At 48.0% G+C, this 57,671-nt stretch carries 50 protein-coding genes and 3 pseudogenes (1 of these 53 cut by a window edge); 6 read left to right on the forward strand and 47 right to left on the reverse strand.

Going from position 1 to position 57,671, the window contains the following annotated elements:
* Nucleotides 1–679: 679 nt before the first annotated feature.
* Both BN1360_RS18345 and BN1360_RS18350 read left to right on the forward strand, forming a co-directional pair.
* Nucleotides 680–971, forward strand: a pseudogene (locus BN1360_RS18345) (FGGY family carbohydrate kinase); the annotation flags it as partial.
* A gap of 110 nt (nt 972–1,081) precedes the next feature.
* Complete coding sequence (locus BN1360_RS18350; RefSeq protein WP_068781289.1) at nt 1,082–2,428, forward strand: GntP family permease; 1,347 nt, start codon at nt 1,082–1,084, stop codon at nt 2,426–2,428.
* 5 nt (nt 2,429–2,433) lie between these two features.
* Here the strand turns inward: BN1360_RS18350 and BN1360_RS18355 are convergent, their stop codons facing one another.
* From BN1360_RS18355 to BN1360_RS18435, 18 genes and pseudogenes are all read right to left on the reverse strand, one after another.
* Nucleotides 2,434–2,865, reverse strand: a complete 432-nt coding sequence (locus BN1360_RS18355) for a YciI family protein (RefSeq protein ID WP_068781290.1) — start codon at nt 2,863–2,865, stop codon at nt 2,434–2,436.
* 45 nt (nt 2,866–2,910) lie between these two features.
* Nucleotides 2,911–4,176 carry an RNA polymerase sigma factor gene (locus tag BN1360_RS18360; RefSeq protein ID WP_179014836.1) on the reverse strand — a complete coding sequence of 422 codons (1,266 nt, stop codon included), beginning with the start codon at nt 4,174–4,176 and terminating at the stop codon, nt 2,911–2,913.
* Nucleotides 4,173–4,607, reverse strand: a complete 435-nt coding sequence (locus BN1360_RS18365; RefSeq protein WP_068781291.1) for a YciI family protein — start codon at nt 4,605–4,607, stop codon at nt 4,173–4,175. The genes BN1360_RS18360 and BN1360_RS18365 overlap by 4 nt, the downstream gene beginning before the upstream one ends.
* 177 nt (nt 4,608–4,784) lie before the next feature.
* On the reverse strand, nt 4,785–5,597 hold the full coding sequence (locus BN1360_RS18370) for an alpha/beta fold hydrolase (protein WP_068781292.1): 813 nt from the start codon (nt 5,595–5,597) through the stop codon (nt 4,785–4,787).
* Between the two features lie 34 nt (nt 5,598–5,631).
* Nucleotides 5,632–6,198 carry a dihydrofolate reductase family protein gene (locus tag BN1360_RS18375; RefSeq protein ID WP_068781293.1) on the reverse strand — a complete coding sequence of 189 codons (567 nt, stop codon included), beginning with the start codon at nt 6,196–6,198 and terminating at the stop codon, nt 5,632–5,634.
* A 355-nt stretch (nt 6,199–6,553) separates the two neighbouring features.
* On the reverse strand, nt 6,554–7,138 hold the full coding sequence (locus BN1360_RS18380) for a pentapeptide repeat-containing protein (protein WP_069188382.1): 585 nt from the start codon (nt 7,136–7,138) through the stop codon (nt 6,554–6,556).
* Between the two features lie 34 nt (nt 7,139–7,172).
* On the reverse strand, nt 7,173–9,263 hold the full coding sequence (locus BN1360_RS18385) for a PrsW family glutamic-type intramembrane protease (protein ID WP_082790116.1): 2,091 nt from the start codon (nt 9,261–9,263) through the stop codon (nt 7,173–7,175).
* A gap of 342 nt (nt 9,264–9,605) precedes the next feature.
* Nucleotides 9,606–10,796, reverse strand: a complete 1,191-nt coding sequence (locus BN1360_RS18390; RefSeq protein ID WP_068781295.1) for a macrolide family glycosyltransferase — start codon at nt 10,794–10,796, stop codon at nt 9,606–9,608.
* A 98-nt stretch (nt 10,797–10,894) separates the two neighbouring features.
* The gene (locus tag BN1360_RS26020; RefSeq protein WP_015735743.1) at nt 10,895–10,999 is read right to left on the reverse strand and encodes a DUF6254 family protein; all 105 of its coding nucleotides are present in this window, start codon (nt 10,997–10,999) and stop codon (nt 10,895–10,897) included.
* 93 nt (nt 11,000–11,092) lie between these two features.
* The gene (locus tag BN1360_RS18395) at nt 11,093–11,992 is read right to left on the reverse strand and encodes a hypothetical protein (protein ID WP_068781296.1); all 900 of its coding nucleotides are present in this window, start codon (nt 11,990–11,992) and stop codon (nt 11,093–11,095) included.
* 96 nt (nt 11,993–12,088) lie between these two features.
* On the reverse strand, nt 12,089–12,967 hold the full coding sequence (locus tag BN1360_RS18400; protein WP_068781297.1) for a DMT family transporter: 879 nt from the start codon (nt 12,965–12,967) through the stop codon (nt 12,089–12,091).
* A gap of 202 nt (nt 12,968–13,169) precedes the next feature.
* The gene (locus BN1360_RS18405) at nt 13,170–14,354 is read right to left on the reverse strand and encodes an aminotransferase class I/II-fold pyridoxal phosphate-dependent enzyme (RefSeq protein WP_068781298.1); all 1,185 of its coding nucleotides are present in this window, start codon (nt 14,352–14,354) and stop codon (nt 13,170–13,172) included.
* On the reverse strand, nt 14,347–15,285 hold the full coding sequence (locus BN1360_RS18410; RefSeq protein ID WP_068781299.1) for a D-alanine--D-alanine ligase: 939 nt from the start codon (nt 15,283–15,285) through the stop codon (nt 14,347–14,349). Before BN1360_RS18410 ends, BN1360_RS18405 begins: the two co-directional genes overlap by 8 nt.
* 29 nt (nt 15,286–15,314) lie before the next feature.
* Nucleotides 15,315–16,805: an aminotransferase-like domain-containing protein gene (locus tag BN1360_RS18415; protein ID WP_068781300.1), complete on the reverse strand. Its 1,491-nt coding sequence runs from the start codon at nt 16,803–16,805 to the stop codon at nt 15,315–15,317.
* A gap of 182 nt (nt 16,806–16,987) precedes the next feature.
* Entirely contained in the window at nt 16,988–17,518 is a 531-nt protein-coding gene (locus BN1360_RS18420) for a DinB family protein (protein WP_068781301.1), read from the reverse strand.
* Between the two features lie 69 nt (nt 17,519–17,587).
* The gene (locus tag BN1360_RS18425; RefSeq protein WP_068781302.1) at nt 17,588–18,535 is read right to left on the reverse strand and encodes a helix-turn-helix transcriptional regulator; all 948 of its coding nucleotides are present in this window, start codon (nt 18,533–18,535) and stop codon (nt 17,588–17,590) included.
* 243 nt (nt 18,536–18,778) lie between these two features.
* Entirely contained in the window at nt 18,779–20,056 is a 1,278-nt protein-coding gene (locus tag BN1360_RS18430) for a DUF4179 domain-containing protein (protein WP_068781303.1), read from the reverse strand.
* Nucleotides 20,040–20,586, reverse strand: a pseudogene (locus BN1360_RS18435) (sigma-70 family RNA polymerase sigma factor). The gene BN1360_RS18430 and the pseudogene BN1360_RS18435 overlap by 17 nt, the downstream one beginning before the upstream one ends.
* 183 nt (nt 20,587–20,769) lie before the next feature.
* Here BN1360_RS18435 and BN1360_RS18440 point away from each other — a divergent pair.
* Nucleotides 20,770–21,381, forward strand: coding sequence for a nitroreductase family protein (locus BN1360_RS18440; protein ID WP_068781304.1), 612 nt, complete (start codon nt 20,770–20,772; stop codon nt 21,379–21,381).
* 103 nt (nt 21,382–21,484) lie between these two features.
* On the opposite strand, the gene BN1360_RS18445 is transcribed toward BN1360_RS18440, so the two are convergent.
* The 18 genes and pseudogenes from BN1360_RS18445 to BN1360_RS18530 form a co-directional block, all read right to left on the reverse strand.
* Complete coding sequence (locus BN1360_RS18445; protein ID WP_068781305.1) at nt 21,485–21,898, reverse strand: hypothetical protein; 414 nt, start codon at nt 21,896–21,898, stop codon at nt 21,485–21,487.
* A 161-nt stretch (nt 21,899–22,059) separates the two neighbouring features.
* On the reverse strand, nt 22,060–23,142 hold the full coding sequence (locus BN1360_RS18450) for a winged helix DNA-binding domain-containing protein (RefSeq protein ID WP_068781306.1): 1,083 nt from the start codon (nt 23,140–23,142) through the stop codon (nt 22,060–22,062).
* Nucleotides 23,143–23,202: 60 nt separating this feature from the next.
* Nucleotides 23,203–26,331 carry a hybrid sensor histidine kinase/response regulator gene (locus BN1360_RS18455; protein WP_082790135.1) on the reverse strand — a complete coding sequence of 1,043 codons (3,129 nt, stop codon included), beginning with the start codon at nt 26,329–26,331 and terminating at the stop codon, nt 23,203–23,205.
* Nucleotides 26,332–26,406: 75 nt separating this feature from the next.
* The gene (locus tag BN1360_RS18460) at nt 26,407–27,183 is read right to left on the reverse strand and encodes an SDR family oxidoreductase (protein WP_068781307.1); all 777 of its coding nucleotides are present in this window, start codon (nt 27,181–27,183) and stop codon (nt 26,407–26,409) included.
* Between the two features lie 292 nt (nt 27,184–27,475).
* A complete protein-coding gene (locus BN1360_RS18465) occupies nt 27,476–28,360 on the reverse strand; it encodes a YwqG family protein (protein ID WP_068781308.1) in 885 nt (294 codons plus the stop codon).
* 57 nt (nt 28,361–28,417) lie between these two features.
* The gene (locus BN1360_RS18470) at nt 28,418–30,055 is read right to left on the reverse strand and encodes a thiamine pyrophosphate-binding protein (RefSeq protein WP_068781309.1); all 1,638 of its coding nucleotides are present in this window, start codon (nt 30,053–30,055) and stop codon (nt 28,418–28,420) included.
* Complete coding sequence (locus BN1360_RS18475) at nt 30,052–31,680, reverse strand: ATP-binding protein (protein WP_068781310.1); 1,629 nt, start codon at nt 31,678–31,680, stop codon at nt 30,052–30,054. Before BN1360_RS18475 ends, BN1360_RS18470 begins: the two co-directional genes overlap by 4 nt.
* A gap of 80 nt (nt 31,681–31,760) precedes the next feature.
* Nucleotides 31,761–32,747 (reverse strand): TlpA disulfide reductase family protein, encoded by a 987-nt coding sequence (locus tag BN1360_RS18480; protein ID WP_068781311.1) that lies wholly within the window; start codon nt 32,745–32,747, stop codon nt 31,761–31,763.
* A gap of 2 nt (nt 32,748–32,749) precedes the next feature.
* Nucleotides 32,750–33,220 carry a hypothetical protein gene (locus BN1360_RS18485; protein ID WP_068781312.1) on the reverse strand — a complete coding sequence of 157 codons (471 nt, stop codon included), beginning with the start codon at nt 33,218–33,220 and terminating at the stop codon, nt 32,750–32,752.
* Nucleotides 33,221–33,574: 354 nt separating this feature from the next.
* Nucleotides 33,575–33,724 (reverse strand): annotated as a pseudogene (locus tag BN1360_RS26025) (glutathione-dependent formaldehyde dehydrogenase); the annotation flags it as partial.
* A 77-nt stretch (nt 33,725–33,801) separates the two neighbouring features.
* A complete protein-coding gene (locus BN1360_RS18495) occupies nt 33,802–34,650 on the reverse strand; it encodes an NAD-dependent epimerase/dehydratase family protein (protein WP_068781313.1) in 849 nt (282 codons plus the stop codon).
* Between the two features lie 82 nt (nt 34,651–34,732).
* On the reverse strand, nt 34,733–35,680 hold the full coding sequence (locus BN1360_RS18500; protein WP_218652928.1) for an NAD-dependent epimerase/dehydratase family protein: 948 nt from the start codon (nt 35,678–35,680) through the stop codon (nt 34,733–34,735).
* A gap of 395 nt (nt 35,681–36,075) precedes the next feature.
* Nucleotides 36,076–36,711 carry a TetR/AcrR family transcriptional regulator gene (locus BN1360_RS18505; protein WP_068781314.1) on the reverse strand — a complete coding sequence of 212 codons (636 nt, stop codon included), beginning with the start codon at nt 36,709–36,711 and terminating at the stop codon, nt 36,076–36,078.
* A 71-nt stretch (nt 36,712–36,782) separates the two neighbouring features.
* Nucleotides 36,783–38,246 carry an MFS transporter gene (locus tag BN1360_RS18510; RefSeq protein ID WP_229521043.1) on the reverse strand — a complete coding sequence of 488 codons (1,464 nt, stop codon included), beginning with the start codon at nt 38,244–38,246 and terminating at the stop codon, nt 36,783–36,785.
* Complete coding sequence (locus BN1360_RS18515) at nt 38,243–39,040, reverse strand: ABC transporter ATP-binding protein (RefSeq protein ID WP_068781315.1); 798 nt, start codon at nt 39,038–39,040, stop codon at nt 38,243–38,245. Before BN1360_RS18515 ends, BN1360_RS18510 begins: the two co-directional genes overlap by 4 nt.
* Before the next feature lies 1 nt (nt 39,041).
* On the reverse strand, nt 39,042–40,160 hold the full coding sequence (locus tag BN1360_RS18520) for a FecCD family ABC transporter permease (RefSeq protein ID WP_082790117.1): 1,119 nt from the start codon (nt 40,158–40,160) through the stop codon (nt 39,042–39,044).
* A gap of 2 nt (nt 40,161–40,162) precedes the next feature.
* Nucleotides 40,163–41,215 (reverse strand): ABC transporter substrate-binding protein, encoded by a 1,053-nt coding sequence (locus BN1360_RS18525; protein ID WP_068781501.1) that lies wholly within the window; start codon nt 41,213–41,215, stop codon nt 40,163–40,165.
* Between the two features lie 235 nt (nt 41,216–41,450).
* The gene (locus BN1360_RS18530) at nt 41,451–42,431 is read right to left on the reverse strand and encodes a helix-turn-helix transcriptional regulator (protein WP_068781316.1); all 981 of its coding nucleotides are present in this window, start codon (nt 42,429–42,431) and stop codon (nt 41,451–41,453) included.
* Between the two features lie 221 nt (nt 42,432–42,652).
* Here BN1360_RS18530 and BN1360_RS18535 point away from each other — a divergent pair, with 221 nt between their 5' ends.
* Nucleotides 42,653–43,576 (forward strand): LysR family transcriptional regulator, encoded by a 924-nt coding sequence (locus BN1360_RS18535; RefSeq protein ID WP_068781317.1) that lies wholly within the window; start codon nt 42,653–42,655, stop codon nt 43,574–43,576.
* A gap of 102 nt (nt 43,577–43,678) precedes the next feature.
* A complete protein-coding gene (locus BN1360_RS18540) occupies nt 43,679–44,839 on the forward strand; it encodes a cobalamin-independent methionine synthase II family protein (RefSeq protein WP_068781318.1) in 1,161 nt (386 codons plus the stop codon).
* A gap of 255 nt (nt 44,840–45,094) precedes the next feature.
* Here BN1360_RS18540 and BN1360_RS18545 read toward each other — a convergent pair whose 3' ends face one another.
* The 9 genes from BN1360_RS18545 to BN1360_RS18585 form a co-directional block, all read right to left on the reverse strand.
* Entirely contained in the window at nt 45,095–46,132 is a 1,038-nt protein-coding gene (locus BN1360_RS18545) for a YdcF family protein (protein ID WP_148466619.1), read from the reverse strand.
* Nucleotides 46,133–46,469: 337 nt separating this feature from the next.
* Nucleotides 46,470–47,645 (reverse strand): DUF4272 domain-containing protein, encoded by a 1,176-nt coding sequence (locus BN1360_RS18550; RefSeq protein ID WP_068781320.1) that lies wholly within the window; start codon nt 47,643–47,645, stop codon nt 46,470–46,472.
* A 90-nt stretch (nt 47,646–47,735) separates the two neighbouring features.
* Nucleotides 47,736–48,569, reverse strand: a complete 834-nt coding sequence (locus tag BN1360_RS18555) for a TIGR02452 family protein (RefSeq protein WP_068781321.1) — start codon at nt 48,567–48,569, stop codon at nt 47,736–47,738.
* Nucleotides 48,570–48,578: 9 nt separating this feature from the next.
* Complete coding sequence (locus BN1360_RS18560) at nt 48,579–49,139, reverse strand: NADAR family protein (RefSeq protein WP_068781322.1); 561 nt, start codon at nt 49,137–49,139, stop codon at nt 48,579–48,581.
* Nucleotides 49,140–50,030, reverse strand: coding sequence for an NUDIX hydrolase (locus BN1360_RS18565; protein WP_068781323.1), 891 nt, complete (start codon nt 50,028–50,030; stop codon nt 49,140–49,142).
* Between the two features lie 1,173 nt (nt 50,031–51,203).
* A complete protein-coding gene (locus tag BN1360_RS18570; RefSeq protein WP_068781324.1) occupies nt 51,204–51,695 on the reverse strand; it encodes a DedA family protein in 492 nt (163 codons plus the stop codon).
* Nucleotides 51,696–51,709: 14 nt separating this feature from the next.
* Nucleotides 51,710–52,231, reverse strand: a complete 522-nt coding sequence (gene pssA / locus BN1360_RS18575; protein WP_068781325.1) for a CDP-diacylglycerol--serine O-phosphatidyltransferase — start codon at nt 52,229–52,231, stop codon at nt 51,710–51,712.
* Nucleotides 52,231–52,935: a response regulator transcription factor gene (locus BN1360_RS18580; protein ID WP_068781502.1), complete on the reverse strand. Its 705-nt coding sequence runs from the start codon at nt 52,933–52,935 to the stop codon at nt 52,231–52,233. The genes pssA and BN1360_RS18580 overlap by 1 nt, the downstream gene beginning before the upstream one ends.
* A gap of 83 nt (nt 52,936–53,018) precedes the next feature.
* On the reverse strand, nt 53,019–54,779 hold the full coding sequence (locus tag BN1360_RS18585) for a HAMP domain-containing sensor histidine kinase (protein WP_068781326.1): 1,761 nt from the start codon (nt 54,777–54,779) through the stop codon (nt 53,019–53,021).
* A 476-nt stretch (nt 54,780–55,255) separates the two neighbouring features.
* Between BN1360_RS18585 and BN1360_RS18590 the strand changes: the two genes are divergently transcribed.
* The gene (locus BN1360_RS18590) at nt 55,256–55,885 is read left to right on the forward strand and encodes a LysE family transporter (protein ID WP_068781327.1); all 630 of its coding nucleotides are present in this window, start codon (nt 55,256–55,258) and stop codon (nt 55,883–55,885) included.
* Here the strand turns inward: BN1360_RS18590 and BN1360_RS18595 are convergent.
* Nucleotides 55,827–57,263, reverse strand: a complete 1,437-nt coding sequence (locus tag BN1360_RS18595) for an amino acid permease (protein ID WP_068781503.1) — start codon at nt 57,261–57,263, stop codon at nt 55,827–55,829. The genes BN1360_RS18590 and BN1360_RS18595 overlap by 59 nt on opposite strands.
* Before the next feature lie 119 nt (nt 57,264–57,382).
* On the reverse strand, nt 57,383–57,671 hold the 3' portion of the coding sequence (locus BN1360_RS18600; RefSeq protein ID WP_068781328.1) for a GNAT family N-acetyltransferase. The gene runs 182 nt beyond the window's last position; only the last 289 of its 471 coding nucleotides appear in the window; the start codon falls outside the window, past its right edge — the gene reads right to left on this strand; it ends in the stop codon at nt 57,383–57,385.

The following is a 57,671-nucleotide window of genomic DNA, read 5'->3' on the forward strand; positions in this document are numbered from 1 at the left end:
CCAAAATGCCGTCTAGCAAAACGACGAATCTCAAACAGAGTCAATATAATCACCTCCAAATATGAAGATGATGCTATTTTATGTGGAGCCATTGATTCTGATTGTGTGCTTAACTTGGATAAGACAAGTTTCATAAATTGACCTACTATTTATTGCTGTAAAGATGAGCTTATAAGCTCACCCCACAACCTTTAAGCTAACAATATATCCCCCACCCTCTCCGCATCCCAATCTAAACCTTCAAGTATGCTTGAAGGTTTAGATTCAATTTCAGAGCAAATCATTTTTCTATGATTTCAATAATAAAACGCTTGCATAATGAACTATCCAGAGTATAATACTTGTATACAAGTATACTTATAACGAAGAGATTGGTGAAGCCTTGACCGATTTATCCGTATTTATTTATCCTGAAAGGAGCTTGCAAATGCTTCTGCCCATCTGTTCCTAGCCTGCAAACTTTAAATATGCATGAGTTCCCGCAGTAAAGAAAGCGGTGCCATTTTGTGAAAAAAGAACTGCCGATTTTCATTTTCCGTCAGGTACTCCATTCTCTATCTGTGAAATCTAATGGTGCTGCCTATGAAAATATGATTCGGGATAATTTAAAATCTGTAATGGAAAACCTTATCTGATTGGTAGAGGCGCAAATGGTTAACTAAAGGAGTAAAACAACATCATGAGCAGCTACATGTTAGGTATAGATATTGGCACCACAAGCACCAAATCGGTCTTGTTCACCGTTCAAGGCGAAGTCGTTCAAACCGAAAATATAGGTTACCCCCTGTACCACCTGGGCGGATAATCGCAGTGAAGCATGGGCTCGGAAGATTAAAGAGGAACTGAACGGCCATGAAGTTTATAGACGTACAGGCACCCCGATCCACCCCATGTCCCCATTAAGCAAAATAACCTGGATCGTTCATGATCGGCCCGAAATCGCAACCAAAGTCAAAAAATATATAGGCATCAACCTGTCCAGAGTATTAACAGATGAATATACACGCATAACCGATTATTAGAGAAGTCTGATCCAGGACAACTCATCTAAACTAATCTAAAGCAGCAAGGGGATTTTACGATGCCATTAATTATTGTAGCCATTGGGATAGTCGCATTACTGATACTAATTATGTTCCTAAAATTAAACACCTTCGTATCGCTGATTATTGTATCTTTCGGGGTTTCATTAGCACTTGGCATTCCGCTGGATAACATAGTAACGACCATTGAGTCTGGATTAGGCGGAACCTTAGGCCACTTAGCGCTTATCTTTGGTCTTGGCGCCATGTTGGGCAAGCTGCTCTCCGATTCCGGCGGCGCTCAGCGGATCGCTATGACCCTGGTGAACAAATTCGGTGAGAAGAACATCCAATGGGCCGTTGTAACAGCCTCATTCATTATTGGTATTGCCCTATTTTTTGAAGTAGGTCTGGTATTATTAATTCCGATTATCTTTGCCATATCCAGAGAATTGAAAGTTTCTATTCTCTATCTTGGCATTCCGATGGGCGCAGCGCTGTCTGTGACGCACGGATTTCTGCCGCCGCATCCAGGACCAACTGCAATTGCGGGTGAACTCGGAGCGAACCTTGGCCATGTATTGCTATACGGATTAATCGTAGCTGTTCCAACGGTGATCATTGCTGGCCCCTTATTTACGAAGCTGGCTAAACGGTTGGTGCCCGAAGCATTTACAAAAACAGGGGATATACGCTCCCTGGGCGAACAGAAAGTATTTAAACTCGAAGACACACCCGGGTTTGGAATTAGTGTTTTTACCGCTTTGCTGCCCGTTATTCTTATGTCTATCGGTACATTTATTACTCTGCTGCAAAAAACGATAGGGTTTCAGGAAAATGCTCTTGTCAAAGGCATCGGATTTATCGGGAACGCGGATGTATCCATGCTGATATCCTTATTAGTTGCGATCTATACGATGGGATTGGCAAGAAAGATTCCAATCAAGCAGGTCATGGAATCTTGCTCCACCGCAATCTCCAATATCGGGATGATGCTCTTGATCATCGGTGGAGGCGGAGTCTTCAAGCAAGTATTAATTGATGGAGGCGTTGGCGACTACGTAGCAGAGTTATTCCAGGGAACCTCATTGTCGCCAATCCTGCTGGCCTGGATCATCGCTGCCATCTTGCGTATTTCCTTGGGCTCTGCTACGGTCGCCGCTTTAACGACTACCGGTCTGGTCCTCCCCATGTTAGGACAAACCGACGTGAACCTGGCTCTAGTCGTGCTTGCAACCGGGGCCGGCAGTGTTATTGCCTCGCACGTAAATGATGCCGGCTTCTGGATGTTCAAGGAATACTTTGGCTTAAGCATGAAGGAGACCTTTGCCACCTGGACCCTGCTTGAGACGATTATATCCGTAGCTGGCTTAGGCGTTATCCTATTGTTAAGCCTGGTCATCTAATGCGGCTATAATTTTCTTAACATCTGCAGATAACCCTGCAAGTCAGCCTCCAAGGCATGTATGCCGGGCTCTGATAGAGAATCTGCGTTCTCATGGAGGCTTCTTAGCTCGATTGTACTCCCCAGGCCCGTTGGAATCGGCATGCGAATTGCCCATTCCAGGGCCTCTTCTTCTGTTTGAACATCGATCACTACGAATTCGGCCACAAGTTCTTGATCTACTGGAAAAGGGCCCGCTTGGATCTTTGGCTGCCCTCCCTCCGGCGGATAACATATCCTGATGCCTCTGGAACTGGGGGTAAGCTCTTCGGCAGTCAGAAGCGCCCCGGCTTCAACCAAAGATCGCTTATATGCCTTCATGGCATCGACAAACTCCTGACTGTAATGAATCCCCGTCTCCGAGAATCCATTTGCTTTTACTATAAGCATAAATCGCATATGGGGGGTTCTCCCTTCGACCTCATGATCATCATGATCTATAGATTATTGATATGTCCCCGATTCACAATCAGCTGCCCGTTGAAGCAGCAGCTCGCGCTCACGGGCATTCCGCGTCATCGATGCCGCGCGTCCGAATTCTGACCGTGCTTCATCATACCTTCCCAGCTTTGCCAGCAAATCGGCACGAACGCTGGGGAGCAAGTGGTACCCTTTTAAGGCAGGCTCCTTGTTCAGCTCGTCAACGAGCTGCAGTCCGAAGGCGGGACCAAAGGCCATCGATATCGCGACCGCCCGGTTCAATTCGACGATCGGCGAGGGCGTTAACCGGGCAAGCGCTTCGTAAAGCGCCGCGATACGGATCCAATCCGTCTCAGCTGGGGAACGCGCCGCGGCATGGCAAGCAGATATGGCTGCTTGCAAAGCGTAAGGGCCGAGCGGCCTTCCTAGCCTACGGCTACGCTCTAACGCCGTTATGCCGCGGCGAATTAGCAGTTGATCCCACTTTGCGCGATTTTGATCCATAAGCAGGATCGGTTCTCCCTTCGCATTAATCCTGGTCTTTAGACGCGAAGCTTGAATCTCCATCAACGCTACCAGTCCGTGAACTTCCGGTTCATATGGCGCAATCTCAGCCAGTATCCTTCCCAGCCTGAGCGCTTCCTGACATAGCAAAGGCCGAATCCAATGCTCCCCGGAAGTCGCGGAATACCCCTCATTGAACATTAAATAAATAACTTCAAGTACCGCGGCCATACGCTGATCCAGTTCCTCCCCTTCAGGCACTTCAAAAGGGACCTTCTCGGCGCTAAGCGTTCTCTTCGCCCGAACTATCCGCTGAGCAACCGTAGACTCTGCTACCAGGAAAGAGCGGGCAATTTCATCGGTGGTCAGACCGCATAACAGACGAAGCGTCAGCGCTACCCGGGCATCCTGGGAGAGTACCGGATGGCATGTCATAAAGATCAGACGAAGGAGATCATCACTGATCTCGCCATCCAAAGCTTGATCCACCTCATCTTCTGTATATAAAGGAGCTGTGCGGCCAATCTCACCGTATTTCTGATCGCGCAGCTTGCTCCGGCGCATAAAATCAATGGCGCGACGCTTCGCGGTTGTCATCAGCCATCCGCCCGGATTGTCCGGAATGCCGGTCTCCGGCCAGCGTTCAAGGGCAATAAGCAGCGCGTCCTGGGCCAGATCTTCCGCGAGGGCCACATCCCTCACCATTCGTGTCAGCCCTGCAATAAGCTTCGCCGATTCCATCCGCCATATCGCATCAATGGTTCGATGTGTCTGGACTGAGCTCACGCGTTCTTCTGCTCCTCAACCTGCCTGCGAAGCGCGGCTTCTTTGGCCAGTGTATCGGGATTGTCCATCAATTCCTCGACTTCGAACACCTGCCTAAGCTCAATCTCCCCTTGTCCCAACCCATGTGGATCCGGCATGCGCAGCGCCCATTCGACCGCTTCTTCCCTCGATTTAACCTCGATCAGCGTATATCCGGCGATGAGCTCCTTGGACTCCGTAAACGGACCGTCCACCAATTTCGGTTTGCCCCCCGGCTCCGGGTAAGCAATCCGGATTGCGCTTGAGCTAGGCATTAGTCCGTCGGCGGCCAGCAGCACACCGGCCTTCACCAATTCTTCGTTATATTTCTGCATCGCATCAATAAGCTCTTGACTGGGCATAACCCCGGCCTCCGAATCGGTTGTTGCTTTTACAATCAACATAAATCTCATAAGTCGATCTCTCCTTAGTTAGATGGATTCACTTACAGTTGAAGAGCTTCCACAGGCAATTTTGCAGTGAAAGCTGAGACTCAGCCGCAAGCAAGCAGCGAATTGAGTACAGCTCATGGTCATGCGCCAATATACAAGCGCGCCTCGGCCAAACCTGAAATCATGAGCAGGGTGTGATTACGATTTAGTGCTAAAGAATGCTTCGAGCTCGGATGAAACCTGCTTGGTATTGAGCTTTTTCGTGTGACCGAGGCCTTTTTTGCTCAGCAATCTTGCATTCGGGAGTACATCCGCTAATGCTTGGGCCGCATGCCGCAGTGCCACCGGGCTCTCGGTACCTTCCATGACCAGCGTTGGCATCTTAACGGCATCCCACAATTTTGCAGGAAGAGCCTTGCCATCCATATATCCATCGAGCAGGGCCGCATCGTAAGGCAGAGTGTGAGCAAGCGATGTCAGATTAGACCATACGCCGGGCATGACCCGCATCATGCTAACAACCCATGAAGGCGCCCCCATTCCCCGGGTCATAAAATATTTGACCGTCTCGCCTCGCCGATTCGCAGACATCAGGGCGGATACTTGTCTGGCAAAGTCTTGCGGCGGCTTATGTCCGGCATTATCAACGACAAAGGGAGGTTCATGAAGGATTAGCTTCTGAATATTCGCCCCTCTCGCCGCAGCCTGCAGAGCTAAAATGGCTCCGGATGATAAGCCCCACACATAAGCGGAGCCCCCCGCTTCGTCAATCATCGCCTGCAGATCTTCAATCTCACGCTCAATCGAATAGGTTGATGCATCTCCGCTGTCGCCGCGCCCGCGGCGATCGTAATTGAAAACGGTAAAATTGGCTGATAACAGATTGGCCATTTGCACCTGTCCGGGAAATTTACGGTAGCTAAATGCTCCCCCTACAAATATTAGCGACGGTCCTTGACCAACACGATCATAAGCAATGGATGTGCCATCTTTTGAAATTACTGAATACATCGTACATTCTCCTTTTCATATCTATCTCTAATCTCTATTTCTCCGGCTCGTAGGTAGAAATCACAACCCCTGATTTCAATGTCTTAACCTCGATGAGACGCATTGACGCTCTCTCATTTCCTTCTCTGAACAATCGTTGCCCGTCGCCTAAGATCACCGGGTGAACCCAGAGTCGATATTCATCAATGAGCTGATGCTTCATCAGCGTCTGAGCAAGATCACCGCTGCCAACGACGAGCAAATCTCCGCTTAATTGCTGCTTGAGCTTGACGGCTTCTTCAGCCGCTTCACCAAGAAGGATTGAAGTATTCCACTCCGCCTGGCTTAAGCTTCTCGACATAACGAACTTCGCCATTTGGTTCATCCGCTCAGCCAGCCCTCGCATACCAGTCGCCAATGGCCAGGAGGCCGCGAAACCCTCGTATGTTTTGCGGCCGAGCAAAAGCGCTTCCACCGCATGGGCCTGTTCAACAATCCGTTCCAGGTGCTCCTCGCCTACATACGGCATCTGCCAGCCGCCATATTCGTATTCATTCGGATCGCCTGGCGCCTGCATAACGCCATCCAATGATACGAATTGCTGCATTATGATTTTTCCCATAACCTGATTCTCCGTCCTTCCTTGTCATAAGGTTGTTTTCCAAGCGTCGCGCGCATTCGGATGTTCTTCATCCGCGCCTCGCTGAACTCGCTGTTATATAGACAACGAACGACGATAGAGAGAATCGACATGGCATCAGAAAATTTTTCAATTATTTTTTTAGATTGCTTACACCTCTTCAGAAGCAGACAAACAGATCATCATTGCAACTAGTATAAAAACGAAAAGGTTAGCTTAGGACACGCGCAGAAATGAAAATTGAGGAGGTCCGTGCCGGCAAAAAGAACATGCCAAGAAGTCCGCATAAGCCTAACCAGCTCCTATACGGACTTTTGTTGTCGGAATGCCATTGATTTTACCCTCTTCCCTGTTCCAAGAGCCACTGGTGTACCGCTTCCCCCTCCAGCCTCACGGGCTCCGCTGCTGTCCCGATGATAACATAATTGGCGGATACCTCATCAAGCCCTCTTGCCGCTTTGAAGTCAGTTCCGCAGAGCAGCGCTCCATCAAGAATAGCACCCGATAAATCAGCAGCAGCAAAATTAGCGTGACTTAAGTTAGCCTTTCGAAATGAGGCCCGGCGCAAATCGGCCGCAAACAAATCAGCTGAGCTAAGATCCGCCTCTTCAAAGGACGCCTTGATCGCGATGCTATTTTTCAAAACGGCTTCTTTCAAGGAGGCAAAATCAAATACGGCTTTGCTGATTAAGCTATCCGATAGATCCGCGCCATCGAAGGAGGTACTCAAAAAATAGCCATCGCTCATGTCGTTATTTGTTAATATGGCCCGGTTCAAATTGGATTCCACAATTAACGAACAGCTTAGATTTAATCCCCTCATCTCAATTCCGCTCATTTCGGCATGTTCAATTTCTAATTTTTCACCATTTTTACCATCTGAGATTGCCCATTCGTTATGTTTCAAAAAAAGGTTGTTCATATCCATGCTAACCCTCCTTCCGGGACTTTTTCCGTTATGGCCACCATAGCACTTTATCACTTAAACCTAATCGATGAAGTTGAACACGTACCTCTTCGATATGCTCCGGGTACATTTTCGTTGTATCGATAATTACATTTTCGCCCGTGGATAGCGATTTTTCAATGTCAGAGATCGCCTTATCCAGCGAGTATCCCTTGGGAGCGTACTTAGAGTGCCATCCTTTCACATCCCATTTGACGCCATTTCCATCAATAAACTCTGCCCCGGCCGGATTGGGATCCCTGCGAATAGGACCCGGCAAATCTCCTCGGGCCTCCAGCTCCAGTCCGGCCTGTCTTTCGATTTTTGACTTCCCGTTTATTTTAAAATTTTTGGCGGGATCTTTAGCTAAATTCTCGTAATCATCAACGGTTCTATGAAAATAATGCCCTTGATCTCCGTATTTGTCCATCAGGTCTTGATAATAATCCGGAGCAGTCTCTCTGATGTGGTCCAATTCGGCTTTTGACAGCCTTGGGGGCTTGGGCTCAGGAGCACTGACCCCTGGCTTCCGGGAACCCAACTTATCCAGAAGCTTGCGCCCATAATGGCGCGCTTTCCGTCCCGCCCACTTCAGCGCTCTGCCGAACGGAATCCGGCTTAATACAATCCCTATCGCGACGGATAGCGCATTTTCGGGAGTGAGCAGCCTCTTCGGATGACGGATATAGCCGGCAATCTCATGACCGCTCCCGGCGATGCCCCAACCTGTCATAACAATACCAAACGCGGGCCAAAATCCGACGAACAGCAGCGATAAAGCAAGAGCGCCGAGCAGAATGGCCCCCTGTTGGTACCCGTCGAGGCGATCCCACCAGTTCTGCAGCGAATCAAACATACAGGCGAAGCAGGACGCTTCCCCTCCTCCGGCATAGGCCCCGATGCCGGCAAACCAACCAACCCCGAGCAGAATCAGCGCAAGTCCGGTCAGGACCCGGTAAAGCGCTTTGACCCTGGCATCTATAGGCTCCCGTCTGCTGGCCGCTTCGTTGTTTCCATAGAGCATAACGAATCCAAGCTCTCTGCGCTCACGATAAAAGCCCAGCCAATACATGAATTTCCCACGCTCAACCAAAAAAGAGCGACTCATATTCCACAGCTCGGTAAACGGATTAAGGAACCGTTCATTCGGCAATAAAGGCAGCCGTTTTCGTATTTGGTTCAACGTCCAGTAATCGGCAACTAGCGAAACAATCAGCATCAGCAGGAATACAGGCTGAGTCTTATATCCGCTGCCGGTCCAGTCATGAAGCTTGAGCACCCATCCGGGCAATTCATACTGACCGTTATACGCCGCGTGATCGAGGATGGACCATAGCAGAATGATGGCCGGGAACAAAAAAATCCATTTCGTCAGCCTTGATCGCAGCCTGTAAGCGATGCCACACGCCAATGCGATCATAGCGGTATGTACAGGATGACCCACGGTCATCACCGTTGGAAATATACTTTCCTCGAAACGACCGGGAAACAGCGAGAACAAATCCCAGTGAATCGTCTTGCCGCCCAGCAAGGTATAGCCGTAGCCGAATGTGCCAGGATTCAGCCACCTCCGGGTTAGCTCCTCGATCAGTTGGAAGCCTACGCCCGTCGCGGCACCCATCAGCGTGTAATCGCTGAAGCTCAAGGCTGAAGCCCGGCGCGAGAACAACAGGAAGGCGGCCAAAGGAAGCAGCTTCCACAGCTCTTCGAAGATGGGCGTTACGACGGCTACAGACCAAGTGTCGGAAGTTCTTCCGTTGAAGATCAGGTGGAAGGTATTAACCGTTAGCGTTGTAAAAGGCACGACCAGAAAAACGCCGGCCAGCACAAACGGGATGATTTGTTTCCAGGGCAGCGTCTTGCTCCGGCACAGAAGCCAAAATTGCAAGAGCACATAGAATGACCATAAATATTGCACCAGCATCGTGCGTGATTCTTTAAAGAAGAACAAGCTTAACACAAAGGCGATTAGCGATATCCAGGAAATTATCGTGTACACCGTTCTAATGAACGGAAACCTCTCGATCCATGAGCGGCAAATGCAAATGATATTTTCCAGAAAATCCCGGACTCCGGTTCGGATGGACCAGATCATATTCATGGGACACCTCCTATGAAATCCGTTAATGACTGTTCTTGTTCTGATTCAGAACCTCTATATTCATGTCACCTTATGCAGTAGAGAAAAATCTTATCCGAGCAGACTAGTATAATGTCGTTTCCTCCATGTTCCGTAGCATTTGGAATTCCTAATTTCTATTGTGGATAATCATACCTTACAAACCGATCATTTACACTCAAAAATGGATAAAAAAATAAATATTAGACTTTATTCCCATACCGATCGAACCAGGAATAGGCCTATGAAACTGACAGGGGATTTTACTTAAGGGCTGCAAAAAAAATCTCCCCAACGAGTTGGGAAGACAGGTGTTCTCAGCATTTACCTTATATGATTGAAAATCTCATCCACCGCCTGACGATACCCACCGGAAGATCGCAGAGAATCCTGCATTTTTGCAGCGGCTATCCGGAAAGAGGTTTCGTTCAGCACATGATCTGCCGCTTCGCGGAGTTGGTCTGCTGTCAAGGATGGCATTTGCAAGGTGATGCCCGCTCCAATATGGGCGACTTGCTCGGCAATCAAGGGCTGATCCGCACTAAGGGGGAGAACGATAAGCGGAACGCCATAATAGAGGCCCTCATGGGCACTATTCATCCCGCCATGGGTAATGAACAATTTCACATTTTGAAGTACATCCGTTTGTGGAACATAATTTTTCACGATAAGATTCTCGGGGATATTTCCCAGATCAGAGACCTGAACTCGATCCCCTACAGACAAAATGATCTTATGCTGCGTATCCTTGAAGGCCGCGAAACAGAGCTGATAGAACTCCACGGCTTGATTAAAGACAGTTCCCAAGGAGATGTAAATGGAGCCATTCTGCTTAAGCTCTGTATAGTCAAAGCTGTCTGGATTGAACCGTGCAGAGATGGAGGGTCCAACAAATTTATAGGATGAATCAAATGCTCCCGCCTCAGGCTGGAACTCTCTCGTTGTATATACAAGCGTGAGTGGAGCGGGATTACAATATACTTCGTAAGGCGAAGGACTCTCTACTCCATATTGATCCTTCACCATCTTCGCCAGGCTATAAAATTTATCTTTGATCGGTCCGGCAATCTCTGCGGGAGCTTCGGTCATAAACGATTGCAGCGTCTGATTGACGGAGGCTTCGGTCTCGGCAAAAGTAGTGCACGAGCTAATAGCCGGCAGCTTAAGAATTTGCGCGAGGAGCCGTCCACAGCCGAACATGGAATCATGAATGATATAATCAAAGTGCTCTCCCTTAATTTGTTCAAGGACGCTCGGGATAACAATATCGGCCGTAAGCAAAAGCCCGTTGATCCTTTCGAGCAAATAATTTCTGCCGCCGGAGATAAAAGCCTTAATAAACCTCTGATCGTCAAAGGTTCGCACTGTCGCCCCCGTCTTCTCCATCCGTTCCCGAAAAGCCTCGATACAGAAGTACACGACCTCTTCGCCGCGTGATATTAGCTCCTGCACTACTCCGATCGTGGGGTTAATATGTCCCTCTGACCCAGCATTAATAAATAACACACGCGCCATATGTATCACTCCCTTTAAACTCTTGTAGAAACATTATTGCATAAAAAGACCGCCGGAGAAATTTCCGACAGTCTTTGTCAGGCATGAAGTATACTCTCCTATTCGCTGGACAATTCCTTTAACGACTTGATCTTGCCATGAGGGTGCTGTTCTTGCTTTCGAGACTTCCAGGCAGCTTCTTTCCTTCTTTTCTGGTGAGCCATAGCACATATCCTCCTCTGGAAAATGAGATGTATACCACTACCTTAGGTTGCCATTCCTGGGGGATATCATTCAGACGACAGCTGCCTGTATGACTAACTATTTAATCTCTGCTGGAGGATGGATATCAGCTCTTCCGCGGAGTTCCAGATCATTGGACGGATCTCTTGTATTTTTACGTTGAGGGTATCCGCATCGCGACTGTTCATACTCCAAATTACCGGGATGCTCAGCCCAAGGGCGTACCCCGCTGCAAAATATACTTCAGGGGATTGTCCCGTTGCATCCGCGATAATCAATTTACTGTCCGCTATAAGCTCCAGGGAGTACTTTTCGCCATGAGGCGTTGTTGCCGTTGCATGTGTAAGCAATCGCGGCAGATAACCATATTGCTCGACAATCGGTAATATTCTTCCCTGCCATTCCTGGCTCAAATCCCCATCATTCGCGATAAGGATCGTGCATGGCTTCAGCTTCTTGCCCCCGGCACTTGCCGCCGCTTCGCGCCAGCCTTGCTCCGTAAGTTGAAAGCTCGTTCCTTCTCTAATGATAAGCTGCTCGTTCCTTAATTTATCAATAATATATACGAGCTCTTGCAGATTAGGGGAATAGGTCAGATTATAATTGCTGGAGAGCGGATGAATGACCACGGATTCCCCTGCACGATCCGAATGCCTATATAAATATTGCAGAAGGCGGATCCCTTTGTCTTCTATTGTCACAGGAATCGTCGGCGTATTCACAATCGTCTCCAGATCATTGGCCGATAATACGACTGCTTCATCGCGATCCGTTTGCTCGCGGAGATAGGCCGATATGATATGAAGCATGCTGCGCTTCTTGGGGTGTGGCAACGAATTAATCGATTCGTAGCTGTCTCTATGCAAGCTATAGGACCCGTCCGGTGAACAGGAACAGCCTAAATATTGATCATAATCGCCTTCCGGTTTAGTCGGTACAATCTCATCGCAGAACAAACAGCGTTTCTTTATCATAAGAATTCATCACCTCTTATCCATTTGCTATTCTCTACCATACCAAGATTTCAAATAAAAATGGACAAGAAAAATCTTCCTTATGATAGCAAGGTGTTATTTGAGCGTTCGCGATTTGCTGCTGGATAGATACAAGCCGATAAACACCAGCAGCCCCCCGGAAATCTGAATAAATGTAATCGGTTGACCCAAAATCAGGCCGATGATTGCCGTGAATACCGTTATCAAATACATAAAAATCCCGGCTCGCCCCGGTCCCATCTGGCGTATTCCAATATTCCAGAAGACAAAGGCGCCAACAGAAGGAAACAACCCCATATAGATAATGCCAACCAATGCCTGGGAACTATGAGGAATCTGCAGACCGGTATACAGCACAAAAGGGAGCAGGATAATAAGCGCAATCAATACCGACACGGCGGTAGCCGATATCGGAGGAATGGATAGGATTTTCTTGCCAAGAATCGAATAAAAGGTCCAGACCAGGATCGCCAGAATCATAAGCAAATCCCCAGTATTATATTCAAGTCTAAATATTTGCAGCACTTGTCCTTTGGTCAGAACAAGCAGTACACCACACAAAGACACGAGCAGACCCAGTTTATTCTTAAAAGGGATCTTCTCTTTCAAAATAAGCGCCGAGAATAAAGCGATCAATACCGGATTTACAGCATTAACAAGCGAGGCGTTGAGCGACGAAGTATAGCGAAGCGCTTCATACAGCAAATAGTTGTAAGCAATAATGCCGGTAAGCGACATGACGAGGAGTATTTTCCAACGGGACCAGACATCCCTCCAATTTGGCTGCTCAATCCACTGAGCAATCGGAAAGAGTAAAATCACCGCGATCGACCATCTTGAAAAAGTCATTTGCAAGGGGGTCAGCTCCGCAACTACATATTTGCCAAATATATAATTCCCGGCCCAGAAAATATTCGCCAGCACCAGAAATAATATCACAGTATGTTTCTTCATTATCCGTCACCTCTTGAACCAATGCTCAGTCAAAAACATGATCACTTTATCATATGAAAGAAGGAAGTAATATCAAATATATCATTGACTCAAGATACCCTACACTCCGCCAGCCGCCTGGCTCACAAGCAATCTCCAAACAAAAAACAGATCACTTAATGGTGCAGCTTCCCCATCCAGTGATCTGTTTTATTTCATTGCCTCAAACCGGCTGCAAAACCTGTACGAAGCGTCCCAGCCTCTCCAACGCTTGTTCTAACTCAGCGAGCGAGGTAGCATAGGAGCAGCGGATAAAGCCCTCTCCTCCCGATCCGAATACATGACCTGGCACTACCGCAACCTTCGCTTCCTTCAATAGCCGTAAAGCAAATTGCTCCGATGACATTCCTGTAGAGCTGATAGAAGGGAAGGCATAAAATGCGCCTTCAGGTTCATGACAGGTTAACCCGATCGCATTTAATCCCGCCACAAACAGCTTGCGACGTTCATTGTAGCTCGCCATCATCTCATCTTTGGCAGCCAGGCCATAACGCAATGATTCGAAAGCTGCAATCTGTGCTATTGTTGGAGCACACATGGCGGTATACTGATGGATTTTCAGCATGCCGGCTATCAGCTCACGCGGGCCGCAAGCATAACCGACACGCCAGCCTGTCATCGCGAATGCCTTGGAGAAGCCGCTAATCACGATCGTACGCTCCTTCATCCCCGGCAAGGCTGCAAGGCTTGCATGCTTCCTCCCATAGGTCAGCTCGGCATACACTTCATCCGAAATAACAACCAGATTATGCTCGATCACAAGTTCCGCAATCGGCTGCCAATCCTCTTTGTTCATAACTGCTCCGGTCGGATTACTCGGATAATTAAGCATCAAAACTTTAGAATGGGGCGTAATCGCCGCCCGCAATGCTTGTGCCGTCAGCTTGAACTTCTCCTCTGGCTTCGTTATCACCTCAACAACTTTACCGCCATGCAGATGGGTGATGGGTTCATAGGCTACATAGCTTGGCGCCGGAATCAGCACTTCATCTCCCGGATCAAGCACGGCCCGCAGTGCCAGATCCACAGCCTCACTGCTCCCGACCGTCACGAAGATCTCATCACAGGGGTCATAGGAAAGCGCAAAGCTGTTAGCTAAATAAGAGGAGAGTTCCTCCCGCAGCTCCATCAAGCCGGCGTTGGAGGTATATTTGGTCTTCCCTTCACGCAAGGCCTGAATGCAGGCCTCGCGCACCTTTTCTGGTGTAACGAAATCCGGTTCCCCCACTCCAAGAGCGATTGTATCTCCACCCGCCGTATTCAGATCAAAGAAAGCGCGGATTCCTGATGGCCGAATCTCCCGTACGCTGGAGGACAAAAATGGCCCTGCATTCTTCTCGTTATACATGCTGCAGCTTCCCCCATTCCTCTTCCCGCTCCCGAAGCGAGCAGGAAATAATACGATCCAGCAGCTGTGTGAAGGTCATTCCTGCCGCTGCCGCGCTCTTGGGCAGCAGGCTGCCAGCAGTCATTCCCGGCAAAGTATTCACTTCCAGTACATAAGGGATATCCTGACACAAGATCATATCGACCCGGGCATAAACTTTGCATTGCAGCAGCTGATAGCTGGCAAGCGCCGCCTCGCGCACACGCTGATGGGTAGCTGGAGGAAGCTCGATCACCTTCTCCTCAGCAGCGCCAGTCTCATATTTTGCCGTGTAGTCGAACCACTCCGAATGGGCGGAGCGAATACCGATTATCGGCAGCAGCTCCCCATCGATAATCGAGCAGGTAATCTCCATGCCATGAATATACGGTTCAATCAAGATCGTCTGATCCAAAGCGCAGGACTCCTGAACAGCCTTCAGCAGTTCGGTCTCATGATGCACGAGCTGGATGCCGATGCTTGATCCCCCCGTGTTTGGCTTCACAATCACCGGATAACCCAACCGTTCTACCGCCCGTGGATTATAGTCCTCCATTCCCTGCCAGCAAAGACCTGTCGGCGTATTTATGCCCGCTGCCGCAAGCAGCATCTTGGATAGCCGCTTATTCATGCAGAGACTGCTTGCCAGAATGCCGCTGCCTGTATACGGAATTCCCAGCGTTTCCAGCGCTCCTTGTACCGTGCCGTCCTCGCCATATTGACCATGCAGAGCCAGCAGCGCGAGATCTATTTCAGCCTGCTGTACCTGCCCAATCAAATCCGCACGCTGATCAATCACCATAGGGACCGCCTCATAACGGCTAGGGTCCAAATGACGGATCATCTCCTGACCTGTCCGGAGCGAAACCTCACGCTCGGAGGAAACACCGCCCATAATCACACCAATCTTCATCATGACACCTCATTTGTCTGTAGTTATCGTTATGCCTTAAGAAGGTCTCGAACCTGCTCGCCGATAATCTGAATCCCCAGCGCGATATGCTCATCCGAGACTCGTGAGAATCCAAGCCGCAACGTATTTGTTCCTTCGTCCTCTGCGATAAAAAATCGGTCTCCCGGTGTAAAAATAACCCCCTGCGCCGTACAGGCTTCCAGCAATTCGTGCGTGTCTACGCTTGCCGGGAAGGTAAGGAACAAATGCAAGCCTCCGTCGCCAGACAGCTGCGCCTCAGGAAGATATGCTTCACAGCAGGCCTTCGTCAGCTCGTATTTGCGCTTATATTCCGTTCGGGCTTTTTTGACATATTTATCGAAATTCCCGTTCAGCAAATATTGATACAGGATCGATTGATCGATCGTTGATGTATGAATCGTACGCGCTCGCTTAATGCTCTCCAGATTGTCAATCAGCGCCCGGTCGGCAAGCACCCAACCAACCCGCAAGCCCGGGAACAGCACCTTGGAGAAGCTGCCGATATAGATCACGCCATTCCCTTGCCCTGCTGTCGCAATAATCGGTGCGATATGCGCTCCTGAGTAGCGCAGCTCCTCATTAAATCCATCCTCAATCACCGGAATCTGATAACGCATCATTAACTTTACAACAGCACTGCGCTTGGCTGCCGACATCACGATCCCGGTTGGATTGTGATAGGAAGGCGTCAGATATGCCAGATCATAGCAGTTCGTCTGCTTTTGCAGCTCCTGCTCAAGCTGTTCCACATCAATACCGTCCCGTTCCATCGGAATGCCGGTAATCTCAAACCCCTGCAGCTTCAAATTTTTGATGGCGGTATGATGGGTCGGATTTTCGCAAATCGCTGCTCCGCGGCGTCCGGAAGGACGCAGTGCAGACAGGACAATGTCGAAGCCCTCGGTAAAACCGCTTGTAATCAACATATCCTTGCCGCTGATATCGACGCCTTTATTCTCCATATAACGCATCAGATAATCGATCAGTGGCTTATACCCTTTGGCGTAACCGTAGTTCAGCAGCACCTGCCCTTCGATAGCCATCCGATCCATAAAAGCTCGCTTCACATCTCCGAGATCGAATAAATGCTCATCCGGAGCGATGCTGGTGAACGAGATCGTCCCTTTCTGGGCGCGGATGCCTTGCTTCATCATATCCAGTTCGACCGCTGCCCCGGCATATTCGTTCATTCTCCCCTTCCAGTCAATCTGCCAGGCGGAGGAAGCAGCAGAATCACCGTGGTCTCCGGCCAGTCTCGTTACCATTGCTGCTACATAGCTGCCCTTCCCGGGAAGAGCATACGTATATCCGTCATCCTCCAGCCCTTCATAGGCGGCAATGACTGTATTGCGGCTCACTTTGAGCAATTCGCTCATTTCTCTTGTAGAAGGCAGCTTCTGATCCGCCTGAAGCGCCCCTTTTATAATTAAACGTTTGACGTATTCTTTCACTTGTATCGCGACCGGACGGTCGTCAACGAGCTTGAAATCCTGGAACACTCTTCATCGCCCCCTTCTGTAATTCTGGCATAGGATGCGCAAGAAAAAAAGAACCACCCTGCAGGATTTTTCATCCTTTGGTGGTTCCCCTGTATTTCAGGCCAGATTTGCCCTTTTCATTATAAAAGGGTTGACTACATAGTTAACATGGTTAATAAACTTACAAACCGGACATGATTCGTTCAAAGCTCCTTTTTCAAACGTTCCAACTGCAAGAAGTGATGGCGATAATGCATTTCAACCAGTAAGAACCACTCTATGGCGGTTAACGCACCGAATCTGGGATGAGCGATTTTGTGCTCTTGCGATGCCTGACTCAAAGCGGGTTCCGTTCGTCTCATCCTTTCTACTACACCGGATAACCCTTCCCTCAATTGTGCCTTGCTTACCGGCTGCTGCGGGGTATATTGCGGCGAAGCCGGAACCCGGATCCGAATCGGCGGAAAGCCTCCTTGCTCGAATATGCTTCTGCCTTGCTCCGTTTTTTCATCCTCGGGGGCCAAGGTGTCATTCCCTTCAGCCAAACATTGCTCGACATGTTGTAAATGCATAAATTGCGCCGATTGAATCAAATGCAGGTACATTTGGCCGATGGACCATTCCTCTTCATTCGTTTTTTGAAGCAGCTGCTCCCATTCAAGGTTGTCCAGTTCGGATAAATATCGCTCTACGGCTGCTTCAAATTCCTGTAATGCTTCCTTTGTACTTTTCATCAAGTAAACAACTCCTCATCAATCTCAGATATATATCCAATATAAAAAAACGCTGCTGACATCTGTATGTCAGTAGCGTTTTAGTATTTTTTCGGCCTCTTTCCGGATCCTGTTCCGAAGCGTTGCTGGCTCCAGAACCTCGACATCACCACCCCAGCCGAGAATATAAGGCAGCAGCTCTTCGGGATGTCTAACGCGAAAGGTGACCAGAAGATAATCCTGCTCCGTCTCCATCGCTTCCATATAATAATTCCCGGTCTCAACAATTTTGTCGGCAATATCAGAATTCACCCGAACCAGTATCCACAAATTGCGGTCGTCCGGCTGGCGGTAACGGCTCAGATCAAACCCGGGCAGCATGGAAAAGCGCTCATCCGACACCGTAAGCTCGGTCATCCGCGACAACCGGAAATGGCGGATATCCTGTCGTAGATCACAGTATGCAATCAGCATCCAGTTTCCCTGAACAAACACCAGTCCGTATGGATCAACCTCTCGCCTGCTTTCACGTTTACCGTCTGAAGCTGATATCTTTTTCAGGTACGTAAAACTTAATTTGCGATGTTCCAGAATTGCGCGTCGTACTTGTCCAAGATAATTCTTCTCCTTCCGCCCCATTACCGATTCTCCAACACGAAGAAGGCGCATCGCTTCCCGTACACGCTCTGATTCGCCGCGCACCTGCTCTGGCAGAACCGCTTCGATCTTGCGCCTGGCCGCCTTGGCAGCACTGACGTATTCGCCATCCAGCTTCTGCTCGACAAAATCCGCTCCCATCAGCAGGGCTACAGACTCTTGCGCCGTAAAACCAACAGGTGGCAAAAAGTACCCTTCCATTAGAGAATATCCCTGCCCGGGAGCTCCGATGATCGGGACACCGGCTTCGCTAAGCGCTTGAATATCACGATATATCGTCCGCACGCTCGTCTCAAATTGAGCCGCCAGATCCTCCGCCCTGACCACGTTACTCCGTTGCAGTTCAAGCGTAATGGCAAGTTGCCGTTCGGTTTTGTTCATGTTAGCTTCCCTCTATCTCTTGTGCATTTATCATTTCCGCCGTTCTGTCCAACAGCTCCCCCACGGCTGCACCGTATAATCGGCTTTTGATGCGGTTGGATCATCTATTCACCATACCGACATCTTTATGCTTAATTCTCATCGTTCGCTTTGATTATAACGCATACCCGTGGGGGACAACATATGCCATACGGCGCAAGCATGTGATTCCTATTTTCATATCTTTATTTATCTATATACATGTCATTTTCTGCGATCTACTGGGATCGAGATTTTCTTATTGTAGGTTTTTATATATTGATATCCGTCGCAAATGAGTGATTCCGGTTTATCCTCCGTGTCAAATGAATACGTCTGCTCCCACAGAATATTGCCGTTATTCAGGTTCCAGGGACGTTCCGCGGAGATTGATGCTACAGGCACTGTCTTTCCCCCCGCTTGGATGGCTAAACTGTCCGTATCCAGGAAAGTAAACTGTCTTCTGGCAATAACGATATCATAACCTGTTTTGGTCTTAGCGACGCTCCGAATCCACAGCTTCTCATCCCCCACCTTCATAGATCGATCGGATGGCGAGGTCAGCGAGATGGGCTGATTGATTTTATGGTACCCTTCAAAATTTTCAAGTACAAGCTCAAGGGATTGAATCTGGTCCGTAGGAAACGGATCAAATTGAAGCGAAAAGTCGGGATTATGCGCCTCTGCCCTCGTCCTCCCAACCTCTATTCCATTCACATAAAGCTTGGTTTCTCCAGAAAACCTCGGATACTCTTCAAGATCATAATGCCCTTTAACAATAGTCGAGGTAGGCGAAGCCGTAATATAGTCATAGTGAATCGTGCCTTTATCAACCGCAATGGATTCGGACAGCTTTTCTTTAATCATACTCTTCATCGCCTTATTTGCCTCAAAATCGAAGGAGAGGGAATAGGATACCTTCTCCCCATTGTCCAGCCACTCGTTAAATACAAGGGTTAACGTTCGAGCAAACGGGCTCACGGGTTCGAATTCACTTTCCCCGATGAACTGGCTCTTGTCTTTACCGGGAGACCCGCCTCCGCCAAGCGACTTGGACTGAGTCAGGAACCCTTGCACCCGAACAAAGCTATAACGTAAGAAATCTTCGTCAGTATATTCAGTTCCTGCCGGTCGGTCGATCGTATAATACATGCGAAATACATTATCGTCCGCAATCAGTCCATTAATGGTAAGAACAGTGCCATCATTAAGCGTTAGGCTTTTATCCACCTTTTGACCATATCCCTGCTCCATCACCTCGGCAAAGCTAAGAGAGTTTAAGCTAACTTTGTTAAAATAATAAGCCAGGGCAGGATACTCATAAGCTCCGACCACTAAAATTAGCGCTGCCACAGCTGAAGAAATCCATACCACCGTTTTATTTACTTTTCTTTGTTTTACGGGAACTTGCTGCAATGCATTGCGAAGTCTCCCCTCCAGATCTGATGGAGCTTGTAACTGATTCTGTTTGTATTCCTCGAATTTCTTATCGACCGTTCTCATAACGATCCACCTCCGATCACAATCTCCAGCTTTTGAATTCCTTGCGAGATTCTCGATTTAATAGTTCCAAGCGGTGCGCCGGTTATATCCGCAATCGTCTGATACGGTAGGTCATGCACATAACGAAGCTCAATCGCTTCACGCTGCTGTGCATTAAGATGGGATAGCAATACCTGCATATTCATCTCGGACTCGGTATCACGATAGGGATTATCGTCTGTTAATGCAGCAAATAAGGGTCCCTTATCATCCTCTAGTGGAACAAATCGATTCTGTTTACGAAGTAATGTTTTGCAGCGATTCACGAGGATGGTTTTACTCCAGCTGTAAAAGGCTTCCCTTTTCTTCAACTGATCGATCTTTTCATACAGGGTCACAATCATATCTTCCATTGCATCCATCGCGTCATGCTCGTTCCCCATGTAGGCATAGGCAAGGCGATAATAAGCGTCCTTATCGGCCAGGATGAGTTGTAATAAGGCCTCCTTATTGCCTTTTTGGGCTTGTTTGACAAGATGATTCACTTTCATGCTCACTCCCCTTTTCATGGATAAGAGGCCATTAAGGTAATAAAAGTTCATTTTATACGAAAATATTTTTTTCGTACTATGTTTTTGCTTTGCAAAACCGATAGAGTTCGAAAGGTAATTTGATAAGCTTAAGTAAGTCACATATACTGGAAAAGTAAATTACCTTTGGAAGGAGATATTCAGATGAGCAATGTACAAACCATCATTAATGAAATTTCAGCGGAGGTGCAGGCTACACGCGTCTCCGAGTATCCGGTCAGCCCTCTCTTTCTGAATCGCTGGTCAACGCGCGCTTTTTCAACTCGTGAAGTGAGCGATCAAGATCTATATACGGTGTTGGATGCCGCACACTGGGCACCCTCTTCTTTTAATGATCAGCCATGGCGCTTTATCTTCGCCAAAACGGAGGAGCAGCGCAGCGTATTCCATCAATTCATCAATGAATTCAATTTAACCTGGGTATCGACCGCCCCGGTTCTGATTGTGGTTGCTTCCGATACACAAAGAGACAATGGCGATCCAAACGGCGCTCATGCCTTCGATGCGGGTGCGGCCTGGGCTTCGATGGCGATTCAGGCGACCATGCTGGGTATGGTTACTCACGCCCTGGGAGGCATCGATCGCAATAAAGCCAGACAAATGCTGAATATCCCGGAAAGCTTCGAGATTCATGCCCTTATCGCTCTTGGATACCATGGGGATAAATCCTTACTGCCCGAAGCCGTTCAGCAGCGTGAAGTGCCCAACAGCCGCCGCCCGCTGCATGAGCTTGTGTACGAAGGGAAAATCGAATAGCAACCCCTCTACGCCCAACAAAAAAGCTGGCCTATTGGCCAGCTTTATCATTTTTCCGCAAAATAAAAAGCAAATCAGATTAATTAACGGCTATCCCCAGGCTTTATTTGGCTTCATTGTCGTCTACGGGTTGAATCGTACCTACAAATATCCATCCCGGTTCCCAGCCGCGTTCTTTGTGAAGTTGATCTTTAACCGCTTGCTTCACATACGCCTTATGGCTTACTTGAACGACTATACTTCCTGTTCTGGTATTTTTATCGCGGCCATGGTACGTGTAATTGGCTTTGAAAGCCATATCCTTAACAGGGACTTCCCCGGCACTGCTGACCGTCGTGCCATCATCGGATAATCGTAAATCAAGAACCTTCTCGAATACTGATTGCGCAACTTTAATCTGATGATGGAGAAATTCCTTATCGGAAGGATCTTCAAGCTCTCCTCGTAATTTTAGCAAGAAATGCTGAATACTTTGCATGATCAATGCAGACTCTTCATTGGATAAATTTTCTTGCATATGACGCACGCTCCTTAGCCTCTAGTAATCGAACGGTTTGGAATCACTTGCTAAATAATATTCTATGCTTCCCCCAGCAACTCCTCTTATACCTGTCCGTTTTTCTGCCAGAATTCTGCTGCTGTCAGCGGTGAGTCCAATGCTCCATTCAAGGCCGGCTGTTATTCCTTAAAAGATGTCAAAGCTAAAGGAAGATTCATAAATGCACAATAGCGCTCTGCGGCCATAGTGATCTCCTCTGCTCTATCTGCCAATGGAATAAATAAATCAAATTCGATATCTATCCCTTTATTCTTGATAGCTCGTTTCCATATACCCACGATTTGACCATCGATGACGATGGTTGGCATAAATACTCCGTTGTTACCGGGGATCGTACGGGAGGCGAATTCAGCTTTTAAAACCGCACTGCGATCCTTATAGCCAAGCTGATACTCGTCATATCCCGGAAGCAGATAAACACCCGGTTCAGCATCCCTTGACCCGACCAGAACAGGCTCGCCCCACCAGTATTCGTGGCCGTTTATTTTCTCCGAAACTAGGCGGGATTTTGCCGCTTCAATCCCCTGTCGGGCATGGGAGAGCGTGATACCGGCCCACCAGGCAAAATCCTGGACCGTAGCTGGACCGTGCCCGGTAAAATAACGTTCAGCCAGGATACCTATCGCTTCATCCATAGATCGTTTTTGGGCATTCGGCGCCCACTCATCCAGCAATACAAAAGTTTGAAGCTTCCCTTCCTTTGGCCCGTGACAGATCAAACCAGATTGGGCGATATACCATAACAGGTGATACCCGCGCTGGTTTTTCGTACTGATCCCATCCTCCTCCAGCAATTGCATAAGCTCGGGCCGAGATTGCCGCTTGTTCCCGTGCAGCGCATCATAGATTATTGTGCTGGCATGTTGAATAATCTCCTGATTCAGCTCCAATTGCTCCAGCCTTCGATGATCCTGCGCCAGGGTACGCGAAGCCAACAGCTCCAACATCCACTTTACATCTTCCGCAGGCACAAAATGCAGCGTACCCCGCATCATCCAGGTCAATACGATTTTATGGTCGGCCATGTTTTGCTCGACGTCCGCAACGGTACCGGATTGCATGCGCAATCCAATCGCCCATAAAGCCTGATGATAATCCTGTGCCTGCATAGCACCCAGATGTCTTACAACCTGCTCGGGCTTATCCCGCTTCCCGCCAGCAATAAGCTGGTTGAATAGACGCCGATCCACCACATTTTGCATTGCCGCTGGCCCCCTATAAAATCCATAGATATTTACAATCCGCCGTAGTTCACATACAACTCAACTGTCATATACATAATAAGTAACTTTGGTGCCTGCGCCCAACACGCTTTCAATATGAAGACCCGAACCGAAATGCCGTTTTAAGCGCTGATCCGTATTGATCAGGCCAACTCCCGAACTGCGATCCGCTCTTCTCTCCAGTACTCGCTGCAATTGAACCTCATCCATGCCAATTCCGTCGTCTTCGACGGTAACCTCGGTATGTGACTCATAGACAGCAATCCGAATGATCAGCTTTCCTCCGCGGGTGCGCTTCATGATGCCATGTCGTATCGCATTTTCGACTAAAGGCTGGATGGATAGAAACGGGACTCTCAATCGTTCACACTCATCAACCTCCCATATCACCTCTAGCCGTTCATCAAACCGGACCTTCTCAATATATAGATAAGAGCGTACCAGACTAAGCTCCTCCTCGATCGGTACAAGCCCATCCATATGATGAAAGCTGAACTTATGCCTTAAGAAGTGGCTGAACTGATCCAGCAAATCACGCATCTTATCCAGATTAACATCACTTAGAGCCGCGATAGCGTTCAATGCATTAAATAAGAAGTGAGGCTGAATTTGCGCTTGCAGCCAGGCTGCTTCTAACCGCAACTGCTCCTGGACGCTTTGTTTTATCGTGACGAGTGCCTCGATCCGGGATCTGATCTCGATAGCTTCCACCGGCTTGGTCACGTAGTCATTGGCCCCGGCGAGGAAACCGCATTGAATGTCCTTCGGTTGGCTCCGTGCCGTAAGAAGCAGGACAGGAAGCTCGGTCAGGGTAAACCGCTCGCGAATGATTCGTGTCAGCTCATAACCGGACATCTGCGGCATCATAATATCCGAGACAACCAGATCCCACTCCTTGGCGTCCAGGACTGCCAGCGCTTCCTTGCCGCTTGTGACCATCGTCGTATCATACTCCTCGTACGGCAAAATGGCTTCGAGTACCTGCAGGTTGACGGGATCATCATCCACAACGAGTATGACCGGTCGCTCGCGGCTGATTTCAGCGGAAGCGGTTGGGTTCGCCATCGAGGTCTTTGCTATCGGAGTCGGCTCCTCTTTCTCCAGACTGGCTGAGACTTGATGCAGTGCAGGCATATGACCGGTTGTCAGCTGGGCATAAGAGTCCGAAATCGTATAGATTTCATTCTCTATCTCGGCATCATCAGACGCAAGCTGCAGCGAAAAGGAGAATTGGGATCCTCGTCCGAGGATAGACGATACTTTGAGACGACCTCCATGCTGTTCAACCAGCTGCTTGCTGATACTCAGGCCCAATCCAAAACCGCCTTCAATCATCGTGTCATTCGCGGCTGCTTGTTCATAGGGATGAAATAGACGCTTGAGCATGTCCTCATCCATCCCCATTCCGGTGTCGGCAATCTCGATATTGGCTCTGCCATCCTGGATAGTGGCTTTAATCGATACCGTTCCTTCATTGGTGTATTTCACCGCATTATGCAGTAGATTAAAGACGATTTGCACGACCCGATTCTCATCCGCAAGGACTGGCGGAAAATCCTCCGCAACCTGATTGACAAATTGAACGGATTTTACTTCGGCATTAAATTGCAGCATATCCATGACTCCAGTAATGACCGGTTGCAGGCGGATGGCCTTTTTATACAGACGCGGATTGCCTTCCCGTAAGCTCATCACGTCAATTAAATCATTTAATATCAGGCTGAGGCGCCGCCCTACAGTGAGAACCGTTTCAAGCTCTTTGATGCTTCTCTCCTGCAGCAGATGACGTTCCCTCTTTAATACCGATTGCGACATGTTCAAAATACTATGCAGCGGATTTTTAAATTCATGTGATGTATTGGCTAAAAATTGATCCTTATGGTCGTTCATTCTTTGCAAGGTGGCGGCAAGCTCCTTGGTATTGGCATGCATTCTGAAATAGTCTTTAAACCAGACCGAAGCAAGGCACCCCATTGCAATAATCAGATCAAATGGATAATGAACATAGCTCATACCGCTATCTCGCCAGAATAATGACCAGAGGACATGATGAACCAGTGCCAGAATCGAAGATAACAGCAGCAGGTTGCTCTTGATATCCTTGCTGACTAGCTTGAAGATAGCTACCAATGCAATCGCCGCTCCAGTAATCCCTAACAGAAAATATAGCGGGAAGAGCATAATCACCTGATTCGGTGCAAGAAACAACGTAATGACCGCCGTACCTAAGATTAATCCCTTATATAACGGGTATATCCTGCGCCAATATCGCAGCATGCGGTGGTTCGTACACTCCAACAAAGCATAGACGCCGATCATTAATGAGACATTAGAGAGCCGAAAATCCCAGCCCGCGCCCATATAAAAGAGTTGATGGAACAGCTTCTCATCATTGCTTAGCACATTTGAAAAGGTGATACACAAGGTCAACAATGAAAAATAAAGCAGACGCTTCTCTTTGTTGCCAAGCAGGTACAACAGAAGGGCATAAATGGAATGCATCAAAAAGATAATGACTGCTAGAAACTGCATTGAAATGGACAGCTTCATCTCTCGGGTAATAGCGGCTTCCGAACCGAATTTGATGGAACGAATAATCCCGCTGCTTCGGCTATCCACATAGTTAGCCGCCTGAATGACCAGATCGATCTCGCCCTTCTCATCCGCCGCAAATGTAGAGGAATAAGGGAGGTTCTTGGCTGTATATTTATCCTTTGTCTCCCCGATCTGCCCGGACCTGGCCAGCAATCGGCCATTGACGTATAACTCGGAGGCCGTGCGTACACTTGGTATGCGAATACCATAGTTCATGTCCTCCGTCGGATCTACATGAATGCGCAAACGATAAGAACCGTAGCCATAGGGGGTTGGCTCCTCGGAATCCAGCGCTTTATTCCAGCCTCCGGGGACATCAATAAATCTAAGGGGACTCCCGTTTGGTATTTGGAGCAGCTTCCCATGTATCAGCCATTGTGAAGGATAGAATTCCCACTTTCCATCCAGCAACAGGATTTTACCGTCCTCTGCGTCCCAATCATGTAAATCCAACTGACCATTCTGAATCGAAACACGCGCCCGCTGGGGAGACACCTCCATCCACAAAATACGCAAAGCGGACAAAGCGACTATAAATAGAATTAGCAATATCACTACATGATTCTTCTTCATACCGTTATTTGGCATAGCATCTGCCAAGGAACATTCCTCTCTTTGTCTTTATCTGTTATTGCAAAGTACGTTACATTACCAGAAGCCCCCGTCGGAGTGAATGATTTGTCCCGTAATCCACTCCGCTTCCTCACTCGCCAGAAATGCGATAAGCTTCGCGGCATCTCTCGGTTCACCGAGGCGACCCATAGGAAATCTGGGCAATAAGTGTTCCTTCAATTCACGAGACATCCATCCACTGTTTGTGGGTCCGGGATCTACAGCATTCACCGTAATTTTAAGCGGCGCCAGTTCAATAGCAACGGACTTAGTGAAGGTAGAGACAGCTCCCTTGGTCGCTACATAAGCCAAATTGCCTGGCTCAGGCGACTTGTCCTGACCTGACACCATATTAATAATTCGGCCCCCATGCTTCCCTTCGATTTGTCGCGCAAACTCTACCATTAGCAGACAAGCTCCTCTCACATTCATCGCATAATGAGCATCAAGGATATCCGCTGTGATCGAACGAAAATCTACATCTACCGAATGGGTTGCATTATTTACAAGAATGGATGGCGAGCCTAATCTCTTATGAACTTCATCAAGCAGGAGCTTGGGGGCATCGGGGAGCGTGAGATCTACTTTCATCGATTCACACCTTACCCCAAGCTCGCGGATCTCCTCCATCAGCTGCCGTGGCCAATCCATATCCTCTTCGATAAAATAATCCATTTTCCGGTCATACCTGGACCAGTGCGTAAAGAATATATCAGCGCCTTGTTGGGCCAATTCTCTACAAATTGCCGTACCAATACCATTTATCCGGCTAGCGCCAGTAACAATGGCAATTTTGTTCATTAATTTTGTCATGATTAGCATCTCCTTGCGGGAACGCCAAACAACGTACTATAGGAGATGAATGCGCACCAACCAAAAAAGCGAACACCATAAATTGGTATTCGCTCGGTGCGTTTATAGCACATGAATTCAGCGATCCTATAATGGTCTAATTAGAAATGGACAATTGATCCCTTCCTGCAAAGGGAATCCGCAAAGCCATTCAATTATGGAACCATTAAAGGGTACCTGCCATTATAATTCATGCTCCTCTCGTACATCTCCTGCCTCATATCGTATCACAATTACAAATTATAGTAAAACATTAACTCGAATATAAAGAGCAATAAGTATGTGAGAAATTCCCTGCCAATAGGTCCTGCTTGCGAATGAAAAATTGCAGTTCCCCAGCGTCCCACCAACAGAACCCAACCTCTTGATCCGAGTCCAGGGCAAGAAGCAGAAGCGTATCCCGAACCTCCTGCTCTGCCTTGTGCGCATCGCCTTTCAAGTGAGCGGCGATTTGCTTCATCGCATCCTGTACGGAATAATTGTACTCCGCACCCGTCAGCATTTGCAGCGCCGCCTCATATTCACAATCCCCGTGCTGGGTCGCAGGATATCCAAACATAACGGCAAGATCGTTCGAGTTCGCTTCCGTCAGCTCAAAGCATAAGTCCTCATATTGCTCGTAATCATGCTCCTCATCCTCCACCAGCTCGTAATCCACATAACCATAATTCGGTGGCTCCATCGTGGATCTGGCTTCCACCCGATAACCCTTGAATTGCTCCTCCAGCGATGTTTGTTCAGGAGCCAGCCGACGATGAGCCTCCTCTAGCTCCTCATCTCGCAAATATAACACCTTATGTTCAATATTGTAGGCAGGCTCATCCACGCCCACAAAGAAATAAAGCATCCCTTCCTTAGGAAGCAGCGAAGACTCCTCCTGAGCCGCTAATTCACTCAAACGCAGTTGAGCGAGAAACGTCATCGGCGTTCCCTCCGAATCGAGCGGCCATTCCACACCCACCGGCAAATCCGGATCCCCCCCAATGCGGGAGGCGCCCGCTTCTCTGTAGTTCTCTATTTCCTTCTTGGACCATCGAATGCCTTGGCGTACGGAAGCCTGTAAATAATCCAGCGCATGTTCAAACTGATGTTCACAGACCAATTGCCCTAGTCTGTTCTTGAGGTTCTCGCTCAGCACCGCTGTTCACCCTCCTTGTATTTCGATTAGATCATCCTGATATGTCATCGGAATGATTTAACCGAGCTTCATTTCCCGTGCTAATGAAGAGGGGATCTCTTCTTTATCCACGATCACATCGATGACGTATGGTTGGTTCAAGGCTAGCGCCTGTTTGAGGGCCTGCTTAAACTCGTCAATCGTCGAACACTTTGCACTATTTGCCCCCATCGAAGCGGCGTAAGCGGCCACATCAAGGGGCTGCTTAAAGATCGTTCCATCCGTCCGTCCGGTAAACTGCTGCATCCCTTTTAAGGCCATATCTAATTGCCCATTATTGATGACGATAAATATAACCGGAAGCTGCTCCGCTACACAAGTGGAAATCTCAGAGCCTAGCATAAATAAACAGCCGTCCCCTGTCAGACAGATAACGTTCCGTTCCCGGTCGGCGAACTTAGCGCCAATGGACATTCCGATTGCATTAGCCATTGAGGCGAAATAAGAATCGAAGAAGAACTTCACACCGGGCTTAAGATCCAGCCAGCGAACAGCGTGATAGCCATGAGCACCGTCATCGGCAAAGATCGTGGTATTCTCCGGAATAATATCACTAACGGCCTGGCAGACCTCAGCAACAGACAGAAATTCCAGAATAGGAAGTGGATCATGATAAGGTGCAGGTGTAGCTGTATGTACAGGAATGGGTTCTTCTTGTGGATGTAAACGTAAAATCTCTTCCAGAGTGGTTCGTAAATCGCCCAGCACAGGCATATATTCAGCTGGAACAATGCCGCCCATAAATTCAGGTGTTATATCAAACTGGATTATCTGCTGAGGATAATGAGAGCGGTCCAGACCAGCCAAAGCCGTATCACTTAACCGCGAACCCATCACCAGGAGCAAGTCAACTCCTGATTCCAGCAAATCCATGGCTCTTCGATGTCCGCCCAGACCCAAAGGTCCATCATACAGGGGATGTGATGAATGAGTGCTTCCCTTGCCACCCGGAGTTGTGACGATAGGGAGCTGGAATCTCTCGGCGAACCCGGCGAGCGCCTCTTGTGCGCCCGAGAGTACTACTCCTTTGCCGGCAAGAATAACAGGCTTGCGAGCACTCTTCAGCCGTTGAACCACCTCTGTCAGATTGGTGGCCATAAAATCGGTCCCTCTGGACGGTAAATGTATATGTGGTTCACTTACGGGTGAGATCATAACATCAAAAGGAATGCACAGATGCACGGGTCCTTTTCTTCCGGTCAAGGCCTCTCGTAGAGCATATGTCAGAATCGCAGGAAACGTATCGGCCCGCGTCACCATCGTGCTAAACAGAGTAACAGGCTTCATAATTTCCGCCAAGTCAATCCCAAATTGCGAAGAATCCTGACATTGCGGGATTCCCATTTCAGCAGCGGACTGATGCCCGGTTATAAAGAGCACCGGCAGACAGTTCATTTTGGCATGCGCTGCGGCTGTAACAAGGTTGGTGCCTCCTGGCCCAGAGGTGGCTACGACAACGCCCAAATTGTTATTCGTAAGAGCATAACCTCCGGCAGCGAAGCCGGATCCACTCTCGTGTCTTCCCAAAATAAACTCAATATCCTGGTTGCCAAATTCCAATACCAGTGGGGCAATCGATTTTCCCGGAATTCCAAATGCATGTGAAACACCAAGGTTTACGAGGGACTCAACTAAGATTTGCACAACACTTTTCACATTGAACACTCCTTTATGTCGTCTAGGTCGTCGCATGTCAAAGGTAAATGAATATTAAAATCCGTACCTATACCCGGTCTTGAATCGATGGTAATTTCTCCGTTGTGATTATTAATAATACGATAAGAAACAGATAACCCGAGGCCCGTTCCATTATCTTTCGTTGTAAAGAAAGGATTTTGAATTTTGGTCAGATTTTCCGGACTGATCCCGATGCCATTGTCAGAGACCGTGATTACCAGACTATTGCCCAGCTTCCTTGTTTTCAAAGTGACGATATCCTTGGGTTCAGAAGCTTCAACGGCGTTTTGCAAAATATTAATCAACACCTGCTTGATCTGAGCAGCATCAGCCAGCAAAATCTCCTCGTCCACGGTACAGTAGTCGCGAGCAAAGCTTATATCATGCAAAGCGGCATGCCCTTCCATAAATCGAAGCACGCTATCCAGAAAAGTGTTGATTTCAATCGGTTTAATAATCGGGACGGAGGGCTTGGACATCGTAACGAAATCGGAGACGAGATTCTTGACACGCTCCAATTCCTCATGAACATAACCCAGATATCGTGTAGTCACAGGGTCCAGCGGCCGTGAACGGGTGATTTGCACAAAGCCCATAATCGTAGTCAACGGATTACGTATCTCATGCGCCAGACCCGCTGCCAGCTTGCCAATCGCCGAGAGCTTTTCACTCACAATTACCTGCTGCTCTAAATAATAACGTTCCGTGATATCGCGAAACTGAGCATATGCGCCTTCAATATTTCCCTTTTCAAAAATAGGAATGATATCCACGAGACAAATCGTATGTACTCCTTTGTCATTGTAGTGGATCTCAAAGTCCCGCTGCGGCAGGCCATTCGTAATCGCTTCCCGAAAATAAGGGCCCAGCTCAGCGATGTGCAGGGACGACCGCCCCACCGCGATGAAGTCCGGAATCATATTGTGCGCGACCTTGTTATAATCCACAATAAGTCCCTTGTGATCTACCAAGAGAATCCCTGTGTCCAGATTATTGACCATTAAATGGTGCAAATCCAATTGACGCTGATTCGTTCTTCTCAGGATCAACTCTCTCGCCATGGACTCTACCATATTAACCAGCATGGCAAGCGGATAGTTGCTAAATTCAACGACACTGGTCATCAAAGAGATTGTACCTTCCAGCACCCCTTGTCCTCCATAACCGTCCGGGAAAGAAAAGGGAACACTATGACAAGCAGAATCGTGTAAAGCAAGATGGAAATGATCCGTCCCTACTGTCTGGAAAGGAATCTTCTTGTCCAGGGCGATCAGCGTGGCGCAAATTCCCACTTCCCGCTCAATGAGCAAACTGCCTTCTTTAATGTTGAGCTGCGATAGATTTTCCTTCATGATCCGATCCCCGAAGGAATCAATAACGAGACCTTTGTCGTCCGTAACGAGAAATAGTACCATCTGCCCATTCAACAGCTTAATGGTGTTCTCTCCAAAAATCTCCGTAACCTCTAGGATGTCGGCATATAGCCTCTGTTGCTGCTGTAAATGTTCTTCAGTCGCCTTTGTTAATGGAGAAGGGACATCGGTTGGCTGCATGCCATTCTCAATACAACGCCGGCGGATCTCAGCAAGGAGATTGTTTGTCATAGGATCGCCACCTCAGGTTAGCAAATTATACTACATTCTCTACTAATTCTTCTATATACTATATCGGTGCTTTAATAGGTTCACCGTATAGGTCTTGCCGCCTTCATCAACGTCTCATAGCTCGTCGCCCCCAAGTACTGATTACGGAGGGTGCCGGAAGGATCAATAATATAGGTGGTTGGATATGCTGTTACTGCGTAATCCCTTAGCACCTCTCCACTCTCGTCCAACACAATAGGGAAGCTAAGCCCTTCTTGATTCGCGTACTTTCCCACAAGCTCATCGCTTCTCTCCTGGCTCGTTGCGTTCACAGACAGCAAGACCACATTCCGATCTTGTTGATCACGATAGAACCTCTCCAAGTGGGGCATCTCAGCTTGACAGACGCGGCACCATGTCGCCCAGAAATTGAGAACAACGGTCTTGCCGCGATAGTCGGATAGCCGAACGGTATTGCCATCCAAGTCCCTCAGTTCAAAGTCAGGAGCGGCTTGATCAACACGGGCGCTCTGGCCAACAGTCCCGTCAAAAATCGTAAAGCCGAGCATGGCGACGAGGAGTAGAATGCCGAGCGATTGGCTCGCGATTTTGGACGTCGATTGAAGCAAGATAGCCAGCAATACGACCGCCATAGCGAATCCCACATAATGAACCGTACCGGATGAATCATCCAGCAGAATAAGAGCAAGGAACGAAACTGCAGCCATTCCGGCTCCCCAGGTTCCTGCTACCTTCAATGCCTCTCGGCTTCCATCCGGGCGATAATTACGCAGAAATAAATAAGCGAGTGAGATGATCGAGGCAAGCCAGACGCCCCTCAGCCCACCGCTAAAGAAGACCAGTGACAACGGATGGCGGATAACACCCTGGAAATCGAATAACATCAGACTGGCTTTCCAGACGATGATCCAGAGGAAAACGGCGTTCCAGGCCCGTCCTGCTCGCCTCTCCCTCTCCGCATGGTTCCGATCCCTGTAACGGACGATCAGAACCCCTGCAATACCCGCTATGAAATAGATCAGCAATTCGATATTCAGTACGAACGTGCCGATTTGCAAATTGGCCAAGGTCAATCGCTCCTTGTGTTTGATTTGAACAGATCCTCGATGACACTAGGATCAAATGGGCTCACGACTTTGTATTCCCAGCTATATTTCTTCTGATTGCTGGACCCGTTATAAATGCGCAGGTAATTCGGACTTCCATAATGTATGCCAAAGGTTGGGCCGCTCCAGGTATGGAACCAGATCTCATATTCATCCCCACTATTCCCCTGCGCAGAACCCTTCCGCAGCCTGATATCGGATAAATTTTTCATCATTGCTGTGATTATCGCTTGATCGGTAATTGTTTGTTCACTTCCGTCCGGTTGATGCCGGTTTTTAATTATCCGCATTTCATTTACCGATTCAGAGGCATTCATCTGGTCGAGAACCAGTTCCTTAAATGAGGTTCGCGTCTGCAAAGCAGAGTATACCCCGGCACTTCCTAAAATGAGCACTGCTAAACTTAAGCAAATATACCAAGTACGGCGCTTCATTTCGGATCTCCTCCTCGCACTCGCAATAGGCTCACTATTCTAGCAATCTCCCCTGCAGTCATAGAATGCATCTATCAATGAAAAAACACCCTCAAGGATAATTTCCATATCTTGCGACATGAACACGATCTCTTGAAGATGTTCAGCTTAGTCCGTCCAGTAATATTTAAATTTTGTATCATCTATATCCATATTAATGGAATTCTTCATCCTAATCAATATTTTGCCGAGCTCCTTACGCAATTAGAGACTTAAGACTTAAGGCTTCAATATAACCTTAATGCAATTCTTCATGATCATTGAAAATACGATAAGCATCGCTCGCTTGTTCCAACGGCGTACGATGCGTAATGGCTTCTGTTCGATATACTCCAGAGCAGACTTCTTGCCGTCCATGCCTACAATCAATGACGACATCGGCCCCACCGTGAGTGATTTCCTTCAGATACTCTCCCATGTCGTCATGCTTGGTGAAGTCAAATGTTCCACATAATTAATTTTCTTTCCCCGCCCGGATAGTTGCTGAATTTTTCCCTCATCATTGATCCGGCATCAGCGGATGATGAAGAGGCTGTGCTAGCTTACATCTGACGCAGCTCCGTTCTCCAGGTAGGATATTGTGGTTCCCAGCCATATACAGTCCTCGCTTTAGTGTTCGATGCTCCGCGTTCCCACCCCTGTCTTCCCTCCTGATATTCCGGAGCAGGGGCTTGCAGGGCTTTTGCGTAGATCGGTAGCCAGTCGATTCCCGCAGCAGGCTCATCATCTACGATATTGACGGGACCGGATGGCCAGTTTAGAGCCAATAATGCCGCATGGGCCGCATCCTTGACATGCAGGAATGACATAACTCCATCTGTAGCCGGAAGTTGATGATTCTGCACTTGCTTCGCCATTTCACCTTGAATGTCATACCATGTCCCAGGGCCATAGAACATCCCGTAACGCAAAATGACATGATCCGCAACTTCAGCCACGGCCTGTTCCAAAGCGACGATGCCATCGATGCTTATTTTTCGCGGTAATGGAGCGTCTAGATCAAGGGAGTCTTCTTCTCTAGCTGGCTGATCACCTGATTCATAGGCCCAGGCGATGCTCTGGGCGATCATTCGCTTCACACCTGCAGCCTTCGCAGCATCCACCAAATTGCGAGTCCCCTCGATTCTGATTCTGGCGTTATCCTGGAAGTTTCGATCGCTCAATGAAGTAAGCTGATGAATCACTACATCCGGCCGGATGTCCTTTATAGCAGAAAATACGGCTTGCCGGTCAAAAATATCAAGAACGTGCTCTTGAGCTCCTAAACCGCGGATCAGCTCCGTACGTCCCGAATCGCGCGTCATTCCAACAACTTCATGCCCTGCTTTCACCAGTTTGGGGAGCAGCAGACATCCGATCACTCCCGTTGCCCCTGCTACGAATATTTTCATGAGTAACGCCTCCACATCTTTACTTTCGAGTTGGTAATTTCTGTGTTAACAAGCAGACTCGTATCCATAATATCACTTTTGATTAGCTTTTCGCATACAGTTTGAACCAATCTAACGTTTCTGCAATCGCTAGCTCATGGGGCGTTGTATCTGTACCAAAGGCTTGCTCATATTTGCTAGTGTTAACAATGAACGGTTTCTCAAATAAATAGAGGGTTTCTTTAATCTCTTTCATGTTGGCGTTGAACAAGCCCATCAGAGATACCAAAAGTTTAGGTGCAATGCGAAATTGGGGCCGCCTGCCTGCCGCCTCATAAACCATATTGACGATTTGTCTCGTCGTTATTGTAGCTGCGCCCGGAATATGCCAAATCTGCCCCAATGCCTCTTCGCGCGCTCCCAGCGTCACCAAGCCTTTTGCAAAATCACGAATATAGAGGTACGTATGAGGAATATCGATATTTCCCAGCACCTCCGCAGCCCTTCCCTCTAGCGCCGCCTTGAAGATTCGTTCCCCCAAAGCGGATTCCAGAACACCAGGACCATAGAAGTCTGCGCCACGGCCGATCGCTGCCCGTACTTTGCCGCGATGATGCGCATCTAGCAGCACATCAGCCATTTGAGCGCGCGTTCTGCCTTTGTGCCCGGTTGCGCCATTTGGTACATCCTCAGTAAGAACCCGATGCTTGCTTCCATACATGTACAGATTATCGCCATAGACGACTTTAGCCTCTTCCCTCACGGCCGCATCAATGATGCCATTCATTATTGGCGGGAACTTCTGCGGCCATTCCGTATAAGGAGCCTTGGCGCAATGATATATAACCGCCGCCCCCTTGCAAGCATGGCCGATGCTATTGCCATCAACAGCATCCCCTTTGACAACCTCTACGCCTGAGGGCACACTAGCCTGACCGCTTCGATTCACCATCCGCACGCATTTTCCCTTGCGAAGAAGTTCCTCCATAACCGCCATTCCCAGCGGCCCTGTTCCGATAACGACATGCAGCTCATCCATCCCTGTAGCCATACCAACCGCCCTTTCCGAAATTGAGATCATAATTCCTATAAGCCAATTATATTTTAAATATTTACTTGAGTAAATTATTTTATTTATGTAAATCAATTTTGTGAGTCAAGGCCATNACCGCCATTCCCAGCGGCCCTGTTCCGATAACGACATGCAGCTCATCCATCCCTGTAGCCATACCAACCGCCCTTTCCGAAATTGAGATCATAATTCCTATAAGCCAATTATATTTTAAATATTTACTTGAGTAAATTATTTTATTTATGTAAATCAATTTTGTGAGTCAAGGCCATTCTTCCCACCCCAAAAAATACCCAAAGCCAATACCGTAAAAACGGTATCGGCTTTGGGGCGAATAACTAGCCATAAATAGCGATAGCTCCATACTTCTTCTATTATTGATTTTCAAGCAATTGAAGATGGACTTCATAGAAGCCATTAATATCAGTGGAAGCGTATTGCTGTGCGGTCAGGAAAGAGCCATAAAAGATCGTAAACAAGACCTTCACCGCATTATCGACGGATATTCCCTGCTTGAGCTGCTGCAATTCTGCGGCTTCTGCCATGCAACGCTTAAAAAGCTCATAAAGATTTGGCGCCTGGCTTCCTATTTCTTCTGCATCGGGGAACAAAAGCCGGATTTCCGCTCTGCTTAAAACTTGCAAATGGGGATGCATCTTCATTTGGGCGAGGAAAGATATTAGGCTTGGCATAATGCCCGTAATTGTCCGGGCTTGCTCTCCGACTTTGTAGAGCAGATGCCTGATCGCATCGAAGCCACGCTTCTGCAGGTGCTCGATTTCGATTATCCGTTCCGTAAGCCATATTTGCATGAAATAGATCAGCACATCTTCCTTTTTCGGAAAAAACTTAAAGAAAGTAACGCGCGATAGCTCCACTTTCTGACAAATCTCTTCTACCATAACTTCATGAAACATCTTATCTTCCATTAAGGACAGGCTTGCCTCATAAAGCGCTATCTTTGCTCTCGCCTTCTTAATCTCCCTTAGTGAAATATCCGTATTGGTCATGCTCATCATCCTATTATTTTAGTTAACTTATATTAATCAATTAACTAAGGATAATCAAGCTTGTCAATCAATTACGTTCTCAACCTTTCTTCTTTTAACCTGCTGATGCAGCCAAATGCCGCTATTGCCAATCCACCGCTTGCGGCGGTTGTTAGGGAGAAAGCCCGGACATAGTCCTCCAGGCTGGCTTCCGCAAGGGGGGAGCGCAGGGCAGCCGAGAACAAAATGCTAATTAAGGCTACCCCAAAAACATTCGCCAAATACATCAAGGTGGTAAACAGCCCTGAACCGGTTCCTGCTAATGCCGATGGCACCTGATGCAGGATCATATTAGCCAGCGGTGTCGTTGCCATGCCCAGACCTAGTCCGTATACCGATAGAATCATGATATTTTGCCAATGGAATAAATGGACTGCATCGACTTGCAAGGACCAGATCAGTATTAATAAGCTGGCTCCCATCGTAAGCATTCCCGTTTTTAATACCGCGGCCCCCCATCTCTGCACCATCCGTGATGACAATAATGAGGCGGTGAAAAATCCCAGTCCCAGCGGCAGAAAGGCAAAACTCGTCTCTGCAATGCCATAATGCAGTCCCGACTGCAAATAATAATTCAGAATAAAGAAAAACGTAAACATGCTCAAATATACGACCAGCTCTGTAATAATGCCAACACGGAATGACCTGATTTTGAAAATGGACAGCCCCACCAATGGGATGCGCCCCGTCTCTTCTCTCTGTTTCTGCAACAGCACAAAGACCAATAGCAGCAGGATGGACACTCCCAAGCAGCCCCAGATCCATAGCGGCCAGCCTTGCTTTTGCCCGATGGTTAATGGATAGATCAGCATGAGCAAGCCCGGAATAATCAATGCGATCCCGAACCAATCAATACCTTGACTGTTCTGTCCGCGGGATTCGGGGACGATAGGCAACCCCATCATCACCAGCAATCCAAACGGCACATTAAACAGAAACACGATTCGCCAACCAAGACCGAATAAATTCCAGTCGACCAATAAACCGCCCAGGATCAGTCCCAACGTGAATCCGATACCGATCACTGCGCCGTAAATGGCGAAGACCAAGCCTTTTTCACTGGGGAGGAAGCTGCTTTGCATGATGGATAAAACCTGCGGTTGAATCATCGCCGCCGACAGTCCCTGAACGATGCGAATGATAATGAGTAAAGTCGGGTCCGACACCATTCCGCCGAACAAACACATACAAGTAAAGCCCATCACCCCGATCCATAACATGCGTTTTCGTCCATACATATCTCCCAGCTTCCCGCCCAGGATCAAAGCGATGGCCAGCCCTAACGAATATCCGGAGAATATCAGCTGTGCTTCAGCGAAGCTGGCATGAATGCTCGCCTGCATGCTGGGAAGCGCCACCTGCATCATATAATTGTTCAGCGAAATCAACAGCGTTGGCAGCAAAATCAGAATTAAGGCGAACCAGCGGCGCGGATGGGCCTGCGGCATTGGATCAAGTTCACTCACCTGGGCCGCAGTCGGATTATTCAAAGTCATTTATGGCAGCTCCCTTCCCTGCAGCAGTCTCCATTCGGATGAAACGCAAAGGCTATTCTCCCGTTCACTGGATTGTTGTAGATGGCGCAGTCAATATTGTAGACATGCCGGACCAGCTCTTTGGTCAACACCTGCTCCGGCGTCCCGCTCGCCACGATCTCCCCGTCTTTGACCGCGTACAGCACATCGCAGTATAATGCCGCAAGCGACAGATCATGTAAGGCGGCCAAAGTGCCGATCTGCAATGATTTCACGACCGATAATAGCTGCAACTGATATTTGATATCCAGATGATTGGTCGGTTCATCCAGAACGAGCAGCTCCGGTTGCTGGGCAATGGCACGCGCCAGAATGACTCGCTGCTTCTCGCCGCCGGAGAGCGTAGAGTAACTGCGCTCCGCATACTCCAGAAGATCAACCTTTTGCAGGGCTTCATGGACGATTGCGTAGTCCTCGTTGCGATCGGATTCCAGAAGCTGTTTATGCGGAGTGCGCCCCATCATCACCATTTCAAGCACCGTAAAATCAAAATTCATATCATTAAATTGTCCAACGACGGCCATCTTTTGGAAAACCTTCTTCGGCCTTGCCTTCATCACATCGAGACGATCCAAAAATACCGCCCCCCGCTTGGGCCTAATTACTTTATAGATCGATTTTAGCAGGGTGGATTTGCCACAGCCGTTTGGTCCGATGATGCCTACGAATTGACCTTGCCCGACATACAGTGAAATCTCATTCACGATTTGGACGCCATTCACGGCTACTACAATCTCATTGACGGCCAGTTCCATACTAGTTACCTCCAAATCCGTAGTTCTTCTTCAACAGCATGTACATCAACATGGGGGCTCCAAGAAGCGCCGTGACAATTCCAATGGGCAGTTCGCTGTTAGGTATAACCGTCCTTGCCAGCACATCCGTCCAAACCAGGAAGATGGCGCTAAATAATATGGCTACCGGCAGCAATCGTTTATGGTCTGAACCCACCATGCTCCTCGCAATATGCGGAATGATAAGCCCAACGAAACCGATAATGCCGCATGTGGCAACAAGCGTCCCGGTCAGAACTGAAGAGATCACCATATATAATCCTCGATAGGCTTTCATATTCATACCAAGCGTTATAGCTGCTTCGTCCCCCATCAGCATCGTATTTAGCACCCGTGACTGCATCATAAAAAAGAAGATGGCAGCAACCGTTATGCCTCCAACCAACGGCAAGCTATCCCACTTGGCAGAAGCGAGACTGCCCATCGTCCAGAATGTAACCGAGCGGATTCCCTCGGAGCTGCTCGCCATATAAATAATGAAATTGGAGCATGCGCTGCATAGTGCATTGACTACAGTACCCATTAGCACCAGCTTGGCCGATGATATTTTCCCGCCTAAATTGGCTAATATCATCACCGCTCCGGCTGCTCCTAACGCCCCTATAAAAGCCCAAAACGCTACGCCCATGTTTCCTGCCAGACTAGCCGTCCCAATCCCCAGCATAATGGAGAAGGTCGCCCCCAAGGAGGCGCCTGACGAGATCCCGAGAATATAAGGGTCCGCCAGCGGATTCTGCACGAAGGCCTGCATGACCGTCCCGCATAATGCAAGTCCCGCACCCACAATCATCGCCAGCAATACCCTTGGAAAGCGAATATTCCAAATGATATCCACCGCCCCGGCTGGCAGCGTCCCATCCGGATGATCGGGTAAGCTGCCAAACATCTGGTTGACCACGATCCGCATCGCATCGCCAAAGGATACAGAAACTTGACCAATCGATAAAGCAAGTCCAATCGAACCTATCAAACCAAGAACGAGTGCACATATGATCATCACGAATGAAAATGGCTTGCTTGCCAGCTTCCCGATGTCAGCCGATTGACTTTTGATCTTCTTATATGCTTGCGGCCTTGCCATGCTTATTGTCCCCCAAATAGCTCGGGTTGTACGAATTGAGCGACTTCTTCATACAATTCTGTGAGCTGCAAGCCCCCTCGAATGGCATTGGTGTAGTCCGCCACCATGACATCCCCGGTTTGAATCGCCTTCATATTCTTTAGACGCGGATTAGAGAGCAGCTTATTCTTAATGCTTTCATGGTCGCTTTCCTGAAAATGGGTCAGGATGATTTTATCCGGATTCGCAGCGATAATCGCTTCGATTTGCAATTCGATGTAGCCGTCCGCTAACTGCATATACTCTCCGCCCGCGCCTTCCACCATCTCATCGATCACGCACCAGGATGGAGGATAATAATCGTAGTTTTCACGCCCGGCGCTTGCCAGCAGCAGCACCTTAGGCCTGGTCTTCACATCTTGTGCCTTCTGTGTAATCTCATTGATTCTGGTTTGCTGCTGCTGAAGATAAGAATCGGTCTGCTCCTCGACATTGAAGATTTTTCCAAAGTTCCGAATATCCTCGAAATAGTTAGCGATGCTGCGTCCGATATTGAAATTCGATGCGGGAACCACCTGGATGCCCCTCTCGTTCCAGAAGGAGATCCCGCCTAACCGATCTTCCTTAAATGCCGAAGACATCGAATAGATCAAATCGGGCTGCAAGGCGATAACGGCTTCTTTGCTCGGCCACAGCTCCGTTAGGAGCGGCAATTCGGCGATTTCTTCCGTATACGGAGAGAAGGACTGATCAAGATAGGCCAACCCGGCAATCTTATCCTTTTGCCCGAATTGAATCATCAGCTCTGCCATAGCTGTTCCAAGCACAACTACTTTTTGCGGTTCCTTCTCGATGGTCTGCTTCATTTCCGTCCCTTCGTCCGTATAAATTTGCAGCGTAACCGGATAATGCTGTCTGCCGTGCTGTCCCGCCTCTGTTCCTCCTTCCACAGCCTGACTATCGGTGTTCACAGAATGAGCTCCCTGCTGCGACGAATTGCCGCATGCAGCGCTAAATAAAGCGAGCACCGTCAACAGTATAGTGAACTGAATTAATTTCATGCTTGAGTTTCTCATGATTGCCTCCCCTGAAAATTCTGCAAATTTGGACATGCTTCTCATTCCAGCAAATGATAAAATTAGCGGCATGACCAATTGATAATCATTATCAGTGATAATGAATCGGCGTTCTACCTGCAAAGGTATTTTCTTTACCTGTAAAAGGAGCCGAAAAAGCCAAAAAGGGATTCCGGACATGCTGATCATGTCCGAAATCCCGCCGGTAACCTCTCGTCTATTCTATTGACTTTAACTAATGGGAGAACCTTCTGAGGTATTCGCTTGGATTGTATCCATAAATTTTACGGAAAGCTGTCGTGAAATTGCTGACATTGCTGTAACCCACAGCTACCGCTGCTTCCCCTATATTCATCCGCTGTACCTCCATATAATAGAGGGCCTTCTCCATCCTCTGCTTCCGCACCAGCTCGAATACAGTCGTGCCAAAACGCTCCCGGAAGCCCTTCTTCAGCTTGAATTCATTAAGCCCGACTCTGCGCGACAGCTCCTGAAGCGACAACGGCTGTTCGAAATAACGAATCGCCAGTTCCCTGGCTTGATCCAGTTTCAGCAGATCATCACGCGTCAGAAAGCGGTTAGGGCTCTCGATTTCATAACCTTCCACTTCTCCGAACAAAGCGATCAGCTCCATCGCCTTGCTCTCCATATACAGTCGTTTCAGCGCCTCATCATAAGAGCAGTTCATCATATCCGACACACATCGATGGATTTCCGGTGTATTCGGGTAAGGATTAATATGCCCTTTATGGCGGGTCAGCCAAGTCTCCATTTTATGCTTCTCGCTCAGATCAGCTGCATAATGGAACAACGCTTGTGGGGATAAGCGCACCTCCAGCATTTGATGACGAACGTCCGCCTTCTTCTCCTCATGGACCAATTCATCCTCGAAAAACAACACATTGCCCGTCCAATGACGAGTATGGCTTTCTTTGCCATCCCATTCACAGTAAATGTCTCCGCTAAGGCAATAGCTAAGCTCAAACAGCGGACAGGCTTCCTGAATGCGAAGCTTCATATCCTGCGCATAGGTCAGGTCGGTTACAACAATCTCCATACCGGGACGGATTGGCATTCTCAAAATGCTTCCCTCTCCAACCTGCGGAGGAATCGTGATATGCTGTTCCCATGAACGTCGCCGGGTTTGTCCTTGGATCAGATCCGTAAATTGATCAAAGAGGCTGTGCACCTCGCTGTTCAGTATATTAAGAGTCAATCAGACCACCTACTTATTTCGATAATTGCCTTTTTTTCATATTCATATAAGTGCATTATACTCTGTCTATCCCAGGAAGGCATCCTGCCGGGTTATTAAACTTTGTGTTTATCCGTAGTACCCGCTCATCCAATTCATTTTAAAATGGTATAGTTAGAAAGAAAGTTAAATTTCAGTGTAAGGCAACAGCTGATCCAACACAATACCGGGAGGAAAATCCGATGACATTGCAACAACTCAAATACTTTATCGAAATTGTGAACTGCGGCTCGATTAATAAGGCGGCGGAGGGGCTTTTTATATCACAACCGAGCTTGTCCAATGCGGTAAAAGACCTGGAAAATGAGGTTGGTGTCGAGCTCTTTATCAGAACCCCAAAAGGCATTACTCTAACCATAGACGGTGTAGAGTTTCTAGGTTATGCCCGTCAAGTCGTCGAGCAGGCAAGCTTGCTGGAGCAGCGCTATTTAAGCAAGAAACCGACCCGCCGCCTATGCTCCATTTCAACTCAACACTACGCCTTTGCCGTGAATGCGTTCGTGAATATGGTCAAGAAAACCAATGCGGATGAGTATGAATTTACATTACGCGAGACGCGGACTCATGAAATTATCGAGGATGTCAAAACCTTGAGAAGCGAGCTGGGCATTCTATATATGAACCCGTTTAATCGAAGAGTCCTTGAAAAACTGCTGCGCGAGAATGGGTTAACCTTCCACCCTCTGTTTACCGCTAAACCGCATATTTTTGTCAGTACGTTGAACCCGCTTGCCAAGCAAGAGTATGTTACGCCTGAAGATTTGGAGGAGTATCCTTGCCTCTCCTTTGATCAGGGGGAGAACAACTCGTTCTATTTCTCCGAGGAAATTCTCAGCACGGCATATAGCAAGAAGACGATCCGCGTTAGCGATAGAGCAACCATCTTCAACCTGATGATCGGCCTCAATGGCTATACGATTTCAACGGGCATTGTCAGCGCCGATTTGAATGGGGATAACATTATCGCCGTGCCGCTTCGTATCGAAGATACGATCGTGGTTGGCTGGATTGCGCATCATTCAATACAACTGACCAAGCAGGCCATGATGTATCTGGAAGAATTAAAACAGGTAGTATCCGAATACGATGTTCTTATGGATGGTTAGATATAGCTAATAGCTATAACATAGCATAGAATAATGGCGTTACCCTATATACTCCTATTTGTATTACATTTTATGTACCATACATTTTAGGAGGACTACCCTATGAGCAAGAAATTTCAAACGGTCGGCAGCTTGCTTCGCCCTCAGGACCTGCTGAGCTACAAACACCAAATCGAACATCGCGACGATATTGCGTATCCGTTTTATGCCGATTTCTCGGGATATGAGGAGTGCGAACATCAAGCGACTAAAAAAGTGATAGATCAGGAAATAGAGCATGGACTGGAGATTATAACGGACGGCGAGTTCTCCAAGTCGATGTGGCATCTGGATTTTGTCTGGGGATTCGCAGGTATCAGCCGCTATATTGCTGAGCACGGCTACTTCTTCCGTGACAAGGACGAGACCCAAAAGTACGAGACACGCCGCGATATCGGCCTGCGTATTACCGCGCCGCTTAGCGGCAAAAACCATCATTTCATCAAGATTTTCCAAAGACAGGCCGATATTGCCGGCAACCGGGAGACGAAGCTTTGTGTCCCATCGCCCTCCCATATTTTTGGTGAGCTCTCATGGTCGGACAATATTGGCGGCAAAGATTCCGTCTATTCCACGCCACAGGAGTTAAAAGCGGGACTTATTCAGGCGTATAAAGAGTTCGTTCAGGAATACGCCGCCGCTGGAGGCAAAATCCTGCAATTCGACGATTGCTTGTGGGAGATTTTTGCGGATGACAACCCTAACTCCCCTTACACCGGCGAAAATATTGACCAAGAGACCGTTCAAGCATTAGCGGCTGAATTTATCGATATCAATAACACAGTGATTGACTACGGTCACAGCCTCGGTTTGAAAATGTGGACTCATAACTGCCGCGGCAACTATGATTCTCGAAATATGGGCGGCGGCTCATACAGCAAAATTGCCGACTTGTTCTTGAAACAGCTGAAATACGACCGCTTCTTCCTGGAGTGGGACGATGACAGAGCGGGTTCGCTTGAGGCTCTTGAGGTGTTCAAGGACAGAAGCGATACTGAAATCGTACTCGGTTTGCTGTCGAGCAAGACAAATACGCTTGACGACGAATCCCGTGTGTTCAGATTGCTGGAGGAAGCGTCCAAGATTATTCCGAAAGAACGCTTGCTGCTCTCGCATCAATGCGGTTTTGCTTCCTGTGATGGCGGCAATGAACTAACCGAGAACGAGCAATGGGCCAAGATTGACCAAGGGCAAAAAATTGCTCAGCAATATTGGGGCGAGTAATTGCCGCAAGATATATGAAAAGACTCCTGTACTGGACAGGAGTCTTTTTTTAAGCACTTGAGCTAATCCCTTCATATGCTCCAGCTACAACTCACCCACGCCCTCTCTGCGGCATTTTCCCGCGCATGCAGATCATTAATTCCCCTCGAATTTTGCACAGAGATCGACGAAAATGACGGGTAGAGTTGAGCAAAGCTACTAACCGTTGTATCCAGGATATTTCCCTCTTTGTTCTAAATTCGAATCAAAGCTGTATCATCTTACAATAAGTGAGAACATCAGGATGATAACCGGAATCCCTAATATGACACCGGAGACGATGCTATGCCGCTTCTTATTCATGACTACAACAGCCACATACTCCCGAATCATGGCATTTGGCCAGTAATATAGAGCCGTCTTGGCTCCGATTCCTTGGCTGGGCAACCCTGCCAAACGCGCATACATGCCAGCCCGGAATAAATGAAAGTTATTGGTTGTGAAAATGCTGTTATATCGGCTGCCACCGCTTAAATCGTCCATAATCCGCTTGGAGAACACCATGTTCTCATAAGTATTTGTGGAACGATTCTCTTGAAGCGTATCCTCGATCGGAATCCCCTTATCCACTGCATAAGTTTGCATCGCTTCGGCTTCTGACACTTGTTCATCCGACCCTTTTCCCCCGGAGAGAATGATCTTCGGCGGCATTGTCACCGCTTTTTGACGATTATAAAATTCAATCGCCTTATTAATGCGATTTGCGAGCAAAGGGGGAACTCTTTGGCCGATGACCTTGCTTCCGAGTACGATGATAAAGTTCTGATTCAATTTCGGATGATTGAACTGATACAGGAAATAAGCCGATAGGAAGCTGGACAGATCGATGAAGAAATAGAACAGTAAGAACGTTACCCCGGAATATAGAATTTGTACCCACCACGGCATGTAACTCACCGGTTGAATAATAGAAAGAACGATATAAGCCAAGATGCAGATTCCTAATAATAAGGCGAGATAGTTCGAAAACTTCCGTCCTTCTTTTTTGATTAAGATTCGCCCGTTAATCATCAAGAGGATTGCCAGGGCGAATCCCCCGAAGAGCAACACAAGAAAGATTAAAATGACCGGAAATATCGCCAGTATTCTCAAAATCGGAATATCGGACGTTATCGCCGCTAAAATACACATTCCACCTGTTGAAAGGGCAAATATGTTGAACAGAAAGCCATTAATAATTCGCCTTGGGTCCCGAAGATAGAACCAGAGGAATATAACCAATGTGACAAGCGGTACTATCCATAATGCAAGTATCATCTATGCTGTACACTCCATTCATCAATTACTTATAATGCGTGTTCAAAAGGGCCGTTTTCAGCGCCGAGAAGGTTGAATAAGCCAGGGACAGAGGAGCGGAGCGTAGGCGAAACCTACGTGAGCACTGTAAGGCCTGACTGAATTCAAGATTCGATGTCAAGTTACTTCTCAAATCAAAAGCGGACTTTTTTGAACAACCTCTTCTATGTATATATCGTTTCTTTGGCAGGTGGAGAATATTCCCCCACCAAAACGCCTTATAAGGATACCACAAAAAAAGAAAACCGCCCATCAAAGGCGGTCTTTCATGTAAACAATAAATATTTAGCTATGGCTATGTGTCCATCGATATATCATCCCAGCCTTCATCAAAGCGTCCGATCAGCCAGAACAGACCACGGCGTCTCTCCATGACAATGCTCTCACTCATGCCCGCGGGTGCCTCCTGACCATGGATTCTACGGTCTACGCATGCCCAGTGCAGCCTGTAGACCTTATCGGCTTCATCAAGAATTTCCGCCTGACTGCGCATCGATATCTCCCGATAGAAGTCCTCAAAAGAATCGCGTTGCGAGACAACCTGAATTGCATAGTCGCAGTCACAGACCTGATCGGGAAAATCAAGCTTTTCCACAAGCCCGAGCGCCCAGATCAACGCCCAATAAGCTTCATATTGCCAAGTTATATTGATTGCTGCCTGATTCGTCGGATGCTCGTCCTGCAGAAGCTCCCTTTCCTTGTCGGTCAGCTCTTCCTCCACGCCAAATTTCTGCAATAAATTGAGGATAAAGTCCCTGGATTCCCCAAGCTCTTCTCCCTGGGCAACATCGCAAGCATACTGAATAACGATCAGCAGGGCTATCGCCCTTCTGGCAATTTCCTCCGGCGTCTTCCACTGGCATTCCGCTGCAGGCGGAAGCTCAGGCATGGACTCCAGATAAGGTATACCGCGCTCTCGTATGTAGGAGATCGACGTTTGCTTTCTCCGCGCCCCTTCCTCAGATGTCTGCTGCGGACCCATAATTTTATTCGTACACGCATGGGGTCTGAAATTCGCCGGGCCCGAGCTTCCGTCCGGATGAACGACCGCCTGCCCGTCACTGTCAAGCAGGGTGCCATCCTGCAGAAATCCGATGCCGCCAAGCGCAGACATCAGTTCGAGACAGAGCTGCCATTGCCCTTCGTTCAGCTCCTTCTCCGCTTCGAGCGCAAGCAATGTATTAAAGACGGAAATTTGCGTTAACACCAGTTCCTTTAACTGCTCATCGGCAAAAGGGATACGGTCGTAAAAGCCCATCATCCCCGGAATATTTGCTTCGAAATAATCAGGATTGGCATCCTCGGTCAAGATTCGAATCGTCAGCTTCTGCTTTTTGAATAATGAATTGGATTGCAGAAGATAGTCACTGCCGTTCCTATCAATCTTATAGCTTCTCGCAAACACGCTCGTTATCTTGCCCTCCAGATCATCAATATCATTTTTGGAAGCAAATAGGGAGAAATATTTCAAAATCTATGACCTCCTCAAAAGTGCGAATAGGGTTAATTAATAATTCCCCCTTGATCACGCATCATTACCGCTGGCTTCAGCGGTATAACTTTAGCCTACTTGACCTCCGAAACGGTTGTCAAATGCACGAATGCATTTCTGATCCTTGGAGTTGTCAAGGACTGCGTATACAATATGCTCAAAGCATTTGCCGTAACCCTCCTTAATAAGCAGCTCATGCCACCAGCCCGCAACCTTGACCGGGTCATTGCGAAATACACCGCAGCCGTATGCTCCAAGAATCAGGTTGCGATCCCCGCGTTCAGCGAAAATAGCTAGGGCAAGACGCATGCGATCGAGCATGACTTGAAGCGCCTGCTCCGCATTTTCTCCCTTCAACAGCACCTGTCCATAGTTGACTGCTGGCAGCGTCAATGCGGAAGCCGTTACCGGCCGCTCCAGCAGTTCAAATCGCTCATCCCGGAAAAATACCACATCCGGTGAATAGATCGCATGATGGGTATACATCATGGACTTGCAGGCACGGTTAGCCTTGTAATAACCTTCATTGCGCAGCTGAGTACCATATAGACCGCTGGATGCTGCAAGGCTCTCCTCCTGCGCCATTGCACCATTCAGGAAGCCGCCTCCGGGATTTTTGGCGCTGGCGAAGTTCAGTACACCAACCCGCTCTACCCCCGCCTGTGTGAAATCAAGGATTGCCTTGACTGTTGCCGCATTAACAACGTTCTGCTTCGCCTGCACTCCATGCGCAGGCGGCGTACAAGCGCGCACCAGCGTTTCCCCTTGTTCAGGCGTAATCAACACGCTGCGATCCTCGGAATGCTTCTGCTCCGCAGCGAAATCAACACGCCGTCCATTTACTTCATAATATCCTTGCTCAATATATTGCAGTGTATTTTGTGCAATTTCTTTTCGATTCATGGTAATCCCCTACCTGTTATCATCTAGGATCAGCTGATCCCGCACTTCAGTCAGTGCAAAGCCCAATAAGTTGCGTCCCCGCCATTTCAGCGGATTCTCCACATGAGGATCGTTATCTCCCATTCCTATCCCCCAGATACGGTCAAGCGGACTGGCTTCCACGAGAATCCGGTTCTTCGTCGATTTCAGATAATTCCCCAGCTGCAGATTTTGTAAAAATTTAGCCAAGTTGCCTCGCTTCACAATTTCATAGCAGTTTTGTTCCCAGATTTCATTGTCAAAGCTCTTCACGGCGCGACCATAGGCCTTCATCTCTTTCGGATGCCTGGCGTTCATAATCGCGGCTTCCATCTCCCCGTCGTTGAACAGGCGCGCCTTCTCCGCCATCATATATTGCTCCGTGCAGGAATAACGCTTGCCGTCCACCGTAAATTCGCACTTCCACCATTGGCTGAAGCAGCTCCGATTGATGCTGCCTTCAGACGGAGGCGTATGTCCCCAGAAGAACACATATTTCAACTTCTGTCCTGCATTATGAGCTTTGCGCAGCTCCTCGATGTTATAGATCAATTAAATCCTCTCCCTATTTCTCCGGTACAGCCTCGAAGGGCGATGACCGGCGTTCTCCGTATAATGATCCGTCTCTTCAACAAGATCGGCGATCTTGCGGCGGAATGCCGCCTTCAGCAGGTCTCGGTCCAAAATGACTTCATATACCTGCTGCAGTTCTGTTAAGGTAAACCATTTGGGCATTAAATGAAGCGCAATATCCGTATACTCGACCTTGCCCCGCAGCCGTTCGATAGCGCAGGCGATAATCTTCGCATGGTCGAAGGCAAGCCCTTGATTGGAGATAATAGCGTACTCCGTTGCCTGGGCCTGATCCGTCGATGTAATCTTCTGTTCTACGATAGCATTCAAGCAGATATCTCCATGGATCAGGCTAAGTTCGTATTGCCTCATCTTGATATACCCGTCCTCCAGCAGTTCCTTTGACTCCCGCAGCAATCGATAAGAGAGCTGGAACCAAGCGGTATGGTCCGCATCATCTCCGGCCTCAACCTCAACCTGACCGCTATCGATCAGCGCCATATAAGAGCAGCTCATCACCCAGGTGCGCGGATCGCGACCCGGTTCGCTGAAGGTGTACAGCTGCTCCAGGTAGACATGATCTACGCCGGTCTCTTCCCGCAGCTCACGCTGAGCCGCCTGCTCCGTCGTCTCCGTAGGGCGGACAAATCCCCCTGGCAGTGCCCACTGTCCCAGATATGGATGCCCGCCACGCTGAATGAGCAGGATGCGCAGCTCCTTCTCCGGCAGCTTGCGGTAATTATCTTCCTCCGTATCACTCACCGTAAAGATAACCATATCTGTAGCCACCGATGGACGCTCATAATCTCCAGCTCGATATTGTTCCAGGAACTCCCGTTCCGTCAACCCATTGCGATCCCTTAATTCCATTCATCGTCACCTGCACCGTCATCATAATCCAATCTTAGTAACACAATGTTATTATCAATTTATTACCAACAATATATGTTATATATCCCACGTTGTCAACTTAACGTGGGATGCTTCATACGGAAGATTATGCGGGAAGCTCATGCGGAGCTTTTATGGATGCTTATGCGGGAGCCTCTTTACCAGAGCTTTTATGGATGCTCATTCGGGAGATGCTCATACAGGAGCCTTTTACGGGTGCTCATCCGGGAGCCTCTTTATGAGTGCTTTTACGGGTTCTTGTGCGGGAATTTCTACGGTTGCTCATTCGGGAGATGCTCATACAGGAGTTTTTATGGATGCTTATGCGGGAGCCTCTTTATGAGTGCTTTTACGGGTTCTTGTGCGGGAGCCTCTACGGTTGCTCATTCTAACGGAAGCTGAGTCCGCTATTTTGGTGAATTTGACGATTCTGGAATTGTAACGGAAATCCAATCCGCTATTTGGGGGATAATCCCCCTGATTTCGCTGAATAACTCCATTTAAGGGACTCCATTTCCGTTACCTTTCCAAATTCGCCTTTTCAAGCTTAATAACAGCACAGATTTCCGTTAGCCTGCCACAAAGAGGTGACTATTCTTGCCGCCCCAATATTGCCGCAGCTTTTCGTACCCCATGCTTTAATCCAAAAAGCGTACTGTCCAAAGCAGCTGCCCAATTGATCTCCTATCTAAGCGAAGAAGACCAAGCGTGTCCAGAGTAAGGCATTTCACGGATTTGTACCCGCATTCCACAGCATTTTCCCTCACAGCGTTTTGCGTTTTTTGCTCTCTACGGTATTCCACCCGCATTTTGCGGCTTTTGCCCTCTACGGTATTTCACTCGCATTTTGCGTTTTTTGCCCTCTACGGTATTCCACCCGCATTTTGCGGCTTTTGCCCTTTACGACATTTCACCCGCATTTTGCGGCTTTTGTCCTTTACACCATTCCACGGCATTAGCGGCTTTTTCCCCTTACGGCATGGCCTTATAAAAATAACCTTTCGGATAGCTCCTATTGCAGCATCAGATCATTTAAATACCGTGGATACAACAGTTTTCTCAGTTTCAATATGCCAGCGGTTCATCCCTGCGGATTTGAATCTGACGCTGCACCTGGTTGGATGATTATTGTGCTAAATTTACTTACGCTGCTTACTGCAAGAACCGGCCACCGATAAAATACCCCAGCGAAATGAACAAAATAGTCCACACCAAGGCTCCTGTACAGCAGAAGACGATATATTTTCGAAATGGAAGATGGGAAATCCCGGACATATAACCGGAAACATGGCGGATGCCGGGAATAAAATACGCGAATACAATCGTCCAAGCACCGTACTTGTTGAACCAATTCTTGACCTTATCGTATCGTTTGGGAGTCAGTCCAACCCATTTCCCGCATTTCTCAATAATCGCTGAACCCACTCTTCTCCCAATCACATAAGTAATGGCCATTCCAGTCACAGAACCGATAAAGCTAATAATAATGGCTAAAAAATAGTTCAATATGTGTTCTGATGCTAAGTAACCAACAAACAACATCAATGTCTCGTCCGGGATCGGAAGTCCTACAATCCCCAGCGCCAACAATACTAGAATTGCGGCATATCCATATTGCGTTATAAAATCAATAGCTGTCTCCATAATATTATCTCCGATTATTTCCTGATGCTGATATTCTTAAGTGAAGGGAACGGAATACGGCTGACCATTAGAAAGGATAATACTACGATAAACGCAATAATGACCGATGGTTTCAAATGGTTCGTAAGCGACAAGCAGGCCAATAAAGTACCGGCGCAGGTGATAGGCATGCCCGTAAATTGAGGGCTTGATATCGAAATGTTGAATCTAGCAAGTCTTGAGGCACCGCATACTAGAAATATAATGGCTGCTACAGCACTCAGCCAATGAAATTCCCCGGTTCTATGCAATAAGACCAGAAACACGGGCGCCACGCCAAAAGAAACAATGTCCGCCAAGGAATCCAGCTGCTTGCCAAAATCACTGCTGCAGTTCATTAGCCGTGCCAGGTACCCATCGAACACATCAAAAAGCGCTGCAATTGCTATAGAGAATAGAGCAAGCCGATACTGCTCGTGAATCGTTAATATCAAAGAGGTAACACCCGCAGATAAATTAACGAATGTACAAGTGTTAGGTATGAATTTCCAACTCATTATAATTCTCCTTTCTGAGCGGGGGATTCTTCTTGTTGAAATTTATAGCCGACGCCAATCACGGTTCGGATAAATTGTGAATCATAGCCAAGCTTCGACCTCAGCTTCTTAATATGCGAATCTACAACTCTGTTATCTCCCTCGAACTCAATTCCCCATACCCGGGCGATAATGGCTTCACGGGTCACAACCAGATTCTTGTTGTTGATGAGAAGCAGCAGGAGTTCATACTCCTTGGGCGTTAATTCAACCTCTACACCATCTACTTCCAGCCGGTGCGCCAGCGTATTAAGAACGGAAGAACCGAACAGGAATCGATATCCATCCGGTTTGTAATTGTCTATAACACGTTTCATTAACGAGTTTGCCTTGGCAACCAATACCTTTGGACTGAACGGCTTCGTCATGTAGTCATCCGCGCCAAGCTCATAACCTAGCAGCTTATCCTGGTCCGCCGATTTGGCCGTTAATAGAATAATAGGAACCCCTGAACGAAGCCGCAGCTCTTTGCATACCTCAAATCCATCCATCTGAGGCATCATAATGTCTAATATGACCAGGTCGGGATAAAGGGCCTCGAACCAGCTCAATGCATCGCGCCCATTGTCCGTCTCCGTGACCTGCCAGCCATCCTGGATGAAATAATCCGAGATCACCTCTCGAATCCGCGCTTCATCCTCCACTATAAGCACATGTTTACTCACGCTATTCCTTCTTTCTGGATCTGTTTCCATTCACAGCCGAATCCTGGTTGAACTCCAGATCGTCTGAATGAACTATCCGCGGATCAGACCGGGAACTCGACGATAAATTGAACGCCATCCTGCAGATTTCTCACCGTATAGCTGCAGCCATGCAAATCCATGATTTGCTGTGCAATCGAGAGTCCCAGGCCGGTCCCCCCGGTCTGCCGACTGCGCGAGGCTTCACCGCGATAGAATCGCTCCCAGATGAGGTCAAGCTGCTCTTCGCTAAGGGTTTCCCCTTGGTTGGAGACGGACAAGGTAGTAAGGTCCGGTGTACTGATCACCTCTATGAGAATCGTGCTTCCTGCTACTGCATGACGAATAGCGTTCGTTATCAGATTCAAGACGACCTGCTCGAACCACAGCGGATCAGCCGGTACAGGCTGTTCATTAACCGGCACTACGACAATCTCCAATCCCTTATCCTGCAATGGGTACATCAGCCTGCTGGCGACCTTCTCCACCAATTCACTGAGCATAAGGGATGTTTTTCGCAATTCGATGGTTCCCGAATCCAACCTGGCCAGATCAAGCATATTAGTAATCAACATCTCCATCTTCTCTGCCTCTTCGACAATGACGGAGACGTAATGATCCTGTTTGTTCAAGTTCACCCCGTCCTTCAAGCCTTCGGCGAAGCTCTTGACGATACTTAACGGGGTTTTTAGCTCATGGGACGCATTGGTGAAAAATTCCTTCTGCGTCTTTTCCATGCGTTCCTTCTGTTCCATATCTTTCTGTAATTGCTGATTCGCTTCTTTTAGCTCGCGCAGCGCACTGTCCAGCTTCTGCGACATCGTCAGCATACTCATAGACAAGCTGCCTAATTCATCCTTCTGCCGAATCGGTTTTAAGGATCCAAATTCAAAGTTGAGCATCTTTTTGGCCATTATATTTAATGCAATTAAAGGTTTTGCAACCATTTTGGAGAAGAAGAGCGCCAAGATCAGAATCAGTATAATCCCCCCGCAGCCAACATAAATGAACAACCAACGCAACGCCTCATTCGCATCGCTAATCTCCTGTAAGGAGGTTACGGTAAACAGCAGATCCTTTTTCCCATTCTCCTTCATGACCGGCTCAATAATAATAAAATTGCTTGTGCCGCTCCATGGCTCCACCCACTGGAATTCCTGCTTAACCATCGAATTAAGCTGTTCCTTAACCTCCGTTGAGAGCGGAAAATGCTCATACAAAGCGAACATGAGCAAGCCCTGACGCTGGTTCCAATTCTTGATATTCGGCAGGACAAGATCGACGACAGTACCCGAGATTTGCGTGGAGTCATTATCATAGTTCTCGCCAATTGAGGCGGGGCTGAAATTCAGCTTATTGATTTTATCCGGGTAAAAGACCACAACGGATTCATCCTCACGAATGTCCTTCTCGCCCCAAATCGTTAGCTCGTCTCCAATTTTCAAGTTGGCATCCCTGAACTTATCCGGATTCATACTCATAAAAAGAGATAGCGCCACGAGAACCCTCTTATGATCGGGAAGCTCCAGCACCAATCGGTAAGGGTCTTCCATCACCATATTTCCGTCCATATTGACGACAGCCAGCTGACTGCGGCTATGGCTCATAAATTTGACAGCTTCCAGCAGAAGCTCTCTGTTATCTGCCTTCTCCTGCGTATATTTCAAGGCGAATTTATCCAGTTCCCGCTCCACCTTAGTTATGCGGTAATTCTGATAGAACTTCTCAAAGAAGAAGAACTGCGACAGAATGATCATAAGATAAAAACAGGCAAAAAAGATGACAGATAAAATAAACAGTTTGAAGGTAATGCTTCTATTTCTCATATTTTCACCTACAGAATTCTCTGTAATCAGACTTTTCTCGATGTATACACTATAACTCAGTCATTTGTTCTTTATGTGTCCTGCAATGCAACTACTTTTACGACAAGCGCCATATAGCTATAACGACAAACGATGCGGGATATTTACATTTAACGTAGTGTTTCCTCATATGTCTAAGAAAATCACTTCATTTGAAAGACCGTTTTCGACTGAAAACTCTGGTGACCTCTATCCATCCTCCAAGCAGGAAAATAGTATAAAGCATCGGCTACTCTATTGCAGTGACATTAGGAGGTTTCAATTCAAATCTCCCAGATCGCGGATAGCAAGGATGCCCAGATTAAAGAATAACCTGTCCGGATTGATTATCCCCCATCGACTATCGATAACGGAATGAGGACAAGGAAAATTTTAGTTGTACAAGTCATTTTCCCTCATAGGATATAACACAGGGCTAAGGTTTGGGGGTATGAATATTGAATATATGGATCAGCCATTTATTGCTTGGACTCTCGTTGGCTGCGCCAATCGGGCCGATTAATGCCGCTCAGATAGACCGGGGGATCAAGGGAGGTTTTCTCCATGCCTGGTTAGTCGGGCTTGGCGCTATGGTAGCGGATGGGATTTTTATGCTGCTTGTATATTTTGGCGTTATTCACTTTCTTAACATTCCATTTATGAAAACGTTCCTTCTGTTATTTGGTTTCTTCATTCTGACCTACATCGGAGTGGAAAGCTTGCTAACGGTCGGCAAAACGGGAATGGAAATGCGTGGCGGTCATGAATCGCATGTAAAATCCTTTAGCGCCGGATTCGTGATGTCCATCTCTAATCCCCTCTCCATCCTGTTCTGGATGGGGATCTACGGATCGGTACTGGCGGATATGATCGCTAAATACGACGCCAAAAGGGTGCTGCTCTACAGCTGTGCTATCATGGCCGGCATCATGTTGTGGGATGTGGCCATGGCCTTGGTGGCCAGCATGTTTAGACGATTCCTGACCGGGCGCCTTATCGGCGCTGTCTCGGTCATCTCCGGTCTATCGCTTATCGGATTCGGCCTTTACTTCGGATATGAGGCATACCGTATTTTGTTCGGGAATTAATGCCTGGGGAAAGCTGGGCTTCTTCTTCACTCTTGGACAAATCCTGCTTAGCCCCCTCAGCCTTATTCCAGAAATGCCGCATGATTAGAGTAACGCACCCGATAATGACGATAAATCCGAGACTAATAAAAAATCCGGGCCGGCTGATTTTATGAAACAGGGTCCCCACCAGCGTCAGGCTGATCAGCGCCATCCCGATGTAACGCTTGGCTTTTCCCCAGCTTGTAAGCTTAAGCAGCTTTCCTGACATCAGCAAAATAAACAGCCAGTTGTATAGAAGCATGATTCCTGCGGCCGTGGTGATGTATTCATATACGCTTCTGGGCATTAAAAGAGCAAACACAACCGAGGCGAGCAGCCCTGCCGTCGTCAAGCCTATAGCCGGTAAGGGCTTCTTTCCTTCCACTTTTCTCCCTCTAATAAAAAATCGCGGTGCGTCCCCGTCCCTGGCTAGAGTAACAATCATAGTCGTGACCGCAAATAATGAGGCAGTCATCGTGGAAAATCCGGCAATAATGAGGACGGCGTTGAACAAATGCGGAACAAAGGACAGCCTGTAATCCACGAGAGCCACGACAAAAGGGCTTTCTCTGACTGTATAGGATTGCCAGGGCTCCAGAATCAGCGCCAGACCTATTGAGATGACATAGATGAACATCAGCAGCAAGAGCATGACCTTGCCGGCCTTCGGGGATTCCTTAGGATCTTTCAGCCGCATTGTCATGAGTCCCAGCGCTTCCAGACCACCATAGCCGTAAAAGGCGAAAATAAGCCCCGCCCAAAACCCAATCAAACCATTGGGGAACCAGTCCCTGGGAATGGACGGTCCGTGAGCATGGGTCCTGAGGACGCCGGCAATCGCAAGTATGGCAATCACTAGAAACATGAAAATGGCCGCGATCTTCATTACAGCAAAAATGCTCTCCATCCGTTCAAACCCTTTGGTCCCGATGAAAATAATGATAAGACCCAAAATGCCATATCCAGCAGCAAAGCACCACATCGGTACTTGCTGGAACCAAAATCTTGAGAACAAGGCAAGTGCTGTTAGCTGGCTTCCCATAATCAGCAGTTCTGACGACCAGTACACCCAGCCACTGCTGAATCCTGCCCAACGGCCGAAGGCCTTCTTGGCGTAAGAGCGGAAAGAGCCCTCCATCGGATCATCCGCTGTCATTTGCGACAGCTTGTCATAGACCAAATAGGCTCCAACAGCTGCTAATACATAAGCAATAACTGCCGAGGGGCCCCCGAGCTGAATAGCGATATGGGACCCCAGAAAAAAACCTGTACCTACCGTACAGGCGACCCCAAGCAATGACAACTGCCACCACTTCAACTTCTTCTCACTTGTCGCAGGGCTTTTATTTTGAGACACCATAAACTCCCCTTCATCGAAATTTAGGAATCTCTGTTATCATCCCCCAGGGTGTTGGGATTATGTAGAATCCGCGGGCATATAGGGTGTTCCGCCGCCTTTCGGCCACCTAAAACATTTTATAAATCAAGAATATACCATGCGTCACAAGCGAAATGCTCTGTCGCATTCAGAGGCTTGTCTAATTGCTTAAACCCTTTTTTGGCATAAAACTTGTTAGCCGCAATCATGTTGCTCAGCGTCTCCAAATAACATTGCTTATAATGATGCTTGGCGAAATCAAGGGCAGTCTCAAGCAAATGACTCGCTGCTCCGGTTCCACGCGCTTCTTGCAAAGCATACATCTTCTGCAGTTCACAGACTTCAGGGAAGCCAACCACCGGTCCAATCCCGCAGCCGGCCACAATC

The organism is Paenibacillus sp. GM2 (assembly GCF_900069005.2).
In the GTDB taxonomy this organism is placed as follows: Bacteria; Bacillota; Bacilli; order Paenibacillales; family Paenibacillaceae; genus Fontibacillus.

Coding starts and splice junctions, on each gene's coding strand:
- BN1360_RS18350 (WP_068781289.1), top strand. CDS start 1,082: ATGCCATTAATTATTGTAGCCATTGGGATAGTCGCATTACTGATACTA.
- BN1360_RS18355 (WP_068781290.1), bottom strand. CDS start 2,865: ATGCGATTTATGCTTATAGTAAAAGCAAATGGATTCTCGGAGACGGGG.
- BN1360_RS18365 (WP_068781291.1), bottom strand. CDS start 4,607: ATGAGATTTATGTTGATTGTAAAAGCAACAACCGATTCGGAGGCCGGG.
- BN1360_RS18370 (WP_068781292.1), bottom strand. CDS start 5,597: ATGTATTCAGTAATTTCAAAAGATGGCACATCCATTGCTTATGATCGT.
- BN1360_RS18375 (WP_068781293.1), bottom strand. CDS start 6,198: ATGGGAAAAATCATAATGCAGCAATTCGTATCATTGGATGGCGTTATG.
- BN1360_RS18380 (WP_069188382.1), bottom strand. CDS start 7,138: ATGAACAACCTTTTTTTGAAACATAACGAATGGGCAATCTCAGATGGT.
- BN1360_RS18385 (WP_082790116.1), bottom strand. CDS start 9,263: ATGAATATGATCTGGTCCATCCGAACCGGAGTCCGGGATTTTCTGGAA.
- BN1360_RS18390 (WP_068781295.1), bottom strand. CDS start 10,796: ATGGCGCGTGTGTTATTTATTAATGCTGGGTCAGAGGGACATATTAAC.
- BN1360_RS26020 (WP_015735743.1), bottom strand. CDS start 10,999: ATGGCTCACCAGAAAAGAAGGAAAGAAGCTGCCTGGAAGTCTCGAAAG.
- BN1360_RS18395 (WP_068781296.1), bottom strand. CDS start 11,992: ATGATAAAGAAACGCTGTTTGTTCTGCGATGAGATTGTACCGACTAAA.
- BN1360_RS18400 (WP_068781297.1), bottom strand. CDS start 12,967: ATGAAGAAACATACTGTGATATTATTTCTGGTGCTGGCGAATATTTTC.
- BN1360_RS18405 (WP_068781298.1), bottom strand. CDS start 14,354: ATGTATAACGAGAAGAATGCAGGGCCATTTTTGTCCTCCAGCGTACGG.
- BN1360_RS18410 (WP_068781299.1), bottom strand. CDS start 15,285: ATGAAGATTGGTGTGATTATGGGCGGTGTTTCCTCCGAGCGTGAGGTT.
- BN1360_RS18420 (WP_068781301.1), bottom strand. CDS start 17,518: ATGAAAAGTACAAAGGAAGCATTACAGGAATTTGAAGCAGCCGTAGAG.
- BN1360_RS18425 (WP_068781302.1), bottom strand. CDS start 18,535: ATGAACAAAACCGAACGGCAACTTGCCATTACGCTTGAACTGCAACGG.
- BN1360_RS18430 (WP_068781303.1), bottom strand. CDS start 20,056: ATGAGAACGGTCGATAAGAAATTCGAGGAATACAAACAGAATCAGTTA.
- BN1360_RS18440 (WP_068781304.1), top strand. CDS start 20,770: ATGAGCAATGTACAAACCATCATTAATGAAATTTCAGCGGAGGTGCAG.
- BN1360_RS18445 (WP_068781305.1), bottom strand. CDS start 21,898: ATGCAAGAAAATTTATCCAATGAAGAGTCTGCATTGATCATGCAAAGT.
- BN1360_RS18450 (WP_068781306.1), bottom strand. CDS start 23,142: ATGCAAAATGTGGTGGATCGGCGTCTATTCAACCAGCTTATTGCTGGC.
- BN1360_RS18455 (WP_082790135.1), bottom strand. CDS start 26,331: ATGAAGAAGAATCATGTAGTGATATTGCTAATTCTATTTATAGTCGCT.
- BN1360_RS18460 (WP_068781307.1), bottom strand. CDS start 27,183: ATGACAAAATTAATGAACAAAATTGCCATTGTTACTGGCGCTAGCCGG.
- BN1360_RS18475 (WP_068781310.1), bottom strand. CDS start 31,680: ATGACAAACAATCTCCTTGCTGAGATCCGCCGGCGTTGTATTGAGAAT.
- BN1360_RS18485 (WP_068781312.1), bottom strand. CDS start 33,220: ATGAAGCGCCGTACTTGGTATATTTGCTTAAGTTTAGCAGTGCTCATT.
- BN1360_RS18495 (WP_068781313.1), bottom strand. CDS start 34,650: ATGAAAATATTCGTAGCAGGGGCAACGGGAGTGATCGGATGTCTGCTG.
- BN1360_RS18500 (WP_218652928.1), bottom strand. CDS start 35,680: ATGGCTACAGGGATGGATGAGCTGCATGTCGTTATCGGAACAGGGCCG.
- BN1360_RS18505 (WP_068781314.1), bottom strand. CDS start 36,711: ATGACCAATACGGATATTTCACTAAGGGAGATTAAGAAGGCGAGAGCA.
- BN1360_RS18510 (WP_229521043.1), bottom strand. CDS start 38,246: ATGACTTTGAATAATCCGACTGCGGCCCAGGTGAGTGAACTTGATCCA.
- BN1360_RS18515 (WP_068781315.1), bottom strand. CDS start 39,040: ATGGAACTGGCCGTCAATGAGATTGTAGTAGCCGTGAATGGCGTCCAA.
- BN1360_RS18520 (WP_082790117.1), bottom strand. CDS start 40,160: ATGGCAAGGCCGCAAGCATATAAGAAGATCAAAAGTCAATCGGCTGAC.
- BN1360_RS18525 (WP_068781501.1), bottom strand. CDS start 41,215: ATGAGAAACTCAAGCATGAAATTAATTCAGTTCACTATACTGTTGACG.
- BN1360_RS18535 (WP_068781317.1), top strand. CDS start 42,653: ATGACATTGCAACAACTCAAATACTTTATCGAAATTGTGAACTGCGGC.
- BN1360_RS18540 (WP_068781318.1), top strand. CDS start 43,679: ATGAGCAAGAAATTTCAAACGGTCGGCAGCTTGCTTCGCCCTCAGGAC.
- BN1360_RS18555 (WP_068781321.1), bottom strand. CDS start 48,569: ATGAATCGAAAAGAAATTGCACAAAATACACTGCAATATATTGAGCAA.
- BN1360_RS18565 (WP_068781323.1), bottom strand. CDS start 50,030: ATGGAATTAAGGGATCGCAATGGGTTGACGGAACGGGAGTTCCTGGAA.
- BN1360_RS18570 (WP_068781324.1), bottom strand. CDS start 51,695: ATGGAGACAGCTATTGATTTTATAACGCAATATGGATATGCCGCAATT.
- pssA (WP_068781325.1), bottom strand. CDS start 52,231: ATGAGTTGGAAATTCATACCTAACACTTGTACATTCGTTAATTTATCT.
- BN1360_RS18585 (WP_068781326.1), bottom strand. CDS start 54,779: ATGAGAAATAGAAGCATTACCTTCAAACTGTTTATTTTATCTGTCATC.